Source organism: Streptomyces sp. NPDC029292, from assembly GCF_055569295.1.
Genome location: NZ_JBVHXR010000003.1, coordinates 544,041 through 600,535 on the forward strand (window position 1 = coordinate 544,041; position 56,495 = coordinate 600,535).

The following is a 56,495-nucleotide window of genomic DNA, read 5'->3' on the forward strand; positions in this document are numbered from 1 at the left end:
GGCGGCCACGGCGTACCGTGCTCGCTTCAACTCGCGCCTGTCGTAGACCACTTCACTCATGGTGCCGCTGCCCCTCCCGGACGTCCTCCCCGCACTGCCGTCGTAAACTATCAGGAACCCTGCCTGATAAATAGACGACTTAATGGACGAGGGAAGGCCCCGTGGCTTCGCGCCCCGCCGATCTGGCAGGACCCGTGATCTGGGAGGAACCTGTGCGTTGGGAGGGCCCGTGAGCTGGAAGGATTCCGTGATCTGGGAGGATCCCGGCATGCCCGCATCTCCGAGCACCGCCCGGGCCATCAACGACCGGCTCGCCCTGCGCCTGCTCCAGCAGGAAGGCCCTTTGACCGCAGGGCAGTTGAAGCAGCTCACCGGACTGTCCCGGCCCACGGTCGCCGACCTCGTGGAACGCCTCGCGGCGGCCGGGCTGATCGCGGTCGTGGGGGAGTCGGGCGAGCAGCGGCGCGGCCCGAACGCGCGGCTGTACGGCATCGTCGCCGACCGGGCCCAGCTGGCCGCCCTCGACGTCCGCACCGAGGGCGTCTCCGTCGTCGTCTCCGACCTCCTCGGCGCGGAACTGGCGCGGGCGTCGGTGCCCATCGCCGACGACACGGGCACCGGGTCCGCCGTCGAGCAGGCGGTCGCCCTGGTGGAGCGCGCCGCGAAGGAGGCCGGGGCCGAGCGCCTGCACACCGTCGGCATCGGCGCGCCCGGCCTCATCGACCCGGCGACCGGCGAACTCCGCGACTCCTCCGGCCTGCCCGAGTGGCACCGCCGCCTGGTCGCCGCCCTCCAGGAACGCCTGCCCGCCCGCGTCATCGTCGAGAACGAGACGAACCTCGCCGCCCTCGCCGAACAGCGCGACGGCGCCGCCCGTGACCGGGACACGTTCGTGCTCCTGTGGCTCGGCCACGGCACCGGTGCCGCCGTGGTCCTCGACGGCAAACTCCGCCGTGGCGCCTCCGGCGGCACGGGCGAGATCGGCTTCCTGCCGGTACCGGGCACGGCGACGCTGCCGTCGGCGACGGACTGCGAGGGCGGCTTCCACTCCCTGGCGGGGGCGGCGGCTGTCGCGGCGCTCGCGGCCGAGTACGGCGTCGTGGCGGAGGCGGCGCCGTACGAGCCGCACGCGGCGGCGCTGGTCCGTGAGGCGGTGACGACCGCCGACGCCCCGGACTCGTCCCGTTTCCTCGACGCCCTCGCCGACCGTCTCGCCATCGGCGCCGCCTCCGTCATCGCGGTGCTGGACCCCGGCTGTGTGGTCCTGGGCGGTGAGGTCGGCCAAGCGGGCGGCCACGTCCTCGCCGCCCGTGTCGAGGAGCGCCTCAAGAGGATGTCCCCGCTTCCGGCCGAGGTGCGCGCGAGCCCGCTGGGCGGAGCCGCGGTGCTCCGCGGCGCCCTGCTGACCGCCCGCGACGGCGCCCAGGACGAGCTCTTCGCGCCCGGGGTGCGGTAGGCGAAAACCCCTCACCCACACCCCCGCACGCCGGTTCACCCCTTCCCCGCACCCCCGAACCGCCCCGCCAGATACTCCTCGAACGTGCCCTTCCCGACGGCGCGCTCCGGCGCGAGATGGCCCCCACCCCGCAGCCCCCGATACTCCTTTCCCGCAAGACGCACATCGACCATCGGCCGCCGCTTCCCCGCCGCGCGCAGATACGCGCGAGCCAGCGAGGGAAACGTACGCACCTCAGGCCCACCCATGTCGTCGACCCGCCCCGCAGGAGCACCCACCGCCAGCTCGGCCAGCCGCTCGGCGACCTCGGAGACCTCGACGGAGCCGAGCATGCGGTAGGCCGGCCCGAACAGTCGCGGGCGATGTCTCTCGAATTCGTCGGTGAGAGTCGTCGTCACGCCTCCAGCCTGGCAGAGCCGGGGGTGGGGACCCGGCGGCGGGGCAAGGGCCTCCGTCACCGCCGCCGGGCCGCTCGGGGGCGGGATCGACAAGTAGTGACCACGCGGGTGATGATCACCGACCTTAAGTGGACTAGACCAGAGGGTCAATAGGTATGGACCAATAGCAAGGGTGTCCGGCTCGGCGGGAGTTGGCCGGTCGGCCGCGCCGCAGAAGTCCAGCCATGCGCTCTGTGAGCCACCCCACAGACTTTCGCCCGCATCGGGGTCGATCAGGCGTGGCACACTGGCTCTGTACCAGAAGCAGCGCACTCCGGGGTCGGTGAAAGTCCGAACCGGCGGTTACAGTCCGCGACCCGGTCGCTTCCAGCGGCCGGTTGACCAGGTGAAATTCCTGGACCGACGGTTAAAGTCCGGATGGGAGGCAGTGCGCGGCGGGCGGGCATTCGTGCGCGCTGCCGTTTGTTGCGACTCGTCCTGTGGGACGGGTGCCCTTTCGGCGTCGCTCCCGGTGTGCCGTTGTCCGCTCATTCTGTCGTCATCGACAGGCCCCGGAGTCCGTGCCCCATGAGGCAGGAGGACCCGGGAAGTGTTCACCGGAATCGTCGAAGAGCTGGGTGAGGTCACCGCCGTCGAGATTCTCGACGACGCCTCACGTTTCCGTCTGCGTGGCCCCGTCGTCACGCAGGGCGCACAGTACGGCGACTCCATCGCCGTCAACGGCGTCTGTCTCACGGTGGTCGAGCACGAGGGCGACGAATTCACCGCCGACGTCATGGCGGAGACCCTGAACCGCTCCAGCCTCGGCGCCCTGGCCGTCGGCTCCCGCGTCAACCTGGAACGCCCGATGGCGGTGGGCGAGCGCCTCGGCGGGCACATCGTGCAGGGCCATGTCGACGGAACCGGCGCGGTCATCGAGCGCAAGCCGTCCGACAACTGGGAGATCGTGAAGATCTCGCTCCCCGCGGACCTCTCCCGCTATGTGGTCGAGAAGGGCTCCATCACCGTCGACGGCATCAGCCTGACCGTCGTCGACGCGGGCCCCGACTACTTCACCGTCAGCCTCATCCCCACCACCCTCGACCTGACCACGCTGGGCCTCAAGCAGCCCGGCGACCCGGTCAACCTCGAGGTCGACGTCATCGCCAAGTACGTCGAGCGACTGCTCGGCGACCGCGCCACCGCCGAGGGGGCCACGCAGTGAACTGGCTCAACTCCGAGGCCTTCACGCTCTTCGGCCAGCACATCAAGTGGTCCGACATGATCGGCAACGTGATCGGTCTGATCGGCCTGGCATTCGGCTGGCGGCGCTCCATATGGAGCTGGCCCGTCCAGTTCCTCTCCGGCGTCATCCTCTTCGCGGCCTTCGCGACCGCCCACCTCTCCGGCAGCGCCGGCAAGCAGGTCGTCGTGATGGTCGTCGCGGTGTACGGCTGGTGGCAGTGGAACCGCGGGAAGGGACAGGACGGCTCCATCGCCGTCCGGTTCGCCACCTGGCGCGAGCGCGCCGCACTGGTCGGTGTCGCCGCCCTCGGCACCGTCGCCGTCGCCGGTCTGTTCCTCGCGTACCCGTCCCTGTCCTGGGACCCCTGGCCGGACGCGTACATCTTCGTCGGCACCGTCGTCGCCATGTACGCCCAGGCGCGCGGCATGGTCGAGTTCTGGTTCGCCTGGCTGCTGGTCGACCTGGTGGGCGTGCCGCTCAACTTCGCCAACGGCTTCGCCTTCTCCGGTTTCGTCTACGTCCTCTACGGCGCGCTCGTCCTGTGGGGCCTGCGCGACTGGTGGCTGCGCTCCCGCGAGGCCGGGCAGCCCGTCCTGGAAGGAGCCCCGGCATGACCACGGCGCCGGTCTTGTACAGCACCGACAACATCGAGGACTTCGCGCTCGACCCGGTCGAGAAGGCCATCGCCGACATCGCGGCGGGCCGCCCGGTCGTGGTCGTCGACGACGAGGACCGGGAGAACGAGGGCGACCTCGTCATCGCCGCCGAGAAGGCGACCCCCGAGATCGTCGCCTTCATGATGAGCGAGTGCCGCGGCCTGATCTGCGCGCCCATGGAGGGCGACGAGCTGGAGCGGCTTCGGCTCCCGCAGATGGTCGACGACAACACCGAGTCGATGAAAACCGCGTTCACCGTGTCGGTGGACGCATCCGCCGCTCACGGTGTGACCACCGGCATCTCGGCTTCCGACCGTGCCACCACGCTTCAGCTCCTCGCGGACGGCACCGCCCAGGCGGACGACTTCGTTCGCCCCGGCCACATCTTCCCGCTGCGCGCCAAGCCCGGCGGCGTCCTGGTCCGCAACGGCCACACCGAGGCCGCCGTCGACCTGGCCCGGCTCGCGGGTCTGCGGCCCGCCGGCGCGATCGTCGAGATCGCGGGGGAGGACGGCCGCATGCTCCGCCTGCCCGAACTGATCCCGTTCGCCCGCAAGCACGGCCTGACGATCATCTCCATCGAGGACCTGATCGCCTACCGCCGCAGCGCCGAGCCCACCGTCCGGCGCGAGGCCAAGACCCAGCTGCCCACCGCCTTCGGCGAGTTCACCGCGTACGGCTACCGCTCCACCGTCGACGGAGTCGAGCACGTCGCCCTCGTCCACGGCGAGATCGGCGACGGCGAGGACGTCCTCGTCCGCGTCCACTCCGAATGCCTCACCGGCGACGTCTTCCACTCGCTGCGCTGCGACTGCGGCCCCCAGCTCCAGACGTCCATGGAACGCATCCAGGCCGAGGGGCGGGGCATCGTGGTCTACCTGCGCGGCCACGAAGGACGCGGCATCGGGCTGCTCTCCAAACTGCGCGCGTACGAGCTCCAGGAGCGCGGCCGGGACACCCTCGACGCCAACCTGGAGCTGGGCCTGCCCGCCGACGCCCGGGACTACGGCGCGAGCGCGCAGATTCTCGAGGATCTCGGGGTGGCGAGCGTTCGCCTGATGACCAACAACCCCGACAAGACCGACGCGCTCGTCCGGCACGGCCTCAAGGTCACCGACCGGGAGCCGATGCCCGTCCAGGCGGGCGAGCACAACCTCCGGTATCTGCGCACCAAGCGCGACCGGATGGGGCACGACCTGCCCTGGCTGGACACGGCCACCGTGTCCGCCTGCGGTAACCAGTAGGACCGGTAACACCTGCGGTAACCAGTAGCACCAGTAACACCTGCGGCAACCAGTAACAACGGCACTATCGGCAACACAGCACAGCGGCACTGAGGAGAGACGTGAGCGGCAAGGGTGCACCTGAACTGTCCGTACGCAACTGCGGCGACCTGCGCGTCGCGGTCATCGCGGCACAGTGGCACGAGAAGGTGATGGACGGCCTCGTCGACGGCGCGCTGCGCGCCCTGCACGAGCTGGGAATCGACGAGCCGACCCTCCTGCGGGTCCCCGGCAGCTTCGAGCTCCCGGTCGTCGCCAAGGTCCTCGCGGGGCGCGGCTACGACGCGATCGTCGCGCTCGGCGTCGTCATCCGCGGCGGGACCCCCCACTTCGACTACGTGTGCCAGGGCGTCACCAACGGACTCACCCAGGTCTCCATCGACACCGGCGTCCCCGTCGGCTTCGGCGTGCTGACGTGCGACACCGAGGAGCAGGCCCTGGACCGCGCGGGCATCGAGGGCTCCAACGAGGACAAGGGGCACGAGGCGGTGACGGCCGCCGTGGCGACCGCGGCCACGCTGCGCTCAGTATCTGAACCCTGGCGCTGAGGCACCTGCACTAGCGCGTAGGGTAGGCAGCACCATGTCCAATAAGACGTTCGAGGAGCTCTTCACCGAGCTCCAGCACAAGGCCGCCACCGGCGACCCCGCCACTTCGCGCACCGCCGAGCTGGTCGGCAAGGGCGTCCATGCCATCGGCAAGAAGGTCGTCGAAGAGGCCGCCGAGGTCTGGATGGCCGCCGAGTACGAGGGCAAGGACGCCGCCGCCGAGGAGATCTCGCAGCTGCTCTACCACGTCCAGGTGATGATGGTCGCGCGCGGGATCTCCCTCGACGACGTGTACGCCCACCTCTGAGCCGTCCCTCTCCATCCCGCACACACGAACGAACAAAGGAAGCCGACCTCATGCTGCGCATCGCCGTCCCCAACAAGGGTTCCCTGTCAGGCCCTGCGGCGGAGATGCTGCATGAGGCGGGCTACCAGCAGCGCCGGGAGTCCAAGGAGCTCAGGATCGTCGACCCGGAGAACGAGGTCGAGTTCTTCTACCTCCGCCCCCGCGACATCGCGATCTACGTCTCCTCCGGCCGCCTCGACATCGGCATCACCGGCCGCGACCTGCTCATCGACTCCGGAGCCAACGCGGAGGAGATCCTCCCGCTCGGCTTCGCCCGCTCCACCTTCCGCTTCGCCTCCAAGTCCGGCACGGCCCAGGGCATCGAGGACCTCGGGGGGCTTACGGTCGCCACCTCGTACGAGGGCATCGTCGCCAAGCACCTCGCGGACAGCGGCATCAACGCCTCCGTCGTCCACCTCGACGGCGCCGTCGAGACCGCCATCGAGCTGGGCGTCGCCGAGGTCATCGCGGACGTCGTCGAGACCGGCACCTCGCTGCGCAACGCGGGCCTCGAGGTCTTCGGCGACCCGATCATGAAGTCCGAGGCCGTCGTCATCCGCCGCGTCGGAGCCGACACCGCCGAGGACGCCGAGCCCAAGGTGCAGCAGTTCCTGCGCCGCCTCCAGGGCGTCCTGGTCGCGCGGACGTACGTGATGATGGACTACGACTGCCGCGCCGAGCACCTGGAGAAGGCCGTCGCGCTCACTCCCGGCCTGGAGTCGCCGACCATCTCGCCGCTGCACAACGAGGGCTGGGTCGCCGTGCGCGCCATGGTCCCCGCCAAGGAGGCCCAGCGGATCATGGACGACCTGTACGCGCTCGGCGCGCGGGCCATCCTGACCACGGCCATCCACGCCTGCCGGCTCTGACGGGACCGCGAGCCATGTCGGATTCTCACCAGACTCCCGCCCTGCCCGTCACGTTCCGGCCGTCCCGCACCCGGGCCGTCCTGCTCACCGCGGGCGCCGCGATCTTCGTGGTCATCACGACGGTCGCGATGCTCCTGGAGCAGCTCAGCCCGGGGGAGCGCGTCAGCTTCATCTTCACGGCGGCGCTGCTCTTCGGGGTGCTCCTGCTGCTCTCCCGGCCCAAGGTCGTCGCCGACGAGACCGGGGTCACCGTCGTCAACATCGCCAGCAGGCGGCACCTGGCCTGGGCGGAAATCCTCCAGGTCAACCTGCGCCCCGGCGACCCCTGGGTGTTCCTCAACCTCAGCGACGGCACCAGCATGCCCGCGCTCGGCATCCAGCCGGGCATCGCCAAGCAGCGCGCGATCGAGGACGCCCGCGCCCTGCGCGCCCTCGCCGAGGCCCGCTCCATCGGCAACCCTGAGGAACATCAGGGCTGACTCTCAGCCTTCCACCCTGCCCTGTGGGCCCATGTCTTGATTAATCTGTTGGCGGAGGCGTTTTCGTTGCGCCTCCGCTTCTGATGTGCCACCCGGCGTTCAGAGGCCCCCTGCTACCCGAGGAGTGACTCCCTCCAGCGATGGACGGATCGTCCTGTAGTACCTGCGCCGCCCCCTCCCGACATATCGAGGCGGCGGCATGACCATCCCCCTGCTGCTCCTCGGAGCGGCGTTTCTGCTGATTCTCGCCAACGGCTTCTTCGTCGCGGCGGAGTTCGGCCTCGTCACGGTCGAGCGCCCCGACGCCGAGAAGGCCGCGGCCGACGGCGACCGACGGGCTCTGACCGTCGTGAACTCGCTCAAGGAGCTGTCCTTCCAGCTCTCCGGCACCCAGCTCGGCATCACCATCACCTCGCTCGTCGTCGGCATGCTCGCCGAACCGGCGCTCGCCGAGCTGCTGCACGCCCCCTTCGCCGCGATCGGGGTGCCCGAGGGCGCCGTGTCCGGTGTCGCCGTGGTGGTCGGCATGCTGCTCGCCGCGGCCGTGCAGATGGTCATCGGCGAACTCGTGCCCAAGAACTGGGCGGTGTCCAAGCCCCTGCAGGTCGCCCGTTTCGTCGCGGGCCCGCAGCATCTCTTCTCCCGCCTGTTCCGTCCGGTGATCGCCGCGCTCAACACGGTCGCCAACCGGCTCGTACGGGCCCTGGGCGTCGAACCCGCCGAGGAGCTGGCCTCCGCCCGCACCCCCGGCGAACTCGTCTCCCTGGCCCGCCACTCCGCGCAGGCCGGCGCCCTGGAACAGGACACGGCGGATCTCTTCGTCCGGACCATCTCGCTGGCCGACCTCACCGCGCAGCACGTCATGACCCCACGCGTGAAGGTCAGCGCCCTCCAGTCGTCCGCGACCGCCGAGGACGTCGTCAACCTCACCCGCGCCACCGGCCTGTCCCGCTTCCCCGTCTACCGGGAACGGATCGACGAGATCGTCGGCATGGTGCACCTCAAGGACGCCCTCGCGATCCCCTCGCACGACCGGCTGCGCACCCCCGTCGGCCGGATCGCCCAGGCCCCCCTGCTCGTCCCGGAGACACTGCCCGTGCAGCCCCTCCTGGAACAGCTGCGCAGCGAGCAGCCCATCGCTGTCGTCGTCGACGAGTACGGCGGCACGGCGGGCGTCGTCACCCTGGAGGACATCGTCGAGGAGCTCGTCGGCGAGGTCCGCGACGAGCACGACGGACACGACCTGCCCGAGCTCGCCGCGGCGCCCCCCGAGGACGGGCGACCCGCGTGGGACGCCGACGGCAGCTGCCGGGTCGACATCCTCCAGCGCATAGGCCTCGACGTGCCCGAGGGCCCGTACGAGACGGTGGCCGGCCTCGTCGCCGATCTGCTCGGCCGGATCCCGGCCCCCGGCGACAAGGCCGAACTTCCCGGCTGGCGTCTTTCCGTGCGCCAGGTCGGGCACTACCGCGCCGAGCGGGTACGTCTCGTGAGGACCGTGCCCGCCCCGGAGGCCGTCCGATGAGCGTGCTCCAACTCCTCTTCGCGACACTGCTCGTCCTCGCCAACGGCTTCTTCGTCGGTGCCGAGTTCGCGCTCGTCTCCGTGCGGCGCAGCCAGATTGAACCGCTGGAGTCCGCGCGGGCCCGGCAGGTCCTGTACGGCCTCGAGCGGTTGCCTCAGATGATGGCCGCGGCCCAATTCGGCATCACCGTCTGCTCGTTGACGCTCGGCGCCGTCGCCGAGCCGACCGTCGCCCATCTCCTGGAACCCCTCTTCGAGGCGGTCCATCTGCCGGACGGCGTGATCCACCCCCTCGGATACGTCATCGCGCTCGCCCTCGTCGTCTTCTTCCACCTCGTCATCGGCGAGATGGTGCCGAAGAACCTGGCGATGGCCGCGCCCGAGAAGACGGCGCTGTGGCTGAGCCCCGGCCTGGTCGCCTTCGCCCGGCTGTGCCGGCCGGTCACGGTCGCGCTGGGGGCCTGCGCCCGGCTGATCCTCAAGCTGTTCCGGGTGGAGCCCAAGGACGAGGTCGAGGCGGTCTTCACCAGCGAGCAGCTCAACCGCCTGGTCGAGGACTCGGGCCAGGCCGGCCTGCTGGAACCCGAGGAGCAGGAGCGCCTCGAGGACGCCCTTGAGCTGGGTTCCCGCCCGGTCACCGACGTTCTCCTGGACCGCGACTCCCTGGTGACCGTGGCCCCCTCGGTCACCCCGGGCCAGGTCGTCGCGCTCACCGCGCGCACCGGGTACTCCCGCTTCCCGGTGGTCGCGGAGAACGGTGCCTTCATGGGCTGCTACCTGCACGTGAAGGACGTACTCGACCTGGAGGAGTCCGAGCGGGCGGTACCCCAGCAGAACTGGCGCCCCATGACGACCCTGCGGTGCGAACTCCCCCTGGACGACGCCCTCACCGTGATGCGCCGCGCCGCGACCCACCTCGCTCAGGTCGCCGACGCGTCGGGCAAGGTCCTGGGCCTGGTCGCACTGGAGGACGTACTGGAGCTGCTGGTCGGCGAGGTACGGGACCCGGCACACCGGGATACCCCGCCGCCGGTACGGGTCTCGGAGCCCCGCCCGAGCGCGGCCCCGGAGGAGGCGCTGGCCAGCTGATCCCGACCTGGGGCTCCGCCCCGGACCCCGCTCCTCGAACGCCGGAGATGTCCAGCCCGTCCGGCGTTCGAGGACGAGTGAGAAGCGCGAAGCGCGAAGCGCGACAGCGGAGTCTGGGGGCGCAGCCCCCAGTACGGGAAGGGCAGGGGCGGCGGGGGCGAAAACTGCTCGGGAGCCGGCCCCGTCACATCGCCGACGGATCCTGTGGCCCCCGCCCGGAGAGAACCTCCCCGTACGCCTGCATCAGATCCGCCAGCCGCAGGGTCGACAAGTCGTCGCGGGACAGCGTGCCCGGGTACATCGACAGCCGCAGATCGCGGTACGCACAGCTCTTCTCGTAGAGGGTGCGCAGGAAGCGGCCGTTGCCGAGTTCGTCGATCCAGCCCTGGTCGACGACGTGGCCGCTGATGGAGCGGAGTTCGTCGAGGGCCTCCTCGTCCCAGATGTCGCCGTTCTCGGCGGCGAGCACCTCGCCGATGGAGGTGAGTTCGAGGGGGCGGTAGGAAGGGAAGTCGACGCGGGTCGTGAAGCGGGAGGAGAGGCCGGGGTTGGCGGACAGCAGGCGGTCCATGCCCTCGGGGTAGCCCGCGAGGATGACGACCAGGTGGTCGCGGTTGTCCTCGGCCCGCTTCAGGAGGACTTGGAGGGCCTCGTCTCCGTACGCGTCGCCCTTGCCGTAGCCGGAGTTCGACAGCGAGTAGGCCTCGTCCACGAAGAGGACTCCGCCGATGGCCGAGTCGATCAGTTCGTTGGCCTTCACGGCGGTCTGGCCGAGGTATTCGCCGACCAGGTCGGCCCGCTGGGCCTCCACCAGATGGTCGCCGCCCAGCAGCCCGAGTGCGTAGAAGACCCGGCCGAGGATGCGGGCCACGGTGGTCTTGCCGGTGCCGGAGGGGCCCGAGAAGACGAAGTGCCGCTTCGGCGGCTGGACCGGGAGCCCCTGTCCGGCGCGCAGCCTCGCCATGTTCAACTGCGCGGACAGTGCCTTGACTTGGCGCTTCACAGGCTCCAGGCCCACCATGCGCTCCAGCTCGGTGAGCGCCTCCTCGAGTAACCCGGGGTCGGTCGGCCCGGCGGGCAGCGGCTGCACCGGCACCACGGCCTTCTCGCGCACCGCGTCGGTCTCGGGAGGCAGCGCCCCCGGCGGCACCAGGCCGGGCTCCGAGAGCTTCAGGTCCCGCCCCTCGGTGCCGAACAGCGGGTCCACACCGTCCGGGCCCTCCATCATGTCCTGCCCGACCCCGGTGAGTGTGATCGCCGCGAGGTCGCTGACCTCGTCGTACCCGTCGCCCTCGGAGATCGCCGCGAGCCGCGCGGAGGTGTCCATGAAGGCGGGGTCGACCCGGTGCACCGCCCGGTACAGGGGCAGGGCGGCGGCGGACCGCCCGGTGCCCTCGTGGGCCCGCGCCAGCCAGTACCGCAGCTCCTTGCGCTGCGGCTGCTCGCTGCGACAGCGCATCAGCGCGGAGGACAGCAGCGGCTCCGCCTGCCCGAACATCTCCAGGCGGACCCGGGCCATGCCGCCGAAGAGACCGGCCTCTATGCCCAGCATGGGATCGTCGATCAGCGGATCGGTGTGCCGGACCAACTGCTCCCAGTCCTTGACCAGATAGGCCCGGCAGGCGTGCAGGAACCGCACCTGCGCATCGGCGTCGACCGGTGGCAGACCCGCCAACGCCCGGTCCAGCTCCGGGACATGGCGTCCGTCCAGCCAGTGCGAGGCGTGCGCGAGCAGCAGATCGCGCGGGCTCTCCAGCACCGGCTGCACCCACCAGCCCAGCCAGTACCAGGAGTTGAGGGTGCGCCGGTGGCGGGCGCGCTGTTCGCCGAAGCGGTCGCGGTGCCGGAACATCCTGAGCAGCGCGGTCGTCGTGTCCACACGCAGCGCGTGCAGTCCGAGCCAGCCGTCCGCCATGCCCGGGTCCATCCGGACCGCGGTGCGGAACTCCTCCTCCGCCTGTGGATAGGCGCCCATCGTGTAGGCATCCACACCCCGCAGCCAGGCGAGGTCGGCCGGGGCCTCCGGGCCCTGCGTGCCGAAGTCCATCACGTCCCCCACAAACCGTGCCCCCGATGGTCAGGGGGTGTCTCGTGGACCATAGACGCCCCCTCGCCGCCGGGCCGGTGCCCGTCGGCAGCCTTGGTCGAACCGCTGTGCCACGGACGGGAGTTGCATCGGTGCGCAGAGCAGCCGTCCGAAGGTCGCACCGAGAGGCATCGTACCTGCGGGTGAGGCGCGGGCCGAAGGGTGCCGCACACCCCGTTCCACGAGGTGGGAGCAGATGGGGCGCACTTCAGGCGGTGACCGAGGGTGACCGAATCACTGCACGCAGCGCCCGGAAAGAGAGGATGTGGGCAGAACGAAGCCCCCGATCACGGGGGAACAACCGGGGGCTTCGCGTCTGAGGGCGGCTTCGAAAGTCCGCACATTGAGAACGTAAGTCCTGTACGGCCCCCCGGTCAAGCCGAGTTGAAGCACTGAAGGAAGTTCTCACGCAAGGGTCTTCACAAGTTCAGCACACTGCGGGTGGTCCGTCACCGTCAGTGATGAAGAGGGTCGGTCCGGGGGTCTCAACGGGCCCCGGCAGCACCTCGTATCCCCCGGAACACTGCCGCACCAGAAGATCGGCGAACGGTCTTGAGGGGTCCTCGGCGAAGTGCCGGCGCTCGGCGCTGACCCATCCGGCCCAGAACTCGCGCTGCGCCGCACCGTCCCGCCGCTGCCCGCGCGTCCAGGCCTCGTCGTGCGGCAGTTCCATCCACAGCAGTCGCGCGAGATGCGGGCGCAGCGCGCGGCGGCCGGCGCCGACGCCCTCGAGGAGGACGACGGGCGCGGGCGGCAGCTCGCGCGGCGGTCCGAAGTGCCGGGCGGTCCAGTCGTAGGGGGCGTAGCGCGCCGGCTCGCCGCGGCGCAGCGGTTCGACCACCTGGCGCAGCAGCCGCCCGGTCCACGCGAAGAGCTCCTCGTGCGTCGCGATGTCGTCGAGGTGGAGCACGGGCGCGCCGCCCAGTGCCGCGGCCAATTGCCCGGCGAACGTGGTCTTTCCGGAGCCCGCGTGCCCGTCGACGCCGATCAGGCGTACGGGGCCGCAGGAAGGCGGCAGTCGGCGCAGGTCCGAGGCGAGGTCGTGAATCGGGGTTCCCGGGGTGCGAGGAGATGTCGGCATATTCCTGGGGAACATTCTATCCGGATGGTTTTCACAGCGGAGTCATGGGTACCGAATAGTGCCGTATTGAACTAGTCATTGAACAATCCTCAAGAACTCCTTTCGCATCCTCCATAAGCCGTGGAAGGCGCGGAACCAGGTATTTCGGAAACGGCGTTCCGGTTCCGCTTGATGCTGAGTAGGGTGCCTGGTGCGCAACTGCGAAGTGTCATACGGGGATGGACAGGGGAAGATGGCCGCGGGGTTATTCGAGGGGCAGTATGTGTGGCATCCGGCGGCCGACGACCGCAGACTCGCGAGCGTCTGCGTGGATGTCCGGGCCGGCCGCTATCTGAGCGCCCATGAAGCCCTCGCCGAGTCGCGCGGCGACTACGGCTTACGGGCCCACCGCTCGCTGGTCCTGGCCTCGGAGGCCGCCGACTCCGACCTCACCGAACGCTGGCTGGCCGAGGAACCGACCCCCGAGGCCGCGCTGATGTGGGCGCGCGTGGCCGTACTGCGGGCGCTGCGCGCGGCGGACGCCAAGGACGACCGGGCCGAGGCCCTGGAGCGCATCGCGCTGACCGCGTGCGACCGGGCCGCGACGATGGCGCCCGCCGACCCCACGCCATGGGTCGCCAAGCTCGCGATGGCCCGGCTGCACGACCTCCGTGAGCCCGCCCCGCAGGGCCTGCTCACCGCGCCCCCCGGTCCCTGGCGGCTCTTCTCGCACATCCTGCGCCTCGACCCGTGGAACCGTGAGGGCCACCACCGCTTCCTCACCTTCTTCTTCACTCGGTACGGCGGCTCGGTGAACGCAGCCTGGGACGTCGCCGCCTTCCTGAGTCAGCGCGCCCCGGCGTCCTCGCCGCTGCGGCTCCTTCCGCTGGTGGCCCTGGTGGAGAGCTACAACCCCTCGCAGCTCCTGGTCGACCGCACCTGGGAGCAGCCCCAGTGGCGCTCCACGGCGCTCGCCATCTACCAGAACTGGCTTCCCCAGGTGCCGAGTTACCGGTTCACACCGGTGCTCGACCTGGCGTATCTGGCGCACGCGCTGTTCATGGCACAGCGCGAGTTCGAGGCGCGGGCGGTCTTCATGGCGATGGGGCCGTACGCCTGCCGCATGCCGTGGAGCGTGTTCGGTCACCCCGAGGAGCAGCTGTCCCGCGCCCGCCGCTCCTGCGGCCTGCCCGTGCCGGGAGCCCCCTGACCCAGTCCCCGGTCCTGACCCCAGGTCCTCGGTCCTGAACCGGCCATCCCAGTCTTCCGGTCAACCCCCAGAGAAAGGTCAGTTGTGTCAGAACGGATATCGGCTCCGCGTACGAGAGGACGCGTCGGCGACGATTCCGTCGCGCTCGACGACGACGCGACGCTTCATGCGATGGGATATCCGCGAAAGCTCACACGCCGATTCCAGGCGTTCGACAATTTCGCGATCTCCTTCACCATCATCAATATCATCTCGGGTATTTTCTCGTCCTTCGGATTCGGTATGAATGCCGGAGGGCCGCGCATTCTCGTCTTCGGCTGGATCGGCGTCTCCGTCATGGTGCTGTTCATCGGCGCCGCCATGGCGGAGGTGGCTTCCGCCTACCCGACCAGCGGGGCGCTCTATTTCTCCGCCGGAAAGCTGGCCAAGCGCCACAAGGGCGCCTGGTCCTGGTACACGGGCTGGCTGAATTTCGTGGGCCAGGTCGGGGGTACGGCGGCCACCGGGTACGCGGCCGCCACCTTCATCCAGGCGTTCATCGCCCTGCAGTGGTCCTCGTACGTGCCGACCGCGCATCAGACGGTGCTGATCACGGCACTGATCATCGTGCTCCAGGGCCTGGCCAACACCTACACCGTGCAGCTCGTCGCCCTCCTCAACCGGATCTCCGTGTGGTGGCTGCTGATCGGGCTGATAGTGATCGTGAGCACACTGATCGTGATGCCCGACGATCACCAGTCGGCCTCGTTCGTCACGCATTTCGTGAACAACACCGGTTTCACGAATGGCCTTTACGGAGGGATGCTCGGCCTGCTGGTCACCAGTTGGACCTTCACGGGCTTCGACGGAAGCTTCCACATGTCCGAGGAAACGGTGCGGGCCACGGTCAACGCGCCCAAGGGGATCACCCGCGCGATCGGCTATTCGGCGATCACGGGACTGATCCTCATGCTCGCTCTTGTGTACAGCATTCACGATTATGTCCAGGTGGCCGGCTCCTCGGCGCCGCCCGTGCAGATTCTCATCGATGGCCTTGGCATGGGCACAGCAAAGGCCATCCTGTTGATCGTGATCGGGTCCATGCTCTTCTGCGGTCTGGCGAATCTGACCAGCAACACCCGGCAGATCTTCGCCTTCTCCCGGGACGGCGCCATGCCGGGCTCCCACTGGTGGCACTCGGTCTCACCGCGCACCCGTACCCCCGTCAAGGCCGTGTGGCTCGCGGTCGGCTGCTCGGTGGCCCTTGTCGTGCCCGGCTGGTGGTCGCACACGGCCTTCACCGCCATCGTCAGCGTCAACGTGGTCGGGCTCTTCCTCGCCTACGCCGTGCCGATCTTCCTGCGACTGCGGCTCGGTGACGAGTTCGAGGCCGGACCCTGGAACCTGGGGCGCTGGAGCAAGCTCGTCGGCTGGGTGGCCGTGATCTGGATCGTCGCCAGCAGCGTGCTGTTCATGCTGCCGCAGGTATCGCCGATCACCGGCGATACCTTCAACTACGCGTCGATCGCCCTGGCCGTGGTGCTGGTCATCGCCACGGTGTGGTGGTTCGCCACGGCGCGCCGCCGCTTCCAGGGGCCGGTCAGCTACGGTCGGCCCGACGAGGTCGCCGCGATGGACCTCATCTGACGGCACCCGTCCTCGGCCCCGGTGTACGGCACTGCCGTGCGCCGGGGCCACCGCGTCCCTGGTCATGCCAGTGGTCGAAACCAATATTGGTCGGCGCCGCGAGCCCCGAAGTGCTGGCAGAAGCCGGGGTCGGCATCCATAGTTGGCGCAACCCGCGCATTGGACACGCCCGTTTCGGACACCTGGGGGTCACCCACCCATGACCAGAGCTGAACAGCCGTCGCGCAGAACCGTCCTGGCCGCGGCGGTCGCCGCCGCCGCGGCAGGTGCCGCGAGTCCGGCGGCCGCCGCCGACGCGCCGGCCCGTCCCGCGAAAGCCCTGTCGAAAACCCCGACCGGCCTCGTGGACTACCGCGCCTGGACCTCGTACTCCGACTGGCGCAGTGGTACCGCGGAGGGCACGCGGGCCCTGCCGGGCATCCGTCCCGGCCTGGTGATCGCCGCCCCGGCCGGCACCGCCGACTACACGGACCCGCACACCGGCAAGACCGCCACCTGGGAGTACGCGGCCTGGACCGCCCCGGTCCACCGGCTCGCCGTGCCCGCCACCGAGGCCATCGCCTCCTGGAACGCGCACACCCCGGCGGGCACCTGGCTCCAGGTCGAGCTGACGGGCACGTACTCCGACGGCACGGACACGCCCTGGTACGTGATGGGCCGCTGGGCGTCCGGTGACCAGGACATCAAGCGGACCTCGGTCGACGACCAGAGCGACGGCAAGAGCAGCATCTGGACGGACACCTTCTCCATCGACGCCGCCGCCTCCGGCCTGCGCCTCGTCTCGTACCGGCTGCGGCTGACCCTGTACCGCGCCCCGGGCACCAAGGTCACGCCCACCGTGTGGCGGCTCGGCGCGATGGGCTCCGACATCCCGGACCGCTTCACCGTCCCGGCCTCCACCCCCGGTCTCGCCCAGGAGCTGAACGTCCCGCGCTACTCGCAGGAGATCCACGCGGGCCAGTACCCCGAGTACGACAACGGCGGCGAGGCCTGGTGCAGTCCCACCTCCTCGCAGATGATCATCGAGTACTGGGGCCGCAAGCCGACTCCCGAGCAACTCGCCTGGATAAACCCGGACTACGCCGACCCGCAGGTGTGCCACGCCGCCCGCTTCACCTACGACTACCAGTACGCCGGCTGCGGCAACTGGCCCTTCAACGCCGCGTACGCGTCGACGTACAAGGACCTCCAAGGCGTGGTGACCCGCCTCGGCTCGCTCACCGACCTGGAGACGCTGATCGCCGCCGGCATCCCGGCCATAACGTCCCAGTCGTTCCTCAAGTCCGAGCTGACGGGCGCGGGTTACGGCACTTCGGGCCACCTGATGACCGTCATCGGCTTCACCGCGGACGGCGATGTGATCGCCAACGACCCGGCCTCGCCGAGCGACGACGCGGTGCGCCGAGTCTACAAGCGGTCCGAGTGGGAGACGATCTGGCTCCGTACCAAGAGGTACAACGCCTCCGGGAAGGTCGTCTCCGGTACGGGCGGGGTCTGTTACCTCTACTTCCCGGCGCAGCCCTCGGCGCGGCAGTGCAAGGCGCTCGCGGCGGTGGGAGTCCGCTGAGAACGGGGCGGCCCCCACCAGGGCCGCCCCTCGGCGCTCAGCTCTGGACCGGATTGACCACCCAGTCCGGGTGGTTGGGCATCGGCGGGGTCTGCGCGCCGTACAGCCACGGGTGCAGGAAGCCGTCGAGGTCCTGGTCCGCGACCTTCGACGCCAGATCGATGTAGTCCTGCGTACTGGCGATCCTTCCGCGGTACTCGGTGACCCAGGCGCGCTCGATCTTCCCGAACGTCTCCTGGCCGACCTTCTCGCGCAGCGCGTACAGGACGAGCGCCGAGCCGTCGTACCGCATCCGCTTGAAGAGGTTCGGCTCGGTCGGCTCGGCCGGGGCGCCGTAGTCGTGGCGCCACTGGTCGTGGTTCGCGTACGCCGTCTTCATCGTGGCCTCGAAACTGTCGCCGCCGTGCGCCTCCGAGTACAGCCGTTCGTAGAAGCGGGCGTGGCCCTCGCTCAGCCACAGGTCGGACCAGGTCTTGATGCCGACGCTGTCGCCGGTCCACTGGTGGGTGAGCTCGTGCACGAGGTTCCGCTCGGCGCTGACCTGGTCGCCGAGGAGGTCGGCCTTCGGGATCAGGGAGATCGTGTTCGTCTCCAGGGCCACACCCAGGTCGGTGTCGCCGACGAGGAGGCCGTACCGGTTGAAGGGGTACGGGCCGAGCCGCTCCTCCAGCCACGCGATGTGATCGGCGGTGAGCTTGCGGTACTGCTCGGTGGGCGCGACCAGGTCGTCCGGGACCACATCGCGGATCGGCAGCCCGTGCGGCCCGGTGCTGTCGACGAAGGTGAAGTTGCCGATGGCGAGCTGGGTGAGCTGCGTCGCGAGCGGCTGTTCGGAGTCGTACGTCCACTTCACGCACCCGTCGGCCTGCTCGGTGCGGTCGGTGAGCCTGCCGTTGGCGACGGCCTTGAGTCCGGCCGGTGTGGTGATGTGGAAGGTGATCGGGGCGCGCTGGCTCGGGTGGTCGTTCGACGGGAAGATCATCTTGGCGCCGTTGGGCTGCGGGTACAGCACCGTGCCGTCCGGCGTGGGGATCCAGCCGTAGTCCTCGATGGCGTCGTCGCGGTGGCGCATCTGGGTCGGGTCGGCGGTGTAGGTGATCTTGACGGTGAAGACCTTGCCCTGGGCGAGGGGCTTCGCGGGGGTGATCACCAGCTCGTCGCCGTCGCGCTCGGCGGTGGCCGCCTTCCCGTTCACAGTCACCGTGTGCAGGGTGTTGCCCGCGAAGTCCAGGTCGAAGCGGGACAGGGCCTGGGTCGCGGTCGCCTTGATCGTCGTGGACGCCTCGAAGGGCGTTTTCGGTGCCTGCCAGTCGAAGTCGAGGGTGTAGCGACTGACCTTGTAGCCGCCGTTGCCGTCGAGCGGGAAGATCGGGTCGCCGAGCCCTGCCGCACCCGGGGACGGGGCGTTCGACGTCGAGGAAGCGGCTTGCGAGGCCGGTCCCGTCAAGGCGGCCACCACGGTGATCGCCGCCGCCAGGGCGAGGCGGGCTCTGCGGCGAGGCATCCGGAACGTGCTCATCAGGGACCTTTCGGTTGACTGAACACTGTCGTGTGAGGAGACGCACAGTTCCTTCACAGCGTTGTGGAATTCAGCGGCATTCGAACCTGATCGAAGTGTGGGGGTGACCAAGGTCTCTACCGCTGAAACCCGCTTCGGTGGCAAGGTGGTCGAGTCGGTGGGGAGCCGACGGGAGGCGGGGGATTCCACCGCACCACTACGTCAGCGAGATGCCATGACCGCCACCTCCGCCACCGCCACCCGTGTCCGCGCCCGCACCGGCGGCCCCAAGGACGACGGCCCGAAGATCCTCGAGCACGTCATGGGCTGGACCTTCGTGGTGGTCCTGGCGATGCTGGTCACGCAGCTCGGCCTGATCTGACGCATCACGCGGCTCGGTCGGCCGTGAGCCGATCCGCTTCCGCCCTCCGCGAGGGGTGCCTCAGGGGACATCCGAGCGATCGATCGGAGTCGAACGAGCTGCTGGCGTCGTTCTGCCATACTGCCGTTGTCCCGCTGGCAGTTGGAGACCAGGTCCGAAATTGAATAATAGTCAACAACGTGGCGTCGACCGCCCACGGGCGCGCGGCACCGACCGCTCACTGGCGCGCCGCGCCGAACTCATCTCCATCGGGCGGAAGTTGTTCGCCGACACCTCGTACGACACGCTGTCGATGGATGACATCGCAGGCCAGGCGCATGTCGCCAAAGGGCTGATCTACTACTACTTCAAGTCCAAGCGTGGCTATTACCTCGCGATCATCGAGGACTCGGTCGCCGACCTGATCTCCCGCGCGGCGAGCGGCCTCGAACTCCCCCCGGCGGAGCGGGTGCACCGCACCATCGACGGCTATCTGCGCTACGCCGAGCTCAACCAGGCCGCGTACCGCACGATCATCAGCGGAGGCGTCGGCTTCGACACCGAGGTGCACGCCATACGGGACGGCGTGCGCGCGGCCATCGTCGACACCATCGCCGAAGGGGCGTACGGAAGGCGCAAGATCGCGCCACTGCCGCGCATGGCCCTGCTCGGCTGGCTCTACAGCGTCGAAGGCGCCACTCTCGACTGGATCGGGCATCAGTCGGTGCCGCGCGACACCATGCGTGAGCTGCTGGTGAAGATGCTGGGGGGCGCCATGCGCGCGGTCGAGGAACTCGATCCCGCGTACCTGGCCCCGCCCGCTGCCCGCCGGGACCATGAGTTGTCGCGTGAGCAGACGCATGAGCAGACGCATGAGCACACGCATGAGTAAGAGGCGGAGGTCTGTCGACCCCCGCCCCATCTTCCGTGCCGCTGCGGCTAGTTGATCGACTTGATCAGCTCACCGTTCGACGTGTCGCCGCTCAGCTCCCAGAAGAACGTGCCGCCCAGGCCCTGCGCGTTCTTGTAGCTCATCTTGCCCGCGATGGTCGACGGAGTGTCGTAACTCCACCAGTTGTTCCCGCACTTGGCGTACGCAGTGCCGCCGACCGTGCCGGTCGCCGGGCACTTCGTCTTGAGCACCTTGTAGTCGTCGATGCCCTGCTCGTACGTCCCCGTCGCGGGTCCCGTCGCCGTGCCACCGGGCGCCGCCTGGGTCACGCCGGTCCAGCCGCGCCCGTAGAAGCCGATGCCCAGCAGCAGCTTCGAGGCCGGGATGCCGAGGCCCTTGAGCTTCGCGATGGTCGCGGAGGTGTGGTAATCCGCCTTCGGGATACCGGTGTACGAGTTCAGCGGCGAGTGCGGGGCCGTCGGCCCTGTCGCGTCCCAGGCGCCGAAGAAGTCGTACGTCATCGGGTTGTACCAGTCGACGTACTGCGCCGCGCCCGCGTAGTCCGCCGCGTCGATCTTGCCGCCGGCGGTGGCGTCGGCCGTGATCGCCGCGGTGACCAGGTTGGAGCTGCCGAACTTCGTCCGCAGCGCCGACATCAGGTTCTTGAACGCCGCCTTGCCGCTGGTGTCACAGGTGTTGCCGCAGGCGTTGGGGTACTCCCAGTCGATGTCGATGCCGTCGAAGACGTCCGCCCACTTGGAGTTCTCGACCAGGTCGTAGCAGGACTGGGCGAACGCGGCCGGGTTCTTGGCGGCCTCGCCGAAACCGCTCGACCAGGTCCAACCACCGAAGGACCACAGGACCTTGAGGTTCGGGTGCTTCTTCTTCAGCTCGCGCAGCTGGTTGAAGTTGCCGCGCAGCGGCTGGTCCCAGGTGTCGGCGGTGCCGTCCACGGACTGGTCGGCGGTGTACGCCTTGTCGGTCGCCGCGTACGCGTCGCCCATGGCGCACTTGCCGCCGGTGACGTTGCCGAAGGCGTAGTTGATGTGGGTCAGCTTGGCGGCCGAGCCGGAGGTCTCGATGTTCTTGACGTGGTAGTTCCGGTCGTAGACGCCCCATTCGGTGAAGTAGCCGACGACCTTGGAACCGGCCGCGGTGGCCTGCGTGGTGGCCTGGGCGGTGCTGGACTCCGGGGCGGCCGTCGCGGCGCCGGCTCCGGCCAGCAGTCCCGCGCCGAGGACGGCACAACAGGCGGCGGACAGAAGCGCCCGGAAGCGGGCGCGGGGACGGTGCGGTCTGCGCATCGATGTCTCCTCGTGGGGGAGGGGAGCGTGGGGAAGTCGTGCTTGGACCTGCTGAGTGCTGTTTGACATGAACGCGGTGACGTGTTGGGGGAACAGTAGGAGGACTAGACCAGTGCGTCAATGGTTCGGACCAATTTCCCTTTCTTTTAGTAAGCGGTCGTTAACTGGTGACGCGGTGCCTCCGATCGGGCATACTCACAGCGCCACAGCCGCTGGTCAGCAGGTTCCGTGACCCGGAACGGAAGCATCGGCTGTGCCAGGTGAGACCCGGCGGAGCACCCCCACCCAGGTGTGCGTTCGCCGATATGCCCGACAGGGAGGAGAGCGTCGCCATGCCCGACCGCGCCCCGCAGCCGGTGGACCGTCAACTGCCCACGGACGAGGCCCGGGATCTGATCTCGCTCGTTCGCGACATCGCGCAGCACGAGATCGCCCCGAAGGCGGCCGAGGAGGAGGACGCCGGACAGTTCCCGCGCCATGTCTTCGGCCTGCTGTCCTCATCGGGGCTGCTCGGTCTGCCCTACGACTCCGCGTACGGCGGCGGAGACCAGCCGTACGAGGTCTATCTCCAGGTCCTCGAGGAGCTCGCCGCGGCCCGCCTCACCGTCGGCCTCGGCGTCAGCGTGCACTCCCTCTCCTGTCACGCCCTCGCGAACTACGGCACCAAGGAACAGCAGGTCGAGCACCTGCCCGCGATGCTCGGCGGCGGCCTCCTCGGCGCGTACTGCCTCTCCGAACCGTCCTCCGGTTCGGATGCCGCCTCCCTGCGGACGAAGGCGGTGAGGGACGGCGAGGACTGGGTGATCACGGGAACCAAGGCCTGGATCACGCACGGCGGAGTCGCCGACTTCTACACGGTCATGGCGCGCACCGGCGGCGAGGGCGCGCGGGGTATCACCGCGTTCCTGGTGCCCGGCGACGCCAAGGGACTGAGCGCCGCGCTGCCCGAGAAGAAGATGGGCATGAAGGGCTCGCCCACCGCGCAGGTGCACTTCGACGGCGTGCGGGTCCACGACGACCGGCGCCTCGGCGACGAGGGCCAGGGCTTCGCGATCGCCCTGTCCGCGCTCGACTCAGGGCGGCTCGGCATCGCGGCCTGTGCCATCGGTGTCGCCCAGGCGGCCCTGGACGAGGCCGTGGCGTACGCGACCGGGCGGCAGCAGTTCGGGCGGCCGATCTCGGACTTCCAGGGGCTGCGCTTCATGCTCGCGGACATGGCGACGCAGATCGAGGCGGGCCGGGCGCTCTATCTGGCCGCGGCACGGCTGCGCGACGCGGGCCGGCCGTTCTCCAAGCAGGCGGCCATGGCCAAGCTGCTGTGCACGGACACCGCGATGAAGGTGACCACGGACGCCGTCCAGGTGCTCGGCGGCTACGGCTACACCGCGGACTTCCCCGTGGAGCGCTATATGCGCGAGGCCAAGGTCCTCCAGATCGTCGAGGGCACCAATCAGATCCAGCGGATGGTCATCGCCCGTCACCTCGCGGGTCCCGACTCGCGCTGAACTGCGCGTACCCGTACATCGCCGACGGCGCCGCCAGCCGGACCCACTCCGGGTCGTGGCGCCCCGGCAGCGTACGGCCGCGATCGGTCCAAGTGCGGATCAGGGCGCGGTAGATGGGGGGATCCTGAGGCGCTGGGGGCCCCAGCCGAACCGATTCTGCCGGAGCCGGGACGAGGATCCGGCGCCGACGCTCGGTCGCAGAGTCTGTAGGGGTCATACCGGGGCAACGCGCGGGCGGGCAGGCAGGACACCGGCCCATGGATTCGAGCGTGAGTTCGCGGCGAGCCCGTGCGGGGGACCGTCCGAAGCGCGGTATCTGGTCCCGGACCGGTATCTGACGTACCGTCAACTGCGCGTCGGAGGCCGCACCCCTTCGAGTGACGTCAACTTCCGTGCGCCCAGGGAGGCTTGCCGTGCCGGACGACCGCCCCGTTGCCCTCGACGAGTACCCCGTTCACCAGGTCCCCCTGTCCATGAAGCACGTCGCGACCGGCGACCGGAACGCGTACGACCGCTGCATCTTCCACGTCTTCGATCACCAGGGCCGGGCGCTGCTGATCCTGGGGCTCGGCGTGTATCCGAACGTCGGGGTGATCGACGCATACGCCACCCTGCGGCTGGGTGACACCCTGCACGCCGTGCGGGCGTCGGACGCGCTGCGGGACGACAGCCGGATGGAGCTGGCGGTCGGCCCGCTCCGCATCCACGTCGAACGGCCCCTGAAGGACTTCGTCCTGAGCTGCGCGGCCGATCCGCAGGACCCGGACGGACTGTCGTACGAGATCAACTGGTCGGCGGACTTCCCGGCCCTCTGGGAGCCGCACCACCTGCAGCGGCGCGGCGGACGCCTCACGCTGGAGGGCAAGCGCTTCGCGCAGGCGGGCCGCTGCGACGGCTGGATCCGCGTCGGCGGCGAGGAGATACGCCTGAGCGCGGACGAGTGGACCGGCACCCGCGACCGCAGCTGGGGTGTGCGCCCCGTCCCGGGTGAGGAGGGCGGACGCCTCGCCGAGGAGAACCCGACCGAGGGGTTTCACTGGATCTGGTCGCCCGTGCGCTTCGAGGACCGCTTCCTGATGGTCATCACCCAGGAGGACGCCGACGGCCATCGCACGCTGAACGACGCGACACTCGTACGCGAGGGGGAGCGCGACCTCCAACTCGGCTGGCCCCAGGCCGACATCACCTACCGCTCCGGCACCCGCCATCCCTCATCCGCCGTCATCCATCTCACGCATCCGGTGGACCGCAAACCCATGGAACTGAGCGTGGAGGTGCTCACCTCCTCCCCGCTCGCGGTCGGCGCGGGCTATCCGCCCGCCGACGACTGGCAGCACGGCACCTGGCGCGGACGCGACTGGACCGACCGCCGTGTCTACGACCTCTCCGACCCGGCCGCGCACCCCCTCGCCGGGTACGGGGTGATCGACCACGCCGCCCGCTTCACGCTGGACGGGCAGGTCGGCCACGGGATCTTCGAGCACGGCTCGTTCGGCCGCCACGACCCGAGCGGCTTCACCGGATTCGACTCGGTCGCGCCCTGAATCCCCCTCGCGGCCTGATGGGAGTGGTGAGATGGCAACGGCACCCCGCCCGCGTACGACCACACGTGATCCCGAGGAGCTGACGCGCCGGCTGACCGCCTGGCTCAGCGCGCGGCTGCCCGGCGCCAAGGCGGTGAACGTGACCGCCCCCGAGTCCAACGGCATGTCCAGCGAGACCCTGCTCTTCGACATCGAGCACCTCGAACCGCCCCTGCGGACCTGCGCGTTGAGGCTGGCGGCGGATCCGGCGGCGTACACCGTCTTCCCCGTCTACGACATGCCCCGGCAGTACCGCACGATGCGCCTGGTCGCCGAGCGCACCGATCTGCCGGTGCCCCGGGTGCGGTGGCTGGAGGAGGATCCCGGGCCGCTCGGGGCGCCGTTCTTCGTCATGGAACGGGTCGAGGGCCGCGTGCCGCCGGACGTCATGCCCTATACGTACGAGGGGAACTGGCTGCACGCGGCGAGCGACGAGGAGCGCGAACGCCTGGAGGCGGCCTCGGTCGGACTCCTCGCGCGACTGCACGACCAAGTCCCCGTGACGGAAGCCGACTTCCTGGACCTGCCCGGCGACGGAAGCCCACTCCACCGTCACGTCACAGCCCAACGCGCCTACTACGAATGGGTGATTGACGGACTGTCACGCTCACCCCTCATCGAGAGCGCCTTCGACCGGCTCGACGCACTGTGGCCGCGTCACGAGGGCGAGGCGGTGCTCAACTGGGGTGACGCGCGCATCGGGAACGTCATCTACGAGGGGTTCGAACCCGCCGCCGTCCTCGACTGGGAGATGGCGGCCGTGGCCCCGCGCGAGGTGGACCTCGGCTGGACCGTCTATCTGCACCGCTTCTTCCAGGACCTCACGGTGAGCTTCGGTCAGCGCGGACTGCCCGGCTTCCTGCGCCGGGACAAGATCGAACAGCGGTATGCCCAACTCACCGGTCACACACCGCGCGACATGGACTTCTACACGCTGTACGCCGCCCTGCGACACGCGATCGTCATGCTGCGCGTCGCCTACCGACAGGCGCACTTCGGCGAGGTCGCCGTCCCCCGGGACCCGGACACACTGATCCTGCACCACGGCAGCCTGCGAGCCATGGTGCAGGGCAGCTACTGGGAGGAACGGGGTGTCGGCCGCTGAACCCGCTCGCTGAACGCGATGACCGTCAGGCTGCCTGGCGCCGCATCTCGGGGACCCGCATCGGGCGCGAGCCCGGGCCGCCCACGTGCGAGAACGGCTGCGTCCGCCAGTCGAGACCCTGAGGGAGCGTCAACAGGAGGGCGGTGTCCTGCTCCTGAAGCTCGGCGGTCTCGTCCGCGGGCCGTGCGTCGGCCGCCGCGCGGCCCGTGCCGGTGCAGACCGTGAGCCCGAACGGGTTCCACGGCGAGGCGCACAGCGCGTGCTCGGGCAGGACTTCCTCGTCCGCCAGGAGCGCGATGGGCTGCGCGCAGTCCGGGCAGAACACCCGGTACATCTCGAAGGTGTCGTACGCGTCGAACTCCTCGCCGTCCAGGGCGTCCGGTTCGACGCCCTCCGGCTCGGGCTCGAGAACCGGCTGCTGCCGCTTGGGTGCGGTACGACCAGGGCGCTTAAGACTCTGCATGGGATTCTCCCCCTCGGGTGGGCCGACAAGGCACTGCGGCCTCGACCACAGCAAGCACTTCCCGTCCCGTCTCTGCGGTAATCACGAGAACATCACGGACCCGGTTGCGGCCATGTGGCGTTCGTCACATGCCGCCCGCAGGTGCCTGGCCCGGTGGATTTGTCCCCCGGGTGGCTCACACGTGACTCTAGGCCACATCACAAACAGGGTATGACCTGCGCCGCTGAGTATCCGGTGGGATCAAGCGCCCTGTAGGTTCTTGCGCCATGGAGGAGCTGGACCGACAAATCGTGCAGCTGCTCGTCGCGGACGGGCGGATGAGTTACACCGACTTGGGCAAGGCCACGGGCCTGTCCACGTCTGCCGTGCACCAGCGGGTGCGCCGGCTGGAGCAGCGCGGCGTCATCCGCGGCTATGCCGCGGTCGTGGACTCGGAGGCCGTCGGGCTGCCCCTGACGGCCTTCATCTCGGTGAAGCCGTTCGACCCCAGCGCCCCGGACGACATCGCGGAACGCCTCGCCGGTGTCCCCGAGATCGAGGCCTGCCACAGCGTCGCGGGCGACGAGAACTACATCCTCAAGGTGCGGGTCTCGACCCCGCACGAACTGGAGGAGCTTCTCGCCCGCCTGCGTACGCTGGCGGGCGTGTCGACACGTACGACGGTGGTGCTGTCGACGCCGTACGAGGCGCGGCCACCACGGATCTGACCGACCCCGGCACCGGAGGGCTGCCGGGAGGCGCGAGACTGTTCCCCATGAGTGAGAGCACCGCCCCGTCGGACACCGTGCTGCTGCGCGGTGGCGAAGTCCACAGTCCCGCCGATCCCTTCGCGACCGCGATGGTCGTGGAGCGCGGGCAAGTCGCCTGGGTCGGCTCCGAGGGCGCCGCCGACGCCTTCGCGGAGGGCGTCGACGAGGTCGTGGACCTCGAAGGAGCCCTGGTCACCCCGGCGTTCACCGACGCCCATGTGCACACCACCGCCACCGGGCTCGCGCTCACCGGCCTCGACCTGTCCGACGCCCCCTCCCTGGACGCGGCCCTGGCTCTCGTACGCGACTTCGCCGCCGCCCGCCCCGCCGACCGGGTCCTGCTCGGCCACGGCTGGGACGCGGCCCGCTGGCCCGGCGGCCGGCCGCCGACGCGCGCCGAACTCGACGGGGCGACCGGCGGGCGCCCGCTGTACCTCTCCCGCATCGACGTGCACTCCGCGGTGGTCACCACCGCGCTCCTGGACCTGGTCCCGGGGGTCACCGCACGGGCCGGGTACGTGCCCGACGCCCCCCTCACCCGCGACGCCCACCACGCCGTGCGGGCCGCCGCGCTCGGCGCCATCACCGGGCAGCAGCGCACCGAGGCCCAGCGCGCCGCCCTCGCCCACGCCGCCTCGCTCGGCATCGGCTCCGTCCACGAGTGCGCGGGCCCCGAGATCTCCTCCGAGGACGACTTCACCGGCCTGCTGCGCCTCGCCGCCGAGGAGCCGGGGCCCCGGGTCGTGGGCTACTGGGCCGAGCTGGCCGAAGAGGGCGTCGAGAAGGCACGCTCCCTGGGCGCGATCGGCGCCGCCGGCGACCTCTTCGTCGACGGCTCCCTCGGCTCGTACACCGCCTGCCTGCACCAGCCGTACGCCGACGCCGAGCACACCGGCACGGCCTACCTCGACGCCGCCGCGGTCGCCGCGCATGTGGTGGCCTGCACCGAGGCGGGCCTCCAGGCGGGCTTCCACGCCATCGGGGACGCCGCGGTGACCTCCGTGGTCGACGGCGTCCGCATCGCCGCAGAGAAGGTCGGACTCGCCCGCGTGCGCGCCGCACGGCACCGCGTCGAGCACGCCGAGATGCTCATCCCCGAGATGGTGGCGGCCTTCGCCGAGCTCGGCCTCACCGCGTCCGTGCAGCCCGCCTTCGACGCGCTGTGGGGTGGCGAGGACGGGATGTACGCCCAGCGCCTCGGCGCCGAACGGGCCCGCACGCTCAACCCGTTCGCGGCCCTGCTGCGCGCCGGGGTCCCGCTCGCCTTCGGCTCCGACAGCCCCGTCACGCCCCTCGACCCCTGGGGCACCGTCCGCGCCGCCGCCTTCCACCGCACCCCCGAGCACCGGGTGTCCGTCCGCGCCGCGTTCACGGCGCATACGCGCGGCGGATGGCGGGCCGTCGGACGGGACGACGCGGGTGTCCTGGTGCCGGGTGCGCCCGCCGACTACGCCGTGTGGCGCACCGACGCCCTCGTCGTGCAGGCCCCCGACGACCGGGTCGCGCGCTGGTCCACCGACCCGCGCTCGGGCACCCCGGGGCTGCCCGACCTGACCCCCGGCAACGACCTGCCCGTCTGTCTGCGCACCGTGGTGGGCGGACAGGCGGTATTCGTACGGCCCAACGAGTGATGTGCCGGGGTGGCGCGGTCCTGATCATCCTCCGCCACCGCGTCGCGCGACCTGCGCATCCTCCGCACTGACCAGGCGATTGAGGGAAAAGCCGCAGGCCGAACGGCTGTTGACAGGTGACGGCAGGTGGCCGGTAGGTTCGGCCGGGTCCACCACCGGACGTCCGACCGGGAACTTCCGCGCGGCCTCCAAGCGCCGCTGGGTCAGGGGTGGTGTGCCGCACCGGCGCACCACCACTGGGAGCCAGGCCCAGCGCCCGCGCGACGAGAGGCGAGGGAACGTTCCGACAAGTCGGCAGGTGTGACCCGGGTGGGGCCCGGACGTTCAGTAGACAACGGCTTTCGGTCGACCCGCAGCCAGCGGGTCCCTGGTCGGCCCGAAGGGCGCCGGGCCCCGATCCGCAGCACACGAGCTCGCCCTCGCGGCGCCCACTCTTACCCGGCTCTTGCCGAATCGACACCCTGGTACTGACGCTGCGACGCAGCGGCGCAGGTTGAGAGCACTATGGTGGACCCCTGCGTACGGACACGAAGGGGCAGCAGTGAACGACGACGGGACCCTCGCGGCAGGAGCCCAGGGGAGGCAGTTCGGCCCGCTCGGCACCGCCTTGGTGATCATTCCGACCTACAACGAGGCGGAGAACATCAAGAAGATCGTCGGCCGGGTGCGCGCAGCTGTGCCCGAGGCGCACGTCCTGGTGGCCGACGACAACAGCCCCGACGGGACGGGCAAGCTCGCCGACGAGCTGGCCGCCGAGGACGACCACGTCCAGGTGCTGCACCGCAAGGGCAAGGAAGGCCTCGGCGCCGCCTACCTCGCGGGCTTCCGCTGGGGCATGGAGCACGACTACGGCGTACTCGTCGAGATGGACGCCGACGGCTCGCACCAGCCGGAGGAGCTGCCCCGCCTGCTGACCGCCCTCAAGGGGGCCGACCTCGTGCTCGGCTCGCGCTGGGTGCCGGGCGGGCGCGTCGTGAACTGGCCCAAGTCCCGTGAGTTCATCTCCCGCGGCGGCAGCCTGTACTCCCGCGTTCTGCTCGACGTGCCGATCCGGGACGTCACGGGCGGCTACCGCGCCTTCCGCCGCGAGACCCTCGAAGGCCTCGGCCTCGGTGAGGTCGCCTCCCAGGGGTACTGCTTCCAGGTCGACCTGGCCCGCCGCGCCGTCAAGGCCGGATTCCACGTCGTCGAGGTGCCCATCACCTTCGTCGAGCGGGAACTCGGCGACTCCAAGATGAGCCGCGACATCCTCGTGGAGGCCCTGTGGCGGGTCACCACGTGGGGCGTGGGGGAGCGGGTCGCGCGGATCACGGGCCGCAAGTCTTCCTGACGTCGCGTCCCGGGCTCGATGCACAGCTGCCGTGGCTGATCCACAGCTGCCGTTGATCATCCGCTTATCCCGTACTGAGCCGCGCCCAGGCACACTGGGTGCATGACGACTGGCGCTCCGACTCCCACGCACCCCGCCCGCCCGCGGCGCTCGCGGCTGCGCACCTTCCTGCCGCTCGGCATCGCGGCGTGGCTGGTGCTGGAGATCTGGCTGCTGACCCTGGTCGCGGGGGCGGCGGGCGGCTTCACGGTCTTCCTGCTGCTGGTCGCCGGATTCGTGTTCGGCGCCGTGGTCATCAAGCGGGCCGGCCGCCGGGCCTTCCGCAACCTCAGCGAGACGCTGCAACAGCAGCAGAGCGGCGTGGCCCCCACCAGCGGGGGCGGCAACGGGAACGGCCTGATGATGCTCGGCGGCCTCCTCCTGATGCTCCCGGGCCTCATCTCCGACGCCCTGGGCCTCCTCCTGCTCATCCCGCCCGTCCAGAAGGCCCTCAGCCGCTATGCGGAGCGCACCCTCGACCGCAAGATGCGCGCGGCCGCCCCGGGTACCTTCGGCGACGCCTTCCAGCAGGCCCGCATCCACCGCCCCGACGGCAAGGTGGTCCAGGGCGAGGTCATCAGGGACGAGGGCCCGCAGGAGCCGGGCTCTGAGACGCGGCCACCTCTGAATCGCTGAGGTGCGGGTTGCAGCCCGTCCGGCGCTTGAGGACGAGCCCGTCAGGGCGATGGGGGGGGCTGGGGCGCAGCCCCCAGGAACAGCAGCCCCCCACAGACCGCCACTGACCACACAGACACCGGCGGAGCCGAAACGCACGAAACCGCGGACCCCGTACGGTAAACGTACGGCGCCCGCGGTGACGCGCGTGCTATGTATGCCGCTCAACCCCCGGAGGGGTTACGCGGACTTGCGGCTGTCCCGCGGATGTACCGCGATGTTCATCGCGCCGGAGCGCAGAACCGCCAGGCGCTCCTCGAGGACCTCTTCGAGCTCCTCTCGGGTGCGCCGCTCCATCAGCATGTCCCAATGCGTACGCGCGGGCTTGGCCTTCTTTTCCTCAGGGCCGTCGCCGTCCACCAGGAGTGCCTGCGCCCCGCAGACCTTGCACTCCCACTCCGGCGGGATCTCCGCCTCGACCGAGAAGGGCATCTCAAAACGATGTCCCTTCTCGCATGCGTACTCCACGGCCTGGCGCGGGGCCAGGTCGATGCCGCGGTCCGTCTCGTAGCTGGTCACCACGAGGCGCGTGCCGCGAAGAGCTCGCTCACTCATGAATCGTGCCTCCCGGGCTTGTCGCCCACAGGACAGGTGTCGCTGTCGTCGTCATCCGGTCAACGTCCGGTCGGCGGTAAAGATTCCCGTTCCGGGTCATGCGTCGCCGTCGTAGCCGCCCCTTGTTGTACCCACCGGCGCCCGGTTTGTCACATCTGACAGCAGATGTCACCCAACGTTCCAGTATCTTTGGCGCGCAGTAACGGTACGCCTGGCAGGCCAAACGCGTACACTACCGGCCTTTGGCCTCGGGCGCTAAATCCTGTCGGGTACGGGATTGCCCGCGTCGCGCACCGCCTGCCGCACCGGAACCCGCGCAAGCAGCACGAAACCAATGACGAAGAAGGCCACCAGCGAGATGATCGCGTCCCGATAACTTCCCGTCAGCTGGTAGGTCAGCCCGAACAAAAGTGGGCCCAGCCAGCTCATGCCGCGGTCGCTCATCTCGTACGCCGAGAAGTACTCGGCCTCCTTCCCGCTCGGCACGAGATGCGAGAACAGGGAGCGCGACAGCGCCTGGCTGCCGCCCAGGACGAGACCGATGCCGGCGGCGAGGACGAAGAACCAGACGGGTGCGCCGGCGGGCAGGAAGTACCCGGCGCCGAGCGTCACGGTCCAGGCGACGAGCGAGCCGAGGATCGTGCGTTTCGCGCCGTACGTGCGCGCCAGCCGCCCCATGCCCAGGGCGCCCCCGACCGCGAGCACCTGGACCAGCAGCACGGCGACGATCAGGGTCGACTGGCCGAGCCCCAGCTCCTCCGATCCGTACACCGAAGCCTGCGAGATGACCGTCTGGATGCCGTCGTTGTAGACGAGGTACGCGAGCAGGAAGGCGAGCGTGAGCGGCTTGCCGCGCATGTCCCGGACGGTGGCGGCCAACTGCCGCCAGCCGTGCCCGGACGCCGCCTGGACGCCGGCCGTAGGGCGGTCGCGCAGCCGCTTCAGCGGTACGAGGGTGAAGGCGCCCCACCAGACGCCCGCCGAGGCCAGACAGATGCGGACGGCCGTCGACTCGGAGACACCGAAGGTGTCATGCGCCGTGTAGAGGATCAGGTTGGCGACCAGGACCAGCGAGCCCGCCGCGTATCCGAACGCCCAGCCCCGGGACGAGACGGCGTCGCGCTCCTCGGGCGGGGCGATCTGCGGCAGGTAGGAGTTGTAGAGGACCATCGACACCGCCACCGAGGCATTGGCGACGATCAGCAGCAGGCCGCCCAGCAGATAGCGGTCGCCGGCCAGGAAGAACATGCCCGTGGTGGCCCCGGCGCCCACATAGGCGGCGGCCGCGAGCAGCGGCTTCTTGCGGCCCGTGCGGTCGGCGGCCGCGCCCGCCAGCGGCATCACGAAGATCGACAGGATGACGGACGCGGAGACCGCGTACGCGAAGAAGGAACCGGCGCGGACCGGGATCCCCAGGGGGTGCACGAAGCCGTCCGCGTCCGCCGCGTGCTTGGCGACCGACGTCAGATAGGGCCCCAGAAAGACGGTCAGCACGCTCGTGGAGTAGACGGAGCAGGCCCAGTCGTAGAAGTACCAGCCGTGTTGCTCGCGCCGCCGCTCGGCGGCCTCGTCGGCCGCCTGTGCCCGCACGGTGTCAGTGCCCACCCGTGCTCCTCGCTTCCCCGTGAACGGACCGCGCGAGGAGGCTCAGACCCAGGTGCCCCGGTCCTCCAGGACCTTGCGCAGCGTGTCGATGTGATCGGTCATGATGCCATCGACTCCCAGGTCCAGGAGCCGGTGCATCCGTTCCGGTTCGTTCACGGTCCACACGTGCACCTGCAGCCCGCGCGCGTGGGCGGCGCGGAGGAAGCGCTGGTCGACCACCGGCACGCCCGACTGGGACTCCGGCACCTGGGCGGCGACGGCCGAGCGGCGCAGCGCGGCCGGTATGCCCCACGAGCGCAGCCGGAGGCCGAGCACACCGCGGGTGCCGTACGACGTCGCCAGGCGCGGCCCGGCCAGGCGCTGGGCGCGGGCGACGCGCGCCTCGGAGAAGGAGCCGACGCAGACGCGGTCCCAGGAGTCCGTGCGGCCGATCAGGTCGAGCAGCGGGTGGAGGGCGGGTTCGGCCTTGACGTCGATGTTCCAGCGGACCTCGGGGAACGTTTCGAGAAGTTCTTCGAAGAGGGGGACCGGCTCCTTGCCCGCCACGCGCGCGTGGCACACGTCCTCCCAGGGGAGGTCGGCGATCCGGCCCGCCCCGTCCGTCACCCGGTTGAGGGTCGCGTCGTGGAAGGCGACGAGCTTGCCGTCCGCCGTCGCGTGCACGTCGGTCTCGATGTAGCGGTAGCCCGCCTCCACCGCGCGCCGGAACTGGCCGAGGGTGTTCTCCAGGCCGTCCGCCGCCCCGCCCCGGTGCGCGAAGGCGATCGGGCCGGGGTGGTCGAGGTACGGGTGGCGTATGCGCGTGCTCACCCGGGCAGTATCGCGCGCTCCGGTTGACCGGCGGCAACGACGGTGCTGCCGGTCGGTGTTGTGGGGACGGCGAACATGCGCAGGAACAGCTGGGCGAGGGGTCCGATCGCGACGGCGTACAGCACCGTGCCGATGCCGACGGTGCCGCCGAGCGCGAAACCGGTCGCGACCACCGCCACTTCCAGGGCGGTGCGCACCAGACGGATCGAGCGGCCCGTACGCCGGTGCAGGCCCGTCATGAGCCCGTCGCGCGGGCCGGGACCGAAGCTGGCCGAGATGTAGAGGCCGGTCGCCACGCCGTTCAGCAGGATGCCCGCCACGAGCAGCGGAATCCGTACGGCCAGGGTGTGCGCGTCGGGCACCAGGGCGAGCGTGCCGTCCATGGCGATGCCGACCACGAACACGTTGGAGACCGTCCCGAGGCCGGGGCGCTGGCGCAGCGGGATCCACAGGAGCAGCACCGCCGCGCCCACGATGATCGACACCACCCCGATCGTCAGGCCGGTCAGCTCGGCAAGGCCCTGGTGCAGCACGTTCCAGGGCTCCAGACCGAGGCCCGATTCCACGAGCAGGGCCGAACTCGCGCCGTACAGCGCCAGGCCGACGTACAGCTGGACGAGCCGGCGCGGGATCCGCCGGGACCGGGACAGTTCGGCGCGTATGGAGCGTGTGGACAAGTGATGCCCCCCTGTGGTGGTAGTGGCCTGGCGCATGACATTCTGTGGCTTGGTTGGAGATTCCATCCAAGGCCAATTCGGGGAAGGTGGACTGGGAATCATGGCGCAGTGGACTTCGGCGGTGGGTGCCGCACAGCTCGCCCGGCTGCTCAACTCCCAGCAGGAGCGCCCCGCGGGGCCGGGCACCCGCCGTCCGCCCGCCTATCGCGCGCTCGCCGACGGCATTCGGCTGCTCGTGCTCGAAGGCCGGGTGCCGGTCGCCGCGCGGCTGCCCGCCGAGCGGGAGCTCGCGCTGTCCCTGTCCATCAGCCGTACGACGGTCGCCGCGGCCTACGAGGCGCTGCGCGCCGAGGGGTTCCTGGAGTCCCGCAGGGGAGCGGGCAGCTGGACCGCGGTGCCTGCGGGGAATCCGCTGCCCGCGCGCGGCCTGGAGCCGCTGCCGCCCGAGGCCCTCGGGTCGATGATCGACCTCGGCTGCGCGTCGCTGCCGGCGCCCGAGCCGTGGCTCACCCGTGCCGTGCAGGGGGCTCTGGAGGAGCTGCCGCCGTACGCACACACGCACGGCGACTATCCGGCGGGCCTGCCCGCGCTGCGCTCGATGATTGCCGAGGGGTACACGGCGCGCGGCATTCCGACCATGCCCGAGCAGATCATGGTGACCACCGGGGCGATGGGCGCGATCGACGCGATCTGTCATCTCTTCGCCGGCCGCGGTGAGCGGATCGCCGTCGAGTCGCCCTCGTACGCCAACATCCTTCAGCTGATGCGCGAGGCCGGAGCCCGGCTGGTCCCCGTCGCCATGGCCGAGGGGCTCTCCGGATGGGACATGGATCGCTGGCGGCAGGTGCTGCGGGACTCGGCTCCCCGCCTCGCCTATGTGGTCGCCGACTTCCACAACCCCACCGGTGCCCTGGCCGGCGAGGACCAGCGGCGGGGGTTGGTGGACGCGGCGCGTTCCGCGGGCACCGTGCTGGTCGTCGACGAGACGATGAGTGAACTGCACCTCGACGAGGGGTTGGAGATGCCGCGCCCCGTGTGCAGCTTCGACCCGGCCGGGTCGACGGTGATCACCGTCGGCTCCGCGAGCAAGGCGTTCTGGGCGGGGATGCGGATCGGATGGGTGCGGGCCGCTCCCGACATCATCCGCAGCCTGGTCTCCGCGCGCGCGTACGCCGACCTGGGCACGCCCGTATTGGAGCAGCTGGCCGTCAACTGGCTGTTCAGCACCGGGGGCTGGCAGCAGGCCGTGGAGATTCGGCGGGAACAGGCCCGGGAGAACCGGGACGCACTCGTCGCCGCCGTGCGGCGGGAGCTGCCCGGGTGGGAGTTCTCTGTCCCCCGGGGCGGGCTCACGCTGTGGGTGCGGACGGGTGGACTGTCCGGGTCGCGGCTCGCCGAGGCGGGTGAGCGGGTGGGCGTACGCGTGCCCTCCGGGCCTCGGTTCGGGGTGGACGGGGCCTTCGAGGGGTATGTGCGGCTGCCGTTCACCGTGGGGGGTGCGGTGGCCGAGGAGGCGGCGGTGCGGCTGGCTGCGGCGGCGCGGTTGGTGGAGACGGGGGTGTCCGCAGGGAGCGAGCCGCCTCGGACGTTCGTGGCGTAGGGGCACTTGTCGGCCCCGCCGGGCGTAGGCCTTTGGCCCGTCCGGCGTTTGAGGACGAGGCCGTTCAGGCCGACGGCGAGGGTCTGGGGGCGGCAGCCCCCTGGGGATGGGAAGGGTAGGGGTGGCGGGGGCGAGAAACCGCCTTAACTCTCCGCCACCGCGGCCTCCGCAGGCACCGGCTGCGCGTCCGCAGGCACCGGCTCCGCGTCCGCGGGCGTCGGCTCCGCGTCCGCAGGCGTCGTCCGCTCCGGGAGGAGTTCCAGGACGGCCTGCCGATGGGTCTCACTCGTGGCGTCGTCGTAGGGGTCAGGGGTGGCCGGAACCTGGAGGCGAAGGACGGGCCCGGTACCCAGGCGGGCATACCCGCGGCCGGGCGGGACGTCGCGGGTGGGCGTGGTGTGCGGCGGCGCGCCGAGGATCGCTTCCAGCTGGTCCGAGGACGTCGGCCCGAGCACCACGCGCGCGCGGGTGTGCTGGCGGACCGCCTCGCTGAGGGAGTCGAGGCCGTCGAAGTGCTCGGCCACGACGACCGTGACGCCCGCCGCGCGCCCGTGGCGGAGGGGGACCTGAAGGAGCGCCTGGGGGTCCTTGCGGCCGTCGGCGGCGGCGAGGTGGCCGAGGGCGCTCGGCCGGTCCAGCAGGATCCAGAGAGGGCGCTTGGTGTCATCGGGGGCGGGATGCCCCGCCTGACGGGCACGGTTCGCGGCGATCAGGCGCCGCTCCGTCTCATGGGCGGCCCACTCCAGGCTCGCCAGCGCCCCCGCCAGCCCGCACTCGATGGCGAGCACACCGTCCCGGCCGGTCAGGCACGCGTACTCACCGGTGGCGCCGCCCTCGACGATGACGACATCGCCGTACTGGAGGGCTTGGAGGGCGATCGAGCGGAGGAGCGTGGTCGTGCCGCTGCCGGGTTCGCCTGCCACCAGAAGGTGCGGCTCGGTGGAACGGCCCCCCGTGCGCCAGACGACGGGCGGAACGTCGCGCTGTTCCTCACCGTAGGTGAGGGGGAGCGTGCGCTGGACGTCGGCCGGGTCGGTGAAGCCGAGGACCGTCTCGCCGGGGGCGGTGACGAAGCGCTGGGCGGCGATGTCGGTGGGGAGGGGCGGCAGGACGGTGACGGTGAGTTCGTTGCCCTCCTCGTCCCAGTCGAAGTGATACTCGCGGCCGCGGCCCGACTTGGCGTGCAGCAGCTGTTCGATCCGGGCGCGGGACTCCGTTTCGCCGTCCGTGAAGTACGCCGGATAGCGGATGAGGAGACGGGACACGCGTCCGTCGTCGTCGAAGTCGTACGAGGAGAAGGTCTTCTCCCAGTCGCCGCCGTGGGCGTAGAGGGGATCGGGGTCCTCGGCCGCGGAGAAGTACGGGACAAGGGCCTCGTACAGCGACTGGAGGCGCCCGGTCTGCGCCTCGTCGGGGCCCGTGGGCGTCGACGGGGTGCGGTCGCGGCCGGTCCAGGCTGCCGCCGCCATCAGGCCGATGGCGGCGAGCAGCGGCCCGTACGGCACCAGAGCCACGACCAGGATCACCGAGGCCACCAGGAACAGCAGCGGCCCGCGCCGGTCCTTGGGGGTGTCGGCCCACTTGCGCCGTCCGGCACCTGCCAGCCGGCGCAGTCCTCGGGAGACCGTGATCAGTGGGTGGAGGACGTCGGTGGCGCTGTCGGCTGCCGTCCGGGCCAGCTCCCGGCTTCGGGCGATCTGTGCGCTGCCGCTGCTGAGGATGCGGGGGAGAGGGCGCCGGGCCACTGCTGTCTCCTGATGGTGCGTGCGAGAGGGACGGGCGAGGTCAGAACTTGATCCCGCCGAGCAGGCTCGCCAGGCTCTCCCCGCCGGCCTTGATGCTCGGAGCGATGGCCGTACTGGCCAGGTAGAAGCCGAACAAGGTCGACACCAGGCAGTGCGACGCCTTGAGGCCGTCCTTGCGGAAGAAGAGGAACACGACGACGCCGAGCAGGACCACACCTGACATGGACAGGATCATTTGAGTCTCCTGGTTCGTGGGGACAGTCACCATGAGTACTTCCAGGATCACAGCATGTATCCATACGATAAAAGGTGCAACTGGGTGAATCTCTGCCGATTTCACCCAGATGCCGGAGCCGTCTTGGGTCACCTGAGCAGGTCTGTTGTGTCCAGCGGGTCTGCTGTGATCTTTGCCGTGGACAGTGCCGGTCATGTCCTGGTGGAGCCAGTACGCTGGCGATTCACCCGAACGGTTGCAGTGAGAGGCGGTCCGGCCGATGAGTGAAGCCCCCGACCCGGAGGTCGTGGAGCTGGCGACCAAGATCTTCGATCTGGCGCGCCGTGGCGAGACGGAGGCGCTCGTGGCGTATGTGGACGCGGGTGTTCCGGCCAACCTCACCAACGACCGCGGTGACTCGCTCGTGATGCTCGCCGCCTACCACGGCCACGCCGACGCGGTACGGGCCCTGCTGGAGCGCGGCGCCGAGGCCGACCGGATCAACGACCGAGGCCAGACACCGCTCGCCGGGGCCGTCTTCAAGGGCGAGGAGGCCGTGATCCGGGTGCTCCTGGACGGCGGCGCCGATCCCGCCGCGGGCACGCCCTCGGCCGTCGACACAGCGCGCATGTTCGGCAAGACGGAACTGCTCGAACTGTTCGGCGCACACTGACTCGAACGCTCTGACCAGGCGAAACGCAAGAAAAAGGGGAGGCGGAACGGGGCCGCCGGAAATACGGTCGCGGCAGGAAGAACTGCCGAGTCATCATGACGTCGTGATTTACGGACGCGATGGCTGGGCAGGTGTTGCCGCACCGCGCGGGCCGTGATGCGGCCCGCATGGGCCACCGACGAGAGGCAGAGGAAGATGGTCTACAGCAAGCAAGAAACGGCGGGCGCTCCGACGTGTTGTCACGCGGCCAGGTAATGCAGGATCCCGGTTGCGTCGACGCTTGATGTGAGGCTGTTTCCCATGTTCGATCCGGTCATAGCGCCCAGCGGTACGCTGCTCGGCCTCCTCCAGAGGGGCCGCGGCGACGGCACGCTGCACGCGCTCACCGCACCGCGCGCCGAAGCGCTCGCGGCACTGAACCACTGTGTGCTGCGCGACCCCCGCCACGACTGGCAGGTGGAGAACCGCTCCCTGTACTACGCCCGTCTTTACCTTGATCTGAGCGGTGAGCTCGACGAGATCGAGCGGCATCTCTTCGACGTCGAGGACGTCCTCGACACGTGCGAGTCCCGCACCGGGCTCGCCCTCGCGGTCCTCGGGCACCTCGCCTCGTACGGCAGGCGGGACGCCCTCGAACTGCTGCGGCGGTACGCCGCCTTCGGCACCAACTGGGCCTGGGCTCTCGACGAGCTGGCCCTGCGCGACGACGACGCGGGTCTGCGCGCCCTGGCCGTGCCCGTACTCGCCCGCTTCCCGGCCGACGCGGAGGGTGAGGCCGAACTCGCCGCCGCCGTGCGCGACGCCTTCGAACCGCGGCCCTGGCGGCTGTGGGCCGACGACCCGCGCGAATCGATCGGCACGCGCGTGCGTGCCGCCCAGGAAGCCGGGTCCTTCGACCGCTGGCAGCGCCAGATGCGACCATCAGGGCCCCGTCCGGGGTGGAGCGTGCGGGCCGTCTTCGAATGGGCCCAGCAGGGCATCGAACGCGGAGCCGCGCTCCATGTCCCGGCCGCCCGTTGCCTGACGGCCGTCGCAGGCCCCGAGGACCGGCCGGAGATCGTCGAGGCCGCCCGCGGCGGTGGCGACGGAGCCCGCTGCACCGCCCTGCGCTACCTCGCCGACGGCAATGATCCGGACGCCCTCGACCTCATCGAGGGAGCCGTGGCCGACGGTTCGACGACCGTCGCCGACGCCGCCGTCGACGCCTTCGAGCGGATGCGCAGTGTCGCCGCCGTCGACCGGGCCCGAAGTTGGGCGCACCGGCCCGACGCCCTGGGCGCCGCCGCCGGACGGGTGCTCGCCTGCCGCGGCGGAGCGCAGGACAGTGAACTGGTGCTGGGGGCACTGCGGGAAGCGGTACGGGGCGAAGGCCCCGACGCGCCGACCCTGTGGACCCTCGTCGACGGCGCCGGACGGCTCGGCATCGTCTGTGCCGCACCCGTGCTGCGCCATGTGTACCGCGAGACGGCCTCGTCCCATCTGCGCGGGCGCGCCGCCCGCGCCCTCGCCGCCACCGATCCCTCCTTCCCCGCCGGCTTCGCCGTCGAATGCCTGTGGGACTGCGAGGAGACCACTCGCGAGGTCGCCGCACGGCATGCCGAGACCGGTGATGCGCGGGTGGTGGACCAGCTGCGCCGGCTGGCGGCGGATCCGGCCGAGGAGGCGGACGTCCAGACAGCGGTACGCAGCCGGATCGGGCCCGACATGCCCGCCGTATGAACGTGCGGTGACCCGGGAGGCAGGAGGGCGTGGACGCGGGCTGACCTGGACGGGTGTGCAGTGCAACGCTCATGGGACGTTCCCCGTCCGGAAAGATCGACGTTGACGCGGCCACGTCCAGCACGGAGACAACACGGGTATGCGTGTCGTCATCGTGACCGAATCCTTTCCCCCCGATGTGAACGGCGTGGCCCACTGCGCGCTCCAGACCGCCCGGCACCTCGTCGATCGCGGTCACGCTCCCCTCGTCGTCGCCCCGGCCACCGCGGCCGGGAGCGGGCCCGACGCCCTCGCGCCGTGCCCCGTCGTCCGTATCCCCTCCCTACCGCTCCCGGGCTACCCCCAGGTCCGCGTCGCCCTCCCCAGCCGACGCGTCGCCGCGGCGATCACCGAACACCGCGCCGACATCGTCCACCTGGCCAGCCCCTTCATCCTCGGCGTCCGCGGCATGGCGGCCGCCGCCCGGCTCGGCATCCCCGCCGTGGCCGTCTACCAGACCGACCTCGCCGGATACGCCCGTACGTACATGGGTGCGGGCGAAGGCACGGCGTGGCGGCGGATACGTTCCGTGCACGCCGCCGCCGACCGGACGCTCGCCCCGTCCAGCGCCGCCCTGAACGACCTGGAGGCACACGGTGTGCCCCGGGTGCGGCTGTGGCCGCGCGGAGTGGACACCGTCCGCTTCCGTCCCGACCACCGGGACGAGGCGCTGCGCCGAGAGCTGGCGCCGAACGGTGAGCTGATCGTCGGCTACGTCGGCCGGCTCGCCCCCGAGAAGCAGGTCGAGCTCCTCGCCGGTGTCTGTGGTCTGGACGGCGTGCGCGTCGTGGTCGTGGGCGACGGGCCCAGCGAAACGACCTTGACCGGCGCCCTTCCCGGCGCCGCCTTCCTCGGGCGTCGTACCGGCGACGAACTCGCCCGGATCTTCGCCTCGTTGGACGTCTTCGTGCACACCGGCCCCTTCGAGACCTTCTGCCAGACCGTGCAGGAGGCCATGGCCAGCGGCGTGCCCGTCGTCGCGCCCGCCGCGGGCGGACCGCTGGACCTGGTGGCCCACGGGCGTACGGGACTGCTGGTGCCGCCGCGCGACGGGGCCGCCGTACGGGACGCGGTGTGGGCCCTGGCCGCCGATCCCGCGCTGCGGACGGCCTACGGCGCCGCCGCGCGTGCCATGGTCGAGGGCCGCACCTGGGCCGCCGTGGGCGACCAGCTCATCGGGCACTACACCGACATACTGTCCGCGCGGAAGCTGGTGGCGGCATGAGCCTGCGCATCGTACGGCTGGCCAACTTCGTCGCCCCCGCGTCCGGTGGCCTGCGCACCGCACTGCGGGAGCTGGGCACCGGCTACCGGGCGGCCGGTCACGAACCGGTGCTCATCATCCCCGGTGAGCGCGCGAGCGACCGCGAGACCGAACAGGGCCGGGTGATCACCCTGCCCGGGCCGCTGCTGCCGGGGACCGGCGGCTACCGCGTGCTCACGGACAAGCGGCGGGTCGCCCGGCTCCTGGAGTCGCTCGCACCCGACCGCCTCGAGGTCTCCGACCGGACCACCCTGCGCTGGACCGGAGTGTGGGCACGGCGGGCGCGGGTGCCCGCCGTGATGGTGTCCCACGAGACCGCCGACGGGGTGCTGCGGACCTGGGGGCTCCCCGAGGGGATGGCCCGGCGGACCGCCGACGCCCTCAACATCCGTACGGCACACACCTATGCGCGGGTCGTGTGCACCACGGAGTTCGCCGAGCGCGAGTTCGTCCGGATCGGCGCCCGCAATGTCGTACGCGCCCCGCTGGGCGTCGATCTGGTGGGCCGGCACCCCACGCTGCGGGATCCGGGGGTGCGCGCCCACTACGCGCGCGTGGACGAGGCGTTGCTCGTGATGTGCTCCCGGCTGTCCGTCGAGAAGCGGCCGGGCACGGCCCTCGACGCGCTCGAGGCGCTCCTGCGGCGCGGACAGCGTGCTGTTCTCGTCGTCGCCGGGGACGGACCGCTGCGGGCCCGGCTCGAACAGCGGGCCCGGGAGCGGAGGTTGCCCGTCACCTTCCTCGGACATGTCTCCGACCGGGCCCTGCTCGGCGCGCTGCAGGCCTCCGCCGACGTGTGCCTGGCACCCGGGCCCGCCGAGACGTTCGGGCTCGCCGCCCTGGAGGCGATGGCCTGCGGTACCCCCGTGGTGGCCAGCGCGCTGTCCGCGCTGCCGGAGGTCGTCGGGTCCGCCGGGGCCACCGCGGCGGACAGCGGGGACTCCTTCGCGGACGCGGTGCGGCTGCTGCTCGGGCGTCCCGAGGGCGAGCGCAGGGAAGCCGCACGCGCGCGTGCGGAGTGTTTCGGCTGGGACGCCGCGGTGGACGGCTTCCTCGCCGCGCACGACGCGGTGGCCCAGGCGCGGCCGCGCTTGCAGGAGGGCGTCGGATGAGACCCCTTCGGTTCGTGGCCCTCGGGGACTCCCTCACGGAAGGGGTGGGCGACCCCGTGGGGGAGGCCTGGCGAGGGTGGGCCGCGCTGCTCGCCGACGGGCTGAACGCCTCCGTCGAGTTCACCAACCTCGCGGTGAGCGGGGCCCAGACGCGCGACGTATTGGAGCGGCAGACACTGGCGGCGCTCGCCCTCCGCCCGGACGTGGTGTCCGTCGTGATCGGGGTGAACGACACCCTGCGGTGCACCTTCGACATCCACGCCGTGGCAGCCCGGCTCGACCAGGTGTACGCGGCCTTCCGTGAGCAGGACGCCGTCCTGCTCACGGCATGTCTGCCGGATCCCGGCGCGATGCTCGGGCTGCCGGGGGTGCTGGCGCGGCCGCTGGCCCGACGGCAGCGGGCGGTCAACACGGTCGTGCACGCGCTGTCCGAGCGTTACGAAGCCGTGCACTTGCACGCGGCGGAGGGCGACTGGCTGATGGACCGCGCGATGTGGAGCGCGGACCGGCTGCACCCGGGGGAGCGGGGACACCGGCAACTCGCCCTTCGCTTCCACGCGCTGCTCGCGCAGGAGGGCATCGCCACCGGGGCACCGCCCTCGGCCGAGCCCGAGTTTCCCGCGCCCACGCGGTCGGCCAGCCTGTGGTGGCTGGCCACCGCGGGGACCGGGTGGGTGGCCCGGCGGTGCACGGACCTGCTGCCGCAGCTGCTCACGCTCGCCGCGGACGAGGTGCGCCACCGGGCGCGCGGCACCAGCGCACGCCTCGACCTCAGCGCCTCGCACGCCGTGGCGTCCGCGCTGGCCGCGCTGTCGGTGGCGGAACAGCCGGACGCGGCGTGACGGTTCAACGTCGGCACTGGGCCCTTCGGCGTCGGCACTGGGCCCTTCGGTGGCGGCGCAGGGCGTTTCAGCGGCGGCGTACGGCCACGAAGCGGACCGGCGTGCCGGAGGCCGCCTGAGCGGCCGCCGCGAGGTCGGTGGAGCGGACGACCGCGATCACCGGGTACCCCCCGGTGGTCGGATGGTCGGCGAGGAAGACGACCGGTCTGCCGTCGGGCGGCACCTGGACGGCGCCCAGCACCATGCCCTCACTGGGGAGTTCGCCGGAAACGGCCCTCTCCAGTGAGGGCCCTTCCGTACGCAGTCCGATGCGGTTGCTCGCGGAGGAGACCCGGTAGGTGCCGGTCGTCAGGGTGCGCAGGGCCGCCGCCGTGAACCAGTCGTCGCGCGGGCCCGGTGTCACCCGCAGGATCAGCTCGGCGGGCGGACCGGGATGCGGGACGATGTCCACGCGCGCGTGGAGGGCGGCGGGGCGTCCCAGGGGCAGCACCATGCCATCGGTGAGAGGCGGGGGGCCCAGGCCCGAGAGGAGGTCCGTCGAGCGGCTGCCGAGGACCGGGTCCACGGCCACTCCGCCGGAGACGGCCACATAGCTGCGCACCCCGGCGCGGGCGGTGCCGATGTCCAGCAGGGCCTCGGCGGGTACCCGTACGGGCGCTCCCCAGGGCGCCGGACGGCCGTCCACCGTGACCGGGCACGGCGCACCCGTGACCGCCACGGTGACCGCCGAACGCGGGCGCAGGGCACAGCCGTTGAGCGTCGTCTCCAGGACGGCCGCTTCGGAGGGGTTGCCGACGAGCCGGTTGGCCAGCGCCGCCGCGGGCGCGTCGAGCGCGCCGGAGCGGGGGACACCGAGGTGGGCGTGGCCGGGGCGGCCCTGGTCCTGGACGGTGGTCAGGGCCCCGGAGCGCACCACGCAGAGGGCCCGGTCCGTCATGAGCGCCTCGCCGGTACGAAGCGCACGCGGGTTCCCGGAGCCAGCAGCGCGGCCGGCACGCGCGCGTGGTCCCACAACACCGCGTCCGTCGTGCCGATCAGCTGCCAGCCGCCCGGCGACGAGCGCGGGTACACGCCCGTGTACGGGCCCGCGAGCGCCACGGAACCCGCCGGAACCGTCGTACGCGGGGTCGCCCGACGGGGCACGTCGTACCGGGAGGGCAGTCCCGTGAGGTAGCCGAAGCCGGGCGCGAACCCGCAAAAGGCGACGCGGAATTCGGCCGCCGCGTGGATCTTCGGCACCTCGTGCTCGGGAACACCCCACAGGGCCGCGACATCCGCCAGGTCGGGACCGTCGTACCGTACGGGGATCTCGATCGCCTCGTCCGCGCGTGCGGACGGCGGCGGGATGACCCACGTGGGGAGCTGGTCCGCCAGGTGCCCGGGGTCGTCCAGGCCGTCCAGGAGGACCGTGCGGGCCGCGGGGACGATCTCCCGTACGGACAGGGAGCCCTCCGCGCGGCGGCGCAGCAGTTCGGCGTGCAGGGCCTGGGCCGCGTCGCCCGAGGAGACCTCGACGAGCAGGGCGTGGTCGCCGACGGGGAGCGCCCTCATACGGTCGCCGCCCGGTTGTGCCCTCATACGAACGCCGCCCGGTTGTGCCCTCATACGAACGCCTCCACGCGGACGCCCGAGGACTCCAGCCGGGCGCGGACCCGGCGGGCCAGGTCCACCGCGCCCGGGGTGTCGCCGTGCAGGCACAGGGAGCGGGCGCGGACCCGGATGCGCTCCCCGGAGTGTGCCGTCACGGTGCCGCAGCGGGCGAGGCCCACCGAGCGTTCGACGACCGCCTCGGCGTCCGTGATCACCGCGCCGTCCCGGGTGCGCGGCACGAGGGTGCCCTCCTCGGTGTAGGCGCGGTCCGCGAACGCCTCGGTGGCGGTGGGCAGTCCGGCCTTCTCGGCCAGCTTCAGGAAACGGGACGACGGGAGGCCGAGGACGGGCAGGCCGGTGCCCGCGAGCAGGACGCCGTCGACGACCGCCCCCGCCTGCTCCTCGTCGTGCACGACGCGGTTGTAGAGCGCGCCGTGCGGCTTCACGTACGACACGCGCGAGCCCGCCGCGCGCGCGAAGACCTCCAAGGCGCCGATCTGGTAGGCCACTTCGGCCGCCAGTTCGTCGGAAGGCACGTCCATCGCGCGCCGCCCGAACCCCGCCAGGTCGCGGTAGGAGACCTGGGCGCCGATCCGTACGCCCCGCTCGGCCGCCAGCTCGCACACCCGTCGCATGGTGGCCGCGTCCCCGGCGTGGAAGCCGCAGGCCACATTGGCGCTGGTGACGACGGACAGCAGCTGTTCGTCGTCGGTCAGCCGCCAGCGGCCGAAGCCCTCGCCGAGGTCGGCGTTGAGATCGATCGGGGTCATGAGGTGCTGTCTCTCCTGTCTCTGCTGCTCAGGCCACGCGGTACTGCTCGTCACGGGTGTCCGTGAGGAACATCTGCCCGGGTGCGTGGGTGATCGCGAACGGTGGTCGGGAGGCCATCACGGCCGCCTGGGGCGTCACCCCGCAGGCCCAGAACACCGGGATGTCGTCCGGTGCGGCGTCGACCGGATCGCCGAATTCGGGGCGCGAGAGATCCTCGATGCCCAGGCCGGACGGCTCGCCGCAGTGCACCGGGCTGCCGTGCACGGCGGGCAGGAGGCTGCTCTCCCTGATCGCCGCGGCCAGATGTTCCGGCGGGACCGGGCGCATCGACACCACCATGGGGCCGTGCAGCCGCCCCGCCGGGCGGCACTGGCGCCCCGTCACGTACATGGAGACGTTGCGGCCCTGCTCGATGTGGCGCATCGGGACACCCGCCTCGGCCAGCGCCCACTCGAAGGTGAAGCTGCACCCGATGAGGAAGGAGACCAGGTCGTCGCGCCAGTGGGCGACCACGTCCGTGGGCTCGTCGGCCAGCTCGCCGTGCTCCCACACCCGGTAGCGCGGCAGGTCGGTGCGCAGGTCAGCGCCCGGAGCGAGCGGAGTGGTCCAGGAACCGGCGTCCGTGACGTCGAGGACCGGGCACGGTTTCGGGTTGCGCTGGCAGAACAGCAGCATGTCGTACGCCCAGTCGGCGGGCACCGAGATGAGGTTCGCCTGGGTGTGGCCCGCGGCGACTCCGGCGGTGGGGCCCGACGCGCCCGAACGGAACTGGGCGCGCGCCTTCTTGGGGGTCCACGCGCGTGTGTCCCCGTCGAGAAGGAGGTCGAACGGACGGTCCTGGACGGTGTCGTTCACAGGAGTTCCTTCCCGCGAGTCTCGGGGAGCCCGATCAGCGCCAGGGCGGCGAGGGCGTAGCCGATCGCGCCGAAGACCAGCGCGCCGCCCACGCCCCAGCTGTCGGCCAGGAAGCCGACCGCTGTGGGGAAGGCGGCGCCCACCGCGCGGCCGGTGTTGTACGTGAAGCCCTGCCCCGTGCCACGCACCGCCGCGGGGTACAGCTCGCTGAGGAACGAGCCGAAGCCGCTGAAGATCGCCGACATACAGAAGCCGAGCGGGAAACCGAGCACCAGGAGAACGGTGTTGGCACCGCTGGGGATGTTGGCGTACACGAGGATGCAGGCCGCGGAGAGGATCGCGAAGAGCAGGATGTTGCGCTTGCGGCCCAGCCTGTCGGTCAGGTAACCGCCCGTGAGGTAGCCGATGAAGGCCCCGGAGATCAGGAATGTGAGATAGCTGCCGGTGCCGACGACGGACAGTCCGCGCTCCGTCTTCAGGTACGTGGGCACCCATGTGGCCAGCGTGTAGTAGCCGCCCTGGACGCCCGTGGACAGCAGGACCGCGAAGAACGTGGTGCGCAGCAGGCCGGGAGCATCGGCCGTGGCGGGCCTGAAGATCGCCGCGAACGACCCCTTCTGGGCGCTCTTCTGGCGCTCGGCGGCCGCCTCCGGAGCGTCGTGCACCCGGCGGCGCACCCAGACGACGAGCAGCGCCGGGAGCGCGCCGGTCCAGAACATCACGCGCCAGGCGAGGTCGTCGCCGAGGAACTGGAACACCAGCGTGTAGACGATCACGGCCAGCGCCCAGCCGACGGCCCAGGAGCTCTGGATCGCGCCGAGCGTGCGGCCGCGGTGCTTCGCGCTCGCGTACTCGGCGACCAGGATCGCGCCGACCGCCCACTCGCCGCCGAAACCGAGACCCTGAAGGGCCCGGAACACCAGCAGCGTCTCGTAGTTGGGCGCGAAACCGCAGGCCACCGTGAACACCGCGTAGGTGGCCACGGTGATCATCAGCGCCTTGACGCGCCCGATCCGGTCCGCGACCACACCCGCGATCGCGCCGCCGACCGCCGAGACGACCAGCGTGACGGTGGTGAACAGGCCCGTCTGGCCGCTGTCCAGGCCGAAGTACGCCGCCAGCGCGACCATGCTCAGCGGCAGTGTGAAGTAGTCGTACGAGTCGAGGGCGTAGCCGCCGAACGCGCCGGCGAAGGCGCGGCGGCCCCGCGGACCGAGCGCCTGCAGCCAGGCGAACGGGCCTTCCTGGGCGGTGAGTTCATCCGCGCCGGACGGGGTGTCGGCGGTCAGGGCCTGGGGTGGAGGGGTCGTGCTCATGGGCACCTCGCAGTGAGGGACGGAGGGTGCTTGAGGACTGAGCCGTGCCATGCCGTGCGGGAAGTGCTCGGCGCCGGTGCGGTGCGGAGCGGTGCGGAGCGGTGTGATGCCGTCGTGCGATGCGGTCGTGAGGCCGGCGCCTGAACGTCAAGGTAGAGGATCGTTGAACAATCCCTCAATACCTATGTTGTTTCGTTCTTGTATCTGCGATTGAATTCCGGGCATGGCAGAGCTGACGGAACTGGCCGACGATCGCGCCCTGCTGGGCCGCACCAGCACCGCCGAGCGGGTCTCGGACATCCTCAGGAGCCGCATCGCCGAGGGCTACTTCCCGCCCGGGACGCGGCTGTCCGAGGACAGCATCGGCGGGGCGCTCGGCGTCTCCCGCAACACGCTGCGCGAGGCGTTCCGGCTGCTCACGCACGAGCGGCTGCTGGTGCACGAGCTCAACCGCGGGGTCTTCGTGCGGGTGCTGACCGTCGAGGACGTCGAGGACATCTACGGCACCCGCCGGCTCGTCGAGTGCGCGGTGGTCCGCGAGCTCGGCAAGCCGCCGTACGCCGTGGACGGCCTCGCCAAGGCGGTCGGGGACGGGCGGCGGGCGGCGGGCGAAGGTGACTGGAAAGGCGTCTCCACCGCCAACATCCACTTCCACCGGGAGCTGGTCGCGCTCGCCGGAAGCGCCCGCACCGACGAGCTGATGCGCAGCGTCTTCGCCGAACTCCGCCTCGCCTTCCATGTGGTGGACGACCCTCGGCGGCTGCACGAGCCGTACCTCGCGCGCAACCAGGAGATCCTCCGGACCCTCCAGGCGGGCGACCGGGACGCGGCCGAGCAGCTGCTCGCGGTCTATCTCGACGACTCGCTGCAGGGGCTCGTGGCGGTGTACGGGCGGCGGGTGGCCGACGGCGGGCAGGGGATCGGCTGAGGCGCCACGGGACGGGTGCGGGACCGGTGCGGGGTACGGGACGACGACTCGTTCCGCGGCTGTGTGGCGACGGTCACCGAGGATCACCGCGGATCAGTGCGCGAACCGGATCACTGCCTATCACTGCGCGATCACGAAGCCGAAGGCCATGACCGGCTGTGACGGCCGGTCGCTTCTGCGTCGTTTCGACCGTTGTCAGACCGAGGACCTAGTCTGTGCACCGTGACTTCGCCTGCATCGACGGACAGCGTTCCGCCCCAGCTCAGCGCGGGGCCGCGCCCCGCTCCGGGCCCGGCCGCCGACGAGGGCCTGGCTCGGCGGCTGCGCGCGCTCGCCTGCACCGCGCCGCTGCACGACCTCGACGTGCGCAAGGCGAACCTCGCGGGTGAGTACACGGTGTACGGCATGGCCGAGGTGGCCCTCGCCGCCATCGACCTCGTCACACTGAACATGGACTTCGACACGGGTGCCGACCACGACCAGATAGTGGCCAGGCTCATCCCGCGCATCGCCGCCCAGGCCCCGCAGCGGCCCGTCGCCGAGCACGAGCGCGTGGCCCGCTGGGTCCTGGAGAACCTGATCAACGTCGGCAGCGTCGACCGAGGCTTCCGGGCCGTATACGGCACGTTCGCCCCCGACGGCTCCTATGTGCGCCGCGACTACGACTTCAAGCTCATCGAAGAGGTGCCCGGATACGGGGGAAGCGTCTATCTCCGTACGACGGACGAAGCGGTCAACGTCCTCGTCGGCGCCCTCGACACCGACGTCACCAGCGCGCAGATCGCCGCCGAGGTCAAGCTGGAGGTGCTGATCAGCCGCGGCCGGCTCGCCGACGCGCAGCTCGCCGCCGAGCAGGCCCGGTACCGGACCGTGCAGTACTCGGAGACGCTCCGCAGGGCACTGGACGCGACCCGGCGCAATGTGCGCGCCGTCGACTGGCTCCAGGCCGTGCCCGACATGATCGCGGAGGCCCTCGACCACGTCGCCGACCGCTACCGCCACGAGAACGCGATCCTCACCAACATCCGCAAGGCCCGCGACGAGTCCGAGGACCCCGAGCAGAAGCGCCGCGCCGCCGAGCTCGTCGACATCGTCAAGGACTGCATCCGCAGGCATACGCAGCTCCAGTCCCGGCTGCTGGAAGCCGGGCCGCTGTTCCGCGCCGAGCAGGACCGGCAGGCCTTCGCCACGCCCATGACGACCTCGGGGATCGATCTCTACGGCCACCTCGTCGCGCCCGTGCTGCCACTGCCCGTGGCGCAGGCGCTGCGCGTGACCGACGCCTTCTTCGCTCGCGGGACGGGGCTGCGCACACCCGTCGCCGTACGCGTCGGGGACCTCGTCGACATACTGCTGACGCCGCCCCTGGAGCGGGAGCACCTCGGTGCGGAGATGCCCGAGCCCGATCTCATCGCCACTCCCGACGACAGCCGGTTCAGCGAGGAGCAGCTGGCGAGCGCGATGGAGTTGCTCGATCTGCCCGCGGATGCCCCGCGGCGGCTGTCCGGGCTGCTCGCGGAGGCGCGCCGCCGGGATCCCGAACTGCCGTACCTGGTCGCGCTGTTGGCCGTGCACGCGGCCAGTCCGCCGGTCGGTACCGCCTACCGGCAGGGCGAGAAGAAACTGCTGTTCGCCGTGGACGACGGGACCGAGCTGGATGATCCGGAGTTCGGCGGGGCGGATCTCATCGTGGGGATGGCTCTGCTGGACGCGGCCGGGATGGCGGCGGACCGGACGGAAGCAGCATGACCGTCCGGACGGAAGTCGCAGGACAGTGACGTACGTGATGAAGCACCAGCCGAACAAGGAGCCCCAGTCGTGACCGAGCACGTCGAGTGGAGTGAGCCGGAGGCCGTCGCCGCACCGGCGAACGCCCCCGTCACCCCCGCCGACGCCGCCGACGCGGCGCGGCTCGTCGCCTTCGGGCTGCAGCCCAAGCTGCAGCCCGCGCGCGACCAGGAGTACGCGGAGCTGCTGCGCCGCTACCGCGAGGACCCGCCGTTCGCGCGGCTCGCCGACGCCGTGGCCGCCGGGCTCGGCCTTGTCGTCCTGGAGGTGTCCCCGCGCGCGGGGATGGCGGTGACCGCCGCCGAGGACTCCGTGTTCGCCGTCCGCATGGGCGACTACGCGCGTCGTGCGTCGGCCGACTCGGGGGACCGCTTCCTGCACGGGCTCGCCCACCTCGCCGTCGCCGCGATGGCGTTCCCGCGGCCCGAGGACCTCGCGGACGACGGGTACATCGGGCGCGTCTCGGTCAACGGCGTCGACGCGTTCGTACGGCAGGCCTGTCGCCGTCTGGAGGAGCGGGCGGAGGAACACGGCGAGAACACCGACCCGGCCACGGACGCGCCCGGACTGGAGGCGGCCTGGCGCATCTGGGCCCGGCGCAGCTCCACCGGCGCCACCAAGGACGCGCGAAGACTGGCCGGTTCGACCACCGGCATCGTCGCCAAGGCCGTCGCGTTTCTCACCGACTCAGGGTTCCTGCAGCGCACCGGGGACGACGCCGGCGGGACGTACCGGACGACGGCCCGCTACCAGCTCCAGGTCCGTGACATGGCGGGCAGTGCCGCGATGGCCGAGCTGCTCGAGCTCGGCATCGTCCCGGTGACCGACGGCACCGCGAGTCTGCTGCCCGCCGAGGACACCGACGACCTGGAACTGGCGGCCGGTGCCGGACTGCCGTTCCACTCCTGACCGCCCCCACTTCGTTGACGACTACGAGAGTCCGCCGCCATGTACGAGCTGTCCCGGGTCCGCCTCTATTCCATCGGGCCTGCCGGTGCGCGCTACGCCGACACCGTGCTTGACCTGCGGGGTGTGGGCGAGCCGGTGCCCGACCCCGCGCCCACCCAGGCGGAGTTCTTCGAGGAGGAGCCCGTCGGGCCGCCGCGCCGGCCCGCACCCGCGGGCGTGCTCTTCCTGGAGAACGGCGGCGGCAAGTCGGTCCTGCTCAAGCTGATCTTCTCCGTGATGCTGCCGGGCCACCGGAACACGCTGGGCGGCGCCAGCTCCGGTGTGCTGCGCAAGTTCCTGCTCGCCGACGACTGCGGGCATGTCGCGCTGGAATGGCAGCACACGCTGACCGGCGAGTGCGTCGTGGTCGGCAAGGCGAGCGAATGGCGGGGGCGGCAAGTCTCCAATGATCCACGGAAGTTCGCGGAGGCCTGGTACTCCTTCCGGCCCGGCCCCGGGCTGAGCCTGGACAATCTGCCGGTCGCCGAGTCCACCGCCGTACGGCCGCCCGTCGAGGGCGCGTCCGGTGCGCAGGGGCGGCGGCGCACCATGAAGGGCTTCCGGGACGCGATCACCGAGGCGGGCAAGGCGTACCCGCACCTCGAAGTGCACTGGGAGGAGATCCACGACCGCTGGAACGAGCACCTCGGCGACCTGGGCCTCGACCCCGAACTCTTCCGCTACCAGCGGGAGATGAACGCGGACGAGGGCGAGGCCGCCGGGCTTTTCGCGGTCAAGAAGGACTCCGACTTCACGGACCTGCTGCTGCGCGCGGTCACCGACACCCGGGACACGGACGGGCTCGCCGACCTGGTCGGTGGCTTCGGTAACAAGCTGGGACGGCGCGCCGAGCTCATCGCCGAGCGCGACTTCACGGCCGGGTCCGCGGACCTGCTCGGACGGATCGTCGAGGCCGCCGAGGCACGGGCACGCGCGCGTGACATCCATGCGGGCGCCGAGCGGCGCACGCGGACGCTGGCGCGGCGGCTGTCCGCGCGGGCCGTGCAGGAGCGCGTACGCTCCGGCGAACTCGCGCAGCGCGTGACCGCCGCCGCGTACGCCGTCACCCATGCCGAGGGCGCCCGCGAGCGCAGTTCCCTGATCGCGGCCGAACTCGCCTACCGCCACGCCTCGTTGGCGCTCGCCGGGGCCGAGAAGTCCGCCGCCGCGCAGAAGCGTGAGCTGGCCGACGCGCGCACGCTGCACTCGGCCTGGCAGGCCGCCGAGGCTGTGCTGCGGCACCGCGCCGCCGCCGACCGCTCCGCGCGCGTGGCCGCCGCGATCCGCGAGGCCGAGCGGGACGCCGCACCGGCGCTCGCCGCGCGGGCCAAGGCCGCCGTCGACCTCGTCCGAGCCCTGCACCGCGCCGCCGAGGGCGCCGAGGCGCTCGCCAACGAGGAGGAAGAGCGGTCCGCCGGGATCCAGGAGGTCGGCGAGACCGCGTATGCCGACTCGACCGCCGCTGCCACCGCCGCACAGCGCGCCCGCAGCGAGATCGGGCATCTGCGTCAGCGTCTGACCGAGGTCGAGCAGGAGACCGCCGAGGCGGTCCGCGCGGGCTGGCTCGACGACAGCGCCCCCGACGCCGACCCGGCCAGGGCCGCCCTGGCCGCCAGCGACGCCGAGAAGACGGCCGTCGCGGCCTGGGACACCGCCCGCGAGGCCTCGCGGCGCGCCTCGGAGCACGCCCGCGAGGCGGCTTCCGCGGAATCCCGGGCCGAGCTGACGGCGGCCCGCGCGGCGGACGCCGCCACGGCGGCGGAGCGGGCCTACGACGCAGAGCGGCGCACCGCTGAGGCGCTGGCGGGGGAGGAGCGGCTGGCGGAGCTGCTGAGCCTGCCGGGCGCCTTCGGCGCGGGGCGTCGGGGCGTGCCGGTGCCGCGAGCGGGAGGCGACGGGACTGCCGCGGGCGCGGCGGTGCCACAGACAGGAGGCAGCGCAGCCGAGGGCGTCGGCAACGACAGCCAGGGTGGTGCCCGTACGGCGCGACAGCGCCCCGGCGCCGACGACGGCGAACTCCAAGCAGACGGGCGCGGCCAGGTGGGCGGCGCGGTGGCGGCCCGCTCGGGCGGTGGCGCCGACGGGGCGCGGGCCGACGCCCGGCCCGCGGCGGAAGACCCCCTCACCGCCGAGCAGCTGGACCACTACGCCGACGAACTCCGCGAACTCCTCGACGACGGTGTCGCCGCCGCAGAGCGGCAGCTCTTCGAGCTGCGCACCGCCGCGGCGGACGACGCACGCATCCTCGGGGCGCTCGGCGACGGCGGGCTGCTGCCGCCCGGCCCGGATGTCCTGGCCACCGTCGAGTACCTCGGCGAGCATGGGATCCCCGCCCTGCCCGGCTGGCGTTACCTCGCGCAGGCCGTCGACCCCGCCGACCACGCGCGCGTGCTGGCCGCGAGGCCGGAGCTGGTCGACGGCGTGATCATCACCGACCCCGACACACACGCGCGGGCTCGCGAGGCGCTCACCGACGCCGCTCTGCTGCCACGGTCCGCCGTCGCCGTCGGCACGGCCGCCGCGCTGCTCGCCCCGACCCCGGCCCCCGACGCCGGCGACAGCGGTGTCTTCCTCGTACCCCCGAACCCGGCGATGCACGACGAGCACGCCGCCGACGAGGAACGGCAGGCGCTACGCGCCCGCGCGAGCGGGCGCGACGAGGAGATCCGGGCGCTCGCGGCCCGGCTCGGCAAGGACCGCGAGCTGGCGGCGCGCCTCGCGTCCTGGCGCACCGGCTGCCCCGCGGGGCGGCTCGTCGAGCTCGCCGCGGCCGCCCTGGACGCGCGCACGTTCGCCGAGGAGGCCGAGGCCGAGCTCGCGGAGGCGCGCACGGTGCGGGCCGAGGCCGACGAGGCCGCCGCCGAGGCGGCGCTCGTACGCGACGAGCGTCAGGAGGCCGCCCAGCGGGCCCGGCGCGCCGCCGACGCGCTCGCCGGGCTCGCTTTCCGGCTGCGCGAGCGTGCCGGATGGCAGGTCCAACTGCGCGAACTCGCCGACGAGGCAACGGAGTCGGAGGCCCGCGCCCAGGTCTGCCTGGAGCGTGCCCGCGCTGCCGACGAGGACCGCCGCGCCGCCCAGCGCGCCGCCGACGACGCCCGCCGCACGGCCCGCGCGCTGCGCGCCGAGCGCGCGGAGATCGCGGGCGCCCCCGACGACGTACCGGAGGACGAGACGGGTGCGGCGAAGTCGTCGCTGCCCGCCCTGCGCGAGGCCTACCGGGCCGCGTCCCAGCTGTACGAGAAGGTCGGCGTCGGCGCCGATCTGCGGGCCGAGCAGGCGCGGGCCGAGAGCGACGAGAGCGCGGCGCTCGCCGAGTGGGACCGGCTCAGCAACAAGGTGCGGACGCGCGCGGCGCAGCTCCTGGAGTCGCCGGACGGTTCCGACGGACCGTCCCGGCAGGCCGCGGCCGCCCGCGCCGAGGAGCTGGTGCAGCTCCTGGAGACCCGTATGTCGACCGCGAGCGAGCAGCTCGGGCGGCTGCGCGGCGAGGCGGAGCGGCACGCGCCCGAGGACGGCGAGGTGCACACCGAGCTGTCCGAGGAGCTGCTCCCGCGCGACGCCGAGCACGCGCAGAGCCTGCTGCGCACCGCCACCGGTGAACTCGCCTCGCGTACGGAGGCGTTGAGTCAGGCGCGCGAGTCCCACGCCGAGCTGCTCGCCGCCCACCGTGCCGCCGAGGACGCGGCCGGCGGCTTCGACGAGACCGCCGCCCTGCTCCGTGACCTGCTGCGTGAACACTCCGACGACGAGCAGGAGGAGCCCGAGCCCTACCCGGGCACCCTCGAAGAGGCCCGTCAGTCCGCCGCCGAGGCCCGCCGTTCGCTGCGCGGCTGCGCCGCCGACCTGTCCGCCGCCGAGGCCGCCGTGCGCGAGGCGAGCGACATCCTCGTACGGCATGCCAACTCCACGCGCTACGAGCAGGTGCGCACCCCCGCCCGGCAGCAGATCCGCGAGCTGCCCGCGTCCGCGCTGCCCGAGCACGCCCAGAAGTGGGCGGACGCCTTCGCACCCCGACTGCGCGTCCTCACCGACGAGTTGGAGCAGCTGGAGCGCAACCGGGACTCGATCGTGGACCGGCTGCGCGGGCTCGTCGAGTCGGCGCTGGCGACCCTGCGGTCCGCGCAGCGGCTGTCCCGGCTCCCCGAAGGGCTCGGTGAGTGGTCGGGGCAGGAGTTCCTGCGCATCCGCTTCGAGGAGCCGGACCAGGCCACGCTCACCGAGCGGCTCGGCGAGGTGGTCGACGAAGCCACCCGCGCGGCGGTCAAGAAGAACTCGGACATGCGCCGCGACGGCATGTCGCTGCTGCTGCGCGGGGTCGGTGCCGCGCTCCAGCCGAAGGGTGTCGCCGTCGAGATCCTCAAGCCGGACGCCGTACTGCGCGCCGAACGTGTCCCGGTCGGACAGATGGGCGACGTCTTCTCGGGCGGCCAGCTGCTCACCGCCGCCATCGCGCTGTACTGCACGATGGCGGCCCTGCGCAGCAACGACCGGGGCCGCGACAAGCACCGGCACGCCGGCACGCTGTTCCTGGACAACCCCATCGGGCGCGCCAACGCGACGTATCTGCTGGAGCTCCAGCGGGCCGTCTCCGACGCGCTGGGCGTCCAACTCCTCTACACCACCGGCCTGTTCGACACGACCGCGCTCGCCGAGTTCCCGCTCGTCATCCGGCTGCGCAACGACGCCGACCTGCGCGCCGGGCTGAAGTACATCAGCGTGGAGGAACACCTGCGGCCGGGACTGCCGCGTGAGGCTCCCGCCGGGGAAGTCGTGCACACCGAGATCACGGCGACGCGGATGTTCAAGCGCCCGGCGCCGAGTGCCTCGTAGGACGTACGGTCGTGGGGAACTGCGGGCCGTTTGTGGCTGGTCGCGCAGTTCCCCACG

49 protein-coding genes, 1 pseudogene and 1 riboswitch (1 of these 51 only partly in view) are annotated in these 56,495 nt (G+C 71.4%); of the genes and pseudogenes, 32 read left to right on the forward strand and 18 right to left on the reverse strand.

Annotated features, from left to right (window positions below):
- Positions 1-60 carry the start of an MFS transporter gene (locus tag ACZ4WS_RS10735; protein WP_467979102.1) on the reverse strand. The gene continues 1,152 nt to the left of window position 1, outside the view, so the window shows 60 of its 1,212 coding nt (coding positions 1-60); the start codon lies at positions 58-60; its stop codon lies off the left edge, out of view.
- 208 nt (positions 61-268) lie between these two features.
- Here ACZ4WS_RS10735 and ACZ4WS_RS10740 point away from each other — a divergent pair, with 208 nt between their 5' ends.
- A complete protein-coding gene (locus ACZ4WS_RS10740) occupies positions 269-1,456 on the forward strand; it encodes an ROK family transcriptional regulator (RefSeq protein ID WP_467979104.1) in 1,188 nt (395 codons plus the stop codon).
- Between the two features lie 35 nt (positions 1,457-1,491).
- On the opposite strand, the pseudogene ACZ4WS_RS10745 reads toward ACZ4WS_RS10740, so the two are convergent.
- Positions 1,492-1,800: pseudogene (locus ACZ4WS_RS10745) on the reverse strand (nucleoside-diphosphate sugar epimerase); the annotation flags it as partial.
- A gap of 358 nt (positions 1,801-2,158) precedes the next feature.
- Positions 2,159-2,289, forward strand: a riboswitch (FMN riboswitch).
- 154 nt (positions 2,290-2,443) lie between these two features.
- On the opposite strand from ACZ4WS_RS10745, the gene ACZ4WS_RS10750 reads away from it, so the two are divergent.
- The 9 genes from ACZ4WS_RS10750 (at position 2,444) to ACZ4WS_RS10790 (ending at position 9,873) form a co-directional block, all read left to right on the forward strand.
- Positions 2,444-3,058, forward strand: a complete 615-nt coding sequence (locus ACZ4WS_RS10750) for a riboflavin synthase (RefSeq protein WP_467979106.1) — start codon at positions 2,444-2,446, stop codon at positions 3,056-3,058.
- Complete coding sequence (locus ACZ4WS_RS10755) at positions 3,055-3,693, forward strand: nicotinamide mononucleotide transporter family protein (RefSeq protein ID WP_467979107.1); 639 nt, start codon at positions 3,055-3,057, stop codon at positions 3,691-3,693. The genes ACZ4WS_RS10750 and ACZ4WS_RS10755 overlap by 4 nt, the downstream gene beginning before the upstream one ends.
- Positions 3,690-4,979, forward strand: coding sequence for a bifunctional 3,4-dihydroxy-2-butanone-4-phosphate synthase/GTP cyclohydrolase II (locus ACZ4WS_RS10760; RefSeq protein WP_467979109.1), 1,290 nt, complete (start codon positions 3,690-3,692; stop codon positions 4,977-4,979). The genes ACZ4WS_RS10755 and ACZ4WS_RS10760 overlap by 4 nt, the downstream gene beginning before the upstream one ends.
- A 101-nt stretch (positions 4,980-5,080) precedes the next feature.
- The gene (gene ribH, locus ACZ4WS_RS10765) at positions 5,081-5,566 is read left to right on the forward strand and encodes a 6,7-dimethyl-8-ribityllumazine synthase (protein WP_028803647.1); all 486 of its coding nucleotides are present in this window, start codon (positions 5,081-5,083) and stop codon (positions 5,564-5,566) included.
- 34 nt (positions 5,567-5,600) lie between these two features.
- Positions 5,601-5,873, forward strand: a complete 273-nt coding sequence (locus ACZ4WS_RS10770) for a phosphoribosyl-ATP diphosphatase (RefSeq protein WP_030038616.1) — start codon at positions 5,601-5,603, stop codon at positions 5,871-5,873.
- 50 nt (positions 5,874-5,923) lie between these two features.
- Positions 5,924-6,781 (forward strand): ATP phosphoribosyltransferase, encoded by an 858-nt coding sequence (gene hisG, locus ACZ4WS_RS10775; protein WP_467979111.1) that lies wholly within the window; start codon positions 5,924-5,926, stop codon positions 6,779-6,781.
- A gap of 14 nt (positions 6,782-6,795) precedes the next feature.
- The gene (locus ACZ4WS_RS10780; protein WP_467979112.1) at positions 6,796-7,260 is read left to right on the forward strand and encodes a PH domain-containing protein; all 465 of its coding nucleotides are present in this window, start codon (positions 6,796-6,798) and stop codon (positions 7,258-7,260) included.
- Between the two features lie 199 nt (positions 7,261-7,459).
- Positions 7,460-8,785: a hemolysin family protein gene (locus tag ACZ4WS_RS10785; RefSeq protein ID WP_467979113.1), complete on the forward strand. Its 1,326-nt coding sequence runs from the start codon at positions 7,460-7,462 to the stop codon at positions 8,783-8,785.
- On the forward strand, positions 8,782-9,873 hold the full coding sequence (locus ACZ4WS_RS10790; protein WP_467979115.1) for a hemolysin family protein: 1,092 nt from the start codon (positions 8,782-8,784) through the stop codon (positions 9,871-9,873). The genes ACZ4WS_RS10785 and ACZ4WS_RS10790 overlap by 4 nt, the downstream gene beginning before the upstream one ends.
- Positions 9,874-10,057: 184 nt before the next feature.
- Here ACZ4WS_RS10790 and ACZ4WS_RS10795 read toward each other — a convergent pair whose 3' ends face one another.
- The gene (locus ACZ4WS_RS10795) at positions 10,058-11,920 is read right to left on the reverse strand and encodes an AAA family ATPase (RefSeq protein ID WP_467979116.1); all 1,863 of its coding nucleotides are present in this window, start codon (positions 11,918-11,920) and stop codon (positions 10,058-10,060) included.
- Between the two features lie 466 nt (positions 11,921-12,386).
- Positions 12,387-13,040: a uridine kinase family protein gene (locus tag ACZ4WS_RS10800; protein WP_467979118.1), complete on the reverse strand. Its 654-nt coding sequence runs from the start codon at positions 13,038-13,040 to the stop codon at positions 12,387-12,389.
- Between the two features lie 232 nt (positions 13,041-13,272).
- Here ACZ4WS_RS10800 and ACZ4WS_RS10805 point away from each other — a divergent pair, with 232 nt between their 5' ends.
- From ACZ4WS_RS10805 to ACZ4WS_RS10815, 3 genes are all read left to right on the forward strand, one after another.
- Complete coding sequence (locus tag ACZ4WS_RS10805) at positions 13,273-14,229, forward strand: hypothetical protein (RefSeq protein WP_467979119.1); 957 nt, start codon at positions 13,273-13,275, stop codon at positions 14,227-14,229.
- 84 nt (positions 14,230-14,313) lie between these two features.
- Entirely contained in the window at positions 14,314-15,855 is a 1,542-nt protein-coding gene (locus ACZ4WS_RS10810; protein WP_467979121.1) for an amino acid permease, read from the forward strand.
- A 199-nt stretch (positions 15,856-16,054) separates the two neighbouring features.
- Positions 16,055-17,422, forward strand: coding sequence for a peptidase C39 family protein (locus tag ACZ4WS_RS10815; protein WP_467979122.1), 1,368 nt, complete (start codon positions 16,055-16,057; stop codon positions 17,420-17,422).
- 37 nt (positions 17,423-17,459) lie between these two features.
- Here ACZ4WS_RS10815 and ACZ4WS_RS10820 read toward each other — a convergent pair whose 3' ends face one another.
- Entirely contained in the window at positions 17,460-18,926 is a 1,467-nt protein-coding gene (locus ACZ4WS_RS10820) for a M1 family metallopeptidase (protein WP_467979124.1), read from the reverse strand.
- 229 nt (positions 18,927-19,155) lie between these two features.
- Between ACZ4WS_RS10820 and ACZ4WS_RS10825 the strand changes: the two genes are divergently transcribed.
- Together ACZ4WS_RS10825 and ACZ4WS_RS10830 are read left to right on the forward strand one after the other, a co-directional pair.
- Positions 19,156-19,302: an SCO1431 family membrane protein gene (locus tag ACZ4WS_RS10825; protein WP_467979126.1), complete on the forward strand. Its 147-nt coding sequence runs from the start codon at positions 19,156-19,158 to the stop codon at positions 19,300-19,302.
- Positions 19,303-19,462: 160 nt separating this feature from the next.
- Entirely contained in the window at positions 19,463-20,173 is a 711-nt protein-coding gene (locus ACZ4WS_RS10830; protein ID WP_467979127.1) for a TetR/AcrR family transcriptional regulator, read from the forward strand.
- Between the two features lie 47 nt (positions 20,174-20,220).
- Here the strand turns inward: ACZ4WS_RS10830 and ACZ4WS_RS10835 are convergent, their stop codons facing one another.
- On the reverse strand, positions 20,221-21,477 hold the full coding sequence (locus ACZ4WS_RS10835; protein WP_467979129.1) for a glycoside hydrolase family 18 protein: 1,257 nt from the start codon (positions 21,475-21,477) through the stop codon (positions 20,221-20,223).
- Between the two features lie 332 nt (positions 21,478-21,809).
- On the opposite strand from ACZ4WS_RS10835, the gene ACZ4WS_RS10840 reads away from it, so the two are divergent.
- The 3 genes from ACZ4WS_RS10840 (at position 21,810) to ACZ4WS_RS10850 (ending at position 25,670) form a co-directional block, all read left to right on the forward strand.
- The gene (locus ACZ4WS_RS10840; RefSeq protein ID WP_467979284.1) at positions 21,810-22,982 is read left to right on the forward strand and encodes an acyl-CoA dehydrogenase family protein; all 1,173 of its coding nucleotides are present in this window, start codon (positions 21,810-21,812) and stop codon (positions 22,980-22,982) included.
- Between the two features lie 413 nt (positions 22,983-23,395).
- On the forward strand, positions 23,396-24,526 hold the full coding sequence (locus ACZ4WS_RS10845) for an Rv3169 family protein (protein ID WP_467979131.1): 1,131 nt from the start codon (positions 23,396-23,398) through the stop codon (positions 24,524-24,526).
- A 31-nt stretch (positions 24,527-24,557) separates the two neighbouring features.
- On the forward strand, positions 24,558-25,670 hold the full coding sequence (locus ACZ4WS_RS10850; RefSeq protein WP_467979133.1) for a phosphotransferase family protein: 1,113 nt from the start codon (positions 24,558-24,560) through the stop codon (positions 25,668-25,670).
- A 25-nt stretch (positions 25,671-25,695) separates the two neighbouring features.
- Here the strand turns inward: ACZ4WS_RS10850 and ACZ4WS_RS10855 are convergent, their stop codons facing one another.
- A complete protein-coding gene (locus tag ACZ4WS_RS10855; RefSeq protein WP_467979135.1) occupies positions 25,696-26,133 on the reverse strand; it encodes a hypothetical protein in 438 nt (145 codons plus the stop codon).
- A gap of 266 nt (positions 26,134-26,399) precedes the next feature.
- On the opposite strand from ACZ4WS_RS10855, the gene ACZ4WS_RS10860 reads away from it, so the two are divergent.
- The 4 genes from ACZ4WS_RS10860 (at position 26,400) to fxsA (ending at position 30,518) form a co-directional block, all read left to right on the forward strand.
- Positions 26,400-26,840, forward strand: coding sequence for an Lrp/AsnC family transcriptional regulator (locus ACZ4WS_RS10860; protein ID WP_354777579.1), 441 nt, complete (start codon positions 26,400-26,402; stop codon positions 26,838-26,840).
- Positions 26,841-26,887: 47 nt separating this feature from the next.
- The gene (locus ACZ4WS_RS10865) at positions 26,888-28,513 is read left to right on the forward strand and encodes an amidohydrolase (protein WP_467979137.1); all 1,626 of its coding nucleotides are present in this window, start codon (positions 26,888-26,890) and stop codon (positions 28,511-28,513) included.
- Positions 28,514-29,054: 541 nt separating this feature from the next.
- On the forward strand, positions 29,055-29,843 hold the full coding sequence (locus tag ACZ4WS_RS10870; protein ID WP_467979138.1) for a polyprenol monophosphomannose synthase: 789 nt from the start codon (positions 29,055-29,057) through the stop codon (positions 29,841-29,843).
- 102 nt (positions 29,844-29,945) lie between these two features.
- On the forward strand, positions 29,946-30,518 hold the full coding sequence (gene fxsA / locus ACZ4WS_RS10875; protein WP_467979140.1) for an FxsA family membrane protein: 573 nt from the start codon (positions 29,946-29,948) through the stop codon (positions 30,516-30,518).
- Positions 30,519-30,737: 219 nt separating this feature from the next.
- Here the strand turns inward: fxsA and ACZ4WS_RS10880 are convergent, their stop codons facing one another.
- The 4 genes from ACZ4WS_RS10880 to yczE form a co-directional block, all read right to left on the reverse strand.
- Positions 30,738-31,112, reverse strand: coding sequence for an RNA polymerase-binding protein RbpA (locus tag ACZ4WS_RS10880; RefSeq protein WP_003977404.1), 375 nt, complete (start codon positions 31,110-31,112; stop codon positions 30,738-30,740).
- 255 nt (positions 31,113-31,367) lie between these two features.
- On the reverse strand, positions 31,368-32,717 hold the full coding sequence (locus ACZ4WS_RS10885; protein WP_467979143.1) for an MFS transporter: 1,350 nt from the start codon (positions 32,715-32,717) through the stop codon (positions 31,368-31,370).
- A 42-nt stretch (positions 32,718-32,759) separates the two neighbouring features.
- Positions 32,760-33,527, reverse strand: coding sequence for a glycerophosphodiester phosphodiesterase (locus ACZ4WS_RS10890; protein WP_467979145.1), 768 nt, complete (start codon positions 33,525-33,527; stop codon positions 32,760-32,762).
- Positions 33,524-34,240: a membrane protein YczE gene (yczE, locus tag ACZ4WS_RS10895; protein WP_467979147.1), complete on the reverse strand. Its 717-nt coding sequence runs from the start codon at positions 34,238-34,240 to the stop codon at positions 33,524-33,526. The genes ACZ4WS_RS10890 and yczE overlap by 4 nt, the downstream gene beginning before the upstream one ends.
- A gap of 64 nt (positions 34,241-34,304) precedes the next feature.
- Here yczE and ACZ4WS_RS10900 point away from each other — a divergent pair, with 64 nt between their 5' ends.
- Positions 34,305-35,804: an SCO1417 family PLP biosynthesis transcription factor gene (locus ACZ4WS_RS10900; protein WP_467979149.1), complete on the forward strand. Its 1,500-nt coding sequence runs from the start codon at positions 34,305-34,307 to the stop codon at positions 35,802-35,804.
- Positions 35,805-35,947: 143 nt separating this feature from the next.
- On the opposite strand, the gene ACZ4WS_RS10905 is transcribed toward ACZ4WS_RS10900, so the two are convergent.
- Together ACZ4WS_RS10905 and ACZ4WS_RS10910 are read right to left on the reverse strand one after the other, a co-directional pair.
- On the reverse strand, positions 35,948-37,549 hold the full coding sequence (locus ACZ4WS_RS10905; RefSeq protein ID WP_467979151.1) for an ATP-binding protein: 1,602 nt from the start codon (positions 37,547-37,549) through the stop codon (positions 35,948-35,950).
- Positions 37,550-37,589: 40 nt separating this feature from the next.
- Positions 37,590-37,784: a hypothetical protein gene (locus tag ACZ4WS_RS10910; RefSeq protein WP_189188106.1), complete on the reverse strand. Its 195-nt coding sequence runs from the start codon at positions 37,782-37,784 to the stop codon at positions 37,590-37,592.
- A gap of 259 nt (positions 37,785-38,043) precedes the next feature.
- Here ACZ4WS_RS10910 and ACZ4WS_RS10915 point away from each other — a divergent pair, with 259 nt between their 5' ends.
- The 5 genes from ACZ4WS_RS10915 (at position 38,044) to ACZ4WS_RS10935 (ending at position 43,412) form a co-directional block, all read left to right on the forward strand.
- Positions 38,044-38,436: an ankyrin repeat domain-containing protein gene (locus tag ACZ4WS_RS10915; RefSeq protein WP_467979154.1), complete on the forward strand. Its 393-nt coding sequence runs from the start codon at positions 38,044-38,046 to the stop codon at positions 38,434-38,436.
- A 300-nt stretch (positions 38,437-38,736) separates the two neighbouring features.
- Positions 38,737-40,155, forward strand: a complete 1,419-nt coding sequence (locus ACZ4WS_RS10920; RefSeq protein WP_467979155.1) for a HEAT repeat domain-containing protein — start codon at positions 38,737-38,739, stop codon at positions 40,153-40,155.
- Between the two features lie 139 nt (positions 40,156-40,294).
- The gene (locus tag ACZ4WS_RS10925; protein ID WP_467979159.1) at positions 40,295-41,419 is read left to right on the forward strand and encodes a glycosyltransferase family 4 protein; all 1,125 of its coding nucleotides are present in this window, start codon (positions 40,295-40,297) and stop codon (positions 41,417-41,419) included.
- Positions 41,416-42,570 carry a glycosyltransferase gene (locus tag ACZ4WS_RS10930; protein WP_467979161.1) on the forward strand — a complete coding sequence of 385 codons (1,155 nt, stop codon included), beginning with the start codon at positions 41,416-41,418 and terminating at the stop codon, positions 42,568-42,570. Before ACZ4WS_RS10925 ends, ACZ4WS_RS10930 begins: the two co-directional genes overlap by 4 nt.
- Positions 42,567-43,412 (forward strand): SGNH/GDSL hydrolase family protein, encoded by an 846-nt coding sequence (locus tag ACZ4WS_RS10935; protein WP_467979163.1) that lies wholly within the window; start codon positions 42,567-42,569, stop codon positions 43,410-43,412. The genes ACZ4WS_RS10930 and ACZ4WS_RS10935 overlap by 4 nt, the downstream gene beginning before the upstream one ends.
- Positions 43,413-43,479: 67 nt before the next feature.
- Here ACZ4WS_RS10935 and ACZ4WS_RS10940 read toward each other — a convergent pair whose 3' ends face one another.
- The 5 genes from ACZ4WS_RS10940 to ACZ4WS_RS10960 are packed head-to-tail and all read right to left on the reverse strand — an operon-like array spanning position 43,480 to position 47,944.
- Positions 43,480-44,349 carry a 5-oxoprolinase subunit C family protein gene (locus ACZ4WS_RS10940; RefSeq protein ID WP_467979164.1) on the reverse strand — a complete coding sequence of 290 codons (870 nt, stop codon included), beginning with the start codon at positions 44,347-44,349 and terminating at the stop codon, positions 43,480-43,482.
- Entirely contained in the window at positions 44,346-44,963 is a 618-nt protein-coding gene (locus tag ACZ4WS_RS10945; RefSeq protein WP_467979285.1) for a 5-oxoprolinase subunit B family protein, read from the reverse strand. The genes ACZ4WS_RS10940 and ACZ4WS_RS10945 overlap by 4 nt, the downstream gene beginning before the upstream one ends.
- 50 nt (positions 44,964-45,013) lie before the next feature.
- Positions 45,014-45,772, reverse strand: a complete 759-nt coding sequence (locus tag ACZ4WS_RS10950; protein WP_467979166.1) for a LamB/YcsF family protein — start codon at positions 45,770-45,772, stop codon at positions 45,014-45,016.
- Positions 45,773-45,800: 28 nt separating this feature from the next.
- A complete protein-coding gene (locus ACZ4WS_RS10955; protein WP_467979168.1) occupies positions 45,801-46,628 on the reverse strand; it encodes a putative hydro-lyase in 828 nt (275 codons plus the stop codon).
- Positions 46,625-47,944: an MFS transporter gene (locus ACZ4WS_RS10960; protein ID WP_467979170.1), complete on the reverse strand. Its 1,320-nt coding sequence runs from the start codon at positions 47,942-47,944 to the stop codon at positions 46,625-46,627. Before ACZ4WS_RS10960 ends, ACZ4WS_RS10955 begins: the two co-directional genes overlap by 4 nt.
- A gap of 223 nt (positions 47,945-48,167) precedes the next feature.
- On the opposite strand from ACZ4WS_RS10960, the gene ACZ4WS_RS10965 reads away from it, so the two are divergent.
- The 4 genes from ACZ4WS_RS10965 (at position 48,168) to ACZ4WS_RS10980 (ending at position 56,438) form a co-directional block, all read left to right on the forward strand.
- On the forward strand, positions 48,168-48,872 hold the full coding sequence (locus tag ACZ4WS_RS10965) for a GntR family transcriptional regulator (RefSeq protein WP_467979172.1): 705 nt from the start codon (positions 48,168-48,170) through the stop codon (positions 48,870-48,872).
- 222 nt (positions 48,873-49,094) lie between these two features.
- Positions 49,095-50,621 (forward strand): hypothetical protein, encoded by a 1,527-nt coding sequence (locus ACZ4WS_RS10970; RefSeq protein WP_467979174.1) that lies wholly within the window; start codon positions 49,095-49,097, stop codon positions 50,619-50,621.
- Positions 50,622-50,690: 69 nt separating this feature from the next.
- Complete coding sequence (locus ACZ4WS_RS10975; RefSeq protein ID WP_467979176.1) at positions 50,691-51,569, forward strand: hypothetical protein; 879 nt, start codon at positions 50,691-50,693, stop codon at positions 51,567-51,569.
- Positions 51,570-51,608: 39 nt separating this feature from the next.
- Entirely contained in the window at positions 51,609-56,438 is a 4,830-nt protein-coding gene (locus tag ACZ4WS_RS10980) for a hypothetical protein (RefSeq protein WP_467979178.1), read from the forward strand.
- The last annotated feature ends 57 nt before the right edge of the window (positions 56,439-56,495 follow it).

Excerpts from the sequence above, each read along its gene's own strand:
- ACZ4WS_RS10940 (WP_467979164.1), bottom strand. The coding sequence starts at position 44,349 with ATGACGGACCGGGCCCTCTGCGTGGTGCGCTCCGGGGCCCTGACCACC.
- ACZ4WS_RS10815 (WP_467979122.1), top strand. The coding sequence starts at position 16,055 with ATGACCAGAGCTGAACAGCCGTCGCGCAGAACCGTCCTGGCCGCGGCG.
- hisG (WP_467979111.1), top strand. The coding sequence starts at position 5,924 with ATGCTGCGCATCGCCGTCCCCAACAAGGGTTCCCTGTCAGGCCCTGCG.
- ACZ4WS_RS10850 (WP_467979133.1), top strand. The coding sequence starts at position 24,558 with ATGGCAACGGCACCCCGCCCGCGTACGACCACACGTGATCCCGAGGAG.
- ACZ4WS_RS10740 (WP_467979104.1), top strand. The coding sequence starts at position 269 with ATGCCCGCATCTCCGAGCACCGCCCGGGCCATCAACGACCGGCTCGCC.
- ACZ4WS_RS10825 (WP_467979126.1), top strand. The coding sequence starts at position 19,156 with ATGACCGCCACCTCCGCCACCGCCACCCGTGTCCGCGCCCGCACCGGC.
- ACZ4WS_RS10915 (WP_467979154.1), top strand. The coding sequence starts at position 38,044 with ATGAGTGAAGCCCCCGACCCGGAGGTCGTGGAGCTGGCGACCAAGATC.
- ACZ4WS_RS10920 (WP_467979155.1), top strand. The coding sequence starts at position 38,737 with ATGTTCGATCCGGTCATAGCGCCCAGCGGTACGCTGCTCGGCCTCCTC.
- ACZ4WS_RS10800 (WP_467979118.1), bottom strand. The coding sequence starts at position 13,040 with ATGCCGACATCTCCTCGCACCCCGGGAACCCCGATTCACGACCTCGCC.
- ACZ4WS_RS10930 (WP_467979161.1), top strand. The coding sequence starts at position 41,416 with ATGAGCCTGCGCATCGTACGGCTGGCCAACTTCGTCGCCCCCGCGTCC.
- ACZ4WS_RS10840 (WP_467979284.1), top strand. The coding sequence starts at position 21,810 with ATGCCCGACCGCGCCCCGCAGCCGGTGGACCGTCAACTGCCCACGGAC.
- ACZ4WS_RS10860 (WP_354777579.1), top strand. The coding sequence starts at position 26,400 with ATGGAGGAGCTGGACCGACAAATCGTGCAGCTGCTCGTCGCGGACGGG.
- ACZ4WS_RS10950 (WP_467979166.1), bottom strand. The coding sequence starts at position 45,772 with ATGACCCCGATCGATCTCAACGCCGACCTCGGCGAGGGCTTCGGCCGC.
- ACZ4WS_RS10790 (WP_467979115.1), top strand. The coding sequence starts at position 8,782 with ATGAGCGTGCTCCAACTCCTCTTCGCGACACTGCTCGTCCTCGCCAAC.
- ACZ4WS_RS10785 (WP_467979113.1), top strand. The coding sequence starts at position 7,460 with ATGACCATCCCCCTGCTGCTCCTCGGAGCGGCGTTTCTGCTGATTCTC.
- ACZ4WS_RS10820 (WP_467979124.1), bottom strand. The coding sequence starts at position 18,926 with ATGCCTCGCCGCAGAGCCCGCCTCGCCCTGGCGGCGGCGATCACCGTG.
- ACZ4WS_RS10935 (WP_467979163.1), top strand. The coding sequence starts at position 42,567 with ATGAGACCCCTTCGGTTCGTGGCCCTCGGGGACTCCCTCACGGAAGGG.
- ACZ4WS_RS10865 (WP_467979137.1), top strand. The coding sequence starts at position 26,888 with ATGAGTGAGAGCACCGCCCCGTCGGACACCGTGCTGCTGCGCGGTGGC.
- ACZ4WS_RS10855 (WP_467979135.1), bottom strand. The coding sequence starts at position 26,133 with ATGCAGAGTCTTAAGCGCCCTGGTCGTACCGCACCCAAGCGGCAGCAG.
- ACZ4WS_RS10925 (WP_467979159.1), top strand. The coding sequence starts at position 40,295 with ATGCGTGTCGTCATCGTGACCGAATCCTTTCCCCCCGATGTGAACGGC.
- ACZ4WS_RS10770 (WP_030038616.1), top strand. The coding sequence starts at position 5,601 with ATGTCCAATAAGACGTTCGAGGAGCTCTTCACCGAGCTCCAGCACAAG.
- ACZ4WS_RS10900 (WP_467979149.1), top strand. The coding sequence starts at position 34,305 with ATGGCGCAGTGGACTTCGGCGGTGGGTGCCGCACAGCTCGCCCGGCTG.
- ACZ4WS_RS10805 (WP_467979119.1), top strand. The coding sequence starts at position 13,273 with ATGGCCGCGGGGTTATTCGAGGGGCAGTATGTGTGGCATCCGGCGGCC.
- ACZ4WS_RS10780 (WP_467979112.1), top strand. The coding sequence starts at position 6,796 with ATGTCGGATTCTCACCAGACTCCCGCCCTGCCCGTCACGTTCCGGCCG.
- ACZ4WS_RS10980 (WP_467979178.1), top strand. The coding sequence starts at position 51,609 with ATGTACGAGCTGTCCCGGGTCCGCCTCTATTCCATCGGGCCTGCCGGT.
- ACZ4WS_RS10945 (WP_467979285.1), bottom strand. The coding sequence starts at position 44,963 with ATGAGGGCGCTCCCCGTCGGCGACCACGCCCTGCTCGTCGAGGTCTCC.
- ACZ4WS_RS10795 (WP_467979116.1), bottom strand. The coding sequence starts at position 11,920 with ATGGACTTCGGCACGCAGGGCCCGGAGGCCCCGGCCGACCTCGCCTGG.
- ACZ4WS_RS10760 (WP_467979109.1), top strand. The coding sequence starts at position 3,690 with ATGACCACGGCGCCGGTCTTGTACAGCACCGACAACATCGAGGACTTC.
- ACZ4WS_RS10910 (WP_189188106.1), bottom strand. The coding sequence starts at position 37,784 with ATGATCCTGTCCATGTCAGGTGTGGTCCTGCTCGGCGTCGTCGTGTTC.
- ACZ4WS_RS10960 (WP_467979170.1), bottom strand. The coding sequence starts at position 47,944 with ATGAGCACGACCCCTCCACCCCAGGCCCTGACCGCCGACACCCCGTCC.
- fxsA (WP_467979140.1), top strand. The coding sequence starts at position 29,946 with ATGACGACTGGCGCTCCGACTCCCACGCACCCCGCCCGCCCGCGGCGC.
- yczE (WP_467979147.1), bottom strand. The coding sequence starts at position 34,240 with ATGCGCCAGGCCACTACCACCACAGGGGGGCATCACTTGTCCACACGC.
- ACZ4WS_RS10835 (WP_467979129.1), bottom strand. The coding sequence starts at position 21,477 with ATGCGCAGACCGCACCGTCCCCGCGCCCGCTTCCGGGCGCTTCTGTCC.
- ACZ4WS_RS10965 (WP_467979172.1), top strand. The coding sequence starts at position 48,168 with ATGGCAGAGCTGACGGAACTGGCCGACGATCGCGCCCTGCTGGGCCGC.
- ACZ4WS_RS10880 (WP_003977404.1), bottom strand. The coding sequence starts at position 31,112 with ATGAGTGAGCGAGCTCTTCGCGGCACGCGCCTCGTGGTGACCAGCTAC.